The sequence below is a fragment of the Mycobacterium sp. NPDC049093 genome (assembly GCF_040704635.1).
GTDB lineage: Bacteria > Actinomycetota > Actinomycetes > Mycobacteriales > Mycobacteriaceae > Mycobacterium.
In genome coordinates, this window is record NZ_JBEZJS010000003.1 from 1 (window position 1) to 57,671 (window position 57,671).

Below are 57,671 nucleotides of genomic sequence, written 5' to 3' on the forward strand. Positions count from 1 at the left end.
CTGGTGTCCAGGCTGTTTCATCCATGGGTACCGGGTCGGTAGGCGAGAGTCACACGATTGCTGCGTGATTCATCGGATGAAAATGCAGTGATTCACCTGACATAATGTAGCTTATCGGTACATAAGGCATGCGAGTTTCATTTAGTGAAAGAACTTGCACCCCTGGACGACTGGCTCGATTGTCCTGGTTGTGACGGGTGTCGGTCGCCGCTGCAGCGCCCCTGATCGACCTTGGGTCTTGCGCAACGGGCCAGCTCGACGTAAGTTTCAATCACTTAATGATTGATTCGGATGTTAGGTGACGACGTTGCGAGCTTCAACGAGCGACCACTGGCATCCGGTCGGTGTGAGTTGTTTTGCGGCACCGCCCCCGCCACTGCGTGGACCGGGGTTATTGCGTCACAGTGACGAATTGCGTTCGAGGGCAAGACTATTCGGATCGCAACTCAAGTCGTCGCCAAGCCGGTTGCCGAGATCGTTCGACCATCGTCATGGCTGAGGAACTGCCCGGGTTCATTCCCCACATCCTGCGTGCCGACGATGTTTCGCTCCTGCGTGCCGATGAGACCGTGTTCAATGCGATGGTCGATGGCTGGCGGGCGCAGATGCTGGCCCGAGGCTTGGCCGTCGACACGATCATGACGCGCGGTCGACTGATTGCCCGGTTCGTTGAGTTCACCAACGAGTATCCGTGGCGGTGGCGCCCAATTGACGTGGACCAATTCCTGGCCGAATTCCGATCGCAGGAAAGACCGATTGCGCTATCTACGTTGCGGACCTACAGCAATACGATTTCGATGTTTTGCTCGTACGTCTGCGACAGTAGATACGGCTGGGTTGCATTCTGCGAGAAGCAGTTTGGCGATGTTCCGTCGCAGATATGCTTCGAGTGGAACACTCCGCAACACACAACCGATGATGCTGTTCCACCGGGCCGCCGAGCGTTCACCAAGGCCGAGTTGCAGCACCTATTTGACGTCGTAGATGATTTTGTCGACGAAGCGCACCGCACAGCGTCCAAGCGGTGGGTGACGGCCCTGCGGGATTCGATCGCATTCAAGGTCGGCTACGCCTATGGGCTGCGCCGCCGCGAACTGGTCATGCTGGACCTGACGGACTTCGGGCCCAACCCACACGTACCCCGCTTTGGAAACTACGGCGCGCTGACCGTGCGCTGGGCCAAAGGCACGAAAGGGTCCGGGCCACGTCGGCGGACGGTGCTCACATCGCCTGAATTCTCTTGGGTTGTCGAGCTTTTGGAATATTGGTGCAGCGAGGGACGCCAGCTGTTCGCCACCGCGGACCGCTCCCCCGCGCTGTGGCCCAGCGAGCGTGGTTCCAGATTGACGCTCGGTGCGCTGGGCCGCTCCTTCACCGCATTTCGCAAACGAGCCGGGCTGCCACCAGAATTGAGTCTGCACGCACTGCGGCACTCCTTCACCACCCACCTTCTGGAGGCTGGCTACGACCCACTGTTCGTGCAGGAACAGCTCGGGCACTCATTTGCATCGACCACCTCGCTGTACACCTCGGTGTCGTCAGACTTCAAACAAAAGACGATCCAACAGATGATCGCTCGACGCATCCGAATGGAGGAAGATCAGCCCGATGGCTGAACAGCGCCGCATCGGCTTCCACTGGCATCTGCGCCGGATGATGGCCGCCCACAACCTGTGGAAGTCCACCGAGCTGCGACCGCTGCTCAAATCGCGCGGAATCAACCTCTCCGACGCCCAGGTCTATCGCCTGGTTACCGGTGAACCCCAACGCATTCCGTCAAGGACGTTCGCTGCCCTGTGCGACATCTTCGACTGCACGCCCAACGACCTGTTCGAGCCGTACGTCGAGATGCAAGCCGCGAAAACTGCCAACGCACCACGGCCCAGTGACCTCGGCCTGAAACCGGGAAACCCCGTCGCCAAACGGATTCGGATCGTCCAGGACGACGATGGCCCGCCCGCGCAAACCTGACGACCCCGAGCGGTGGCCGGTGCCCTGCGACCGGTGCGGCGGGCACTACATGGTGGTCGCGAACTGGCCGGGCGAATCGGTCTGCGGGTATTGCTACCAGGCCGCCAAACGTGTCACCGGGATCTGCGCTTGCGGCCACCAGGGCGTTCTCCCCGGGATCATTGATGCTCGGCCCGCGTGCCGCCGATGCACCGGGATCACGCTCAACGTCGACTGCGTTGCCTGCGGGGACGAGGCCGAACTCTATAGCGGCGGCAAATGTCAACGCTGCGTCCTCGGCGAGACTGCTACTCGCTTCCTGACCAACCCCGACACCGGCGTGGTCGCCTCGCAGTTGCAGGTCATCATTGATGCGCTCACCGGAATGCAACGCCCCAATAGCGGCCTGACCTGGATCCGCCAACGCCATGTCGAACGCGTCCTGCGCGAACTTGCGTGCCATCCGACGCTCACCCATGAGCTTGTTGACCTGCTTCCGGCGGGCCGGACAACCAATTATGTTCGCGGCCTCCTCGTGGCTCATCAGTCGCTGCCGGCGCGCGACGAACGGTTAGCGCGGTTCCTGGGCTGGGCGGCGACCGCGCAACAGCGCATCCTGACGGACGAGCACCGCAAGGTGATTGCCCGTTTTATCCGCTGGGGCTTGGAAAGACGGCTCCGCTCGATGGACGCCGTCACCGACTCAGCATTTCTGCGCGCCAAGCAGACCACGACCGTGACGATCGAGTTCTGCAACTGGCTCACCACCGAACACGACACCTATGTCGAGAACGTCACCCAGGCGCACATTGACCTGTGGCAGTCCACCGGACCAACTACCCGGGAGCACATTCTGCGATTCGTCCGTTGGGCCATCAAAACCAAACTGATCCCCGCGGATCTCGAGGTGACCCCGCACCGGCGCGGTACCGCACCACGGCTACCGATCACCGAGCAGAACGCCGTTATCGAGCACGTCGTACATCAACAGACCCTGCATCCCCGTGACCGGTTCGCCGCGATCTTGATCATCGTTTTCGCTCAGCGCGTCGAGGATATCGCTGCCCTGACCTGGGAGCAGGTGACCATCACAGCGGACTCCGTGAGCGTCAACCTGGCTGGCATGCCCATCGATATCCCGCCGCCGCTCGATGAGCCCATCCGACTACTCGCGGCAGTCAACTACAACGGTCAAACTGCTGCACATCCCAACTCGCCCTGGGTATTTCGCGGGTATGGACCCGGAACTCACGTCACTCCGACGCACCTTCGTAACCATCTGCGACCTGTTCTCGCTGCCCTCGAAGCACGCCTTGGCACACTCAATGAACTCACCCAGACCACGCCAATCGCGATCCTGGCCGAAACACTCGGCTACAGCCCGCAGACACTCGAAGCCCACGCGAGAGCATCGGCATCAACATACGCCCGATACATTGCGACACGACTCGACTGACACCGGACAGGGGTCTGTCAACTTAACGGTGTAACTGGTTGTGGTGGTTCTACTTTCGTCCGGCGGACAGGCGTCCGTCGAAGGTGATGTCGAAGGCATTCAACGCTTCTTTCCAGCGGTTGGTCCACCGTTTGCGGCCACGTCCGGTGGGGTCGAGGCTCATGACCGCCAGGTACACGCACTTCAGCGCGGCGGCCTCGGTGGGAAAGTGGCCCCGCGCGTTGACCGCTCTACGGATCCGGGCATTTATGCTTTCAATGGCATTGGTCGTGCAGACCACGCTGCGAATACTGTTGTCGAACTGCAGGAACGGCACGAATTCGGCCCACGCGCCATCCCACAGCTTGGTGATCGCCGGGTACCGATCACCCCAAGTGTCGGTGAACGCCACGAACGCCTCCAACGCGGCCGATTCACTCGGCGCGGTGTAGATCGGTTTGAGGTCCTTGGCGATCGCCGGCCAGTGCCGCTTGGAGGCGTAGCTGAAGCTATTGCGCAGCAGATGCACGACGCACGTTTGGGTGATCGCCTGCGGCCACACGGTTTCGATCGCTGCGGGCAGGCCCTTGAGTCCATCGCAGACCACCATGCAGACGTCCTGGGTACCCCTATTCTTGATCTCGGACAAGACCCGGGCCCAGAACTTCGCCCCCTCCCCGTCGCCGTGCTCACCAGCCCACAACCCCAGGATGTCGCGGGTGCCCTCCACGGTCACCGCCAGCGCCAGGTAGATCGGCCGGTTCGCGACGTTGCCGTCGCGAATCTTGACGTTCACAGCGTCAATGAAGATCACCGGGTACACGGCATCCAAGGGACGGGACTGCCATTCCGCCATGCCCTCGATCACCCGGTCGGTGATCGTCGAGATGGTCTGCTTGGACACGCTCGCCCCGTACACCTCGCCCAGGTGCGCGCAGATCTCGCCGTGGGTTAATCCTCGGGCCGACAACGAGATCACCAGATCATCGAGCCCGGTCAGGCGCCGCTGACGCTTCTTGACCAGCTGTGGCTCGAAGGAACCATCCCGGTCGCGAGGCACCTCCAGCGCGACGGGTCCTGCTTCGGTCAACACGGTCTTGCCGCGACGGCCGTTGCGGGAATTGCCGCCGTCACGCCCGGTGGCGTCATGCTTGCCGTAGCCCAGGTGATCATCGAGCTCACCTTCGAGCGCGGACTCCACCACCCTTTTGGTCAACTGGGAGAGCAACCCGCCCTCACCGGTCAGCTGCAACCCCTCCGCGCGGGCCCGCGCGGCCAGCTGCGCCACCAGCTCGTCGTTGGTCGCCTCCCGCAACGCCGCCGGCTCCAGCGGCACCGCATCGAGCTCGACGGGCTGCTCATCATTCATCACATCGGTCACAGTGGTCTCCTTCTTACTCAGGAGTTACACCGGAAAATTTACAGTCCCCCGGACAGACCCAGAAAACTTGACGGTCCCAGTCCCTGACCGTGACCCCGATGTCGAGGGGAGTTATTCAGTTGCTGAGATGAGTCTCGGGAGCAGCGCTTTGTCGACCAGAGCTTCGATGGTGGGAGGGGTCGGGGGTCGGTCGGAAAAGATGCACCGGAAGATCAGGTAGCCCGGCAACAGATCGTAAAGCTCGTCGTTGACCGCCGCCGCGCCGATCTCGCCGCGACGGATCGCCTGCTGCAGGACGTGCCAGACCAGAGCTCTGTGTTCATGAAGGAACCGGTCTTGCATAACGTTGTTGAGCGCGGGATTGCAGGACATCTCGACGAGCACCGCTCGGATGGTTCCGGCATGTTCTCGGCCCTGTTCGCAGATAATCTGGCCAAGACACAACAAGTCGCCGCGCAGGGTGCCGGTGTTGGGTGCAACAGCGTTCTGACGGGTGCCTTCGCTGACGGCCGCCAGTATCAGCTCAGATTTCGAGGGCCAGCGTCGATAGACGGTAGCTTTACTGGCATGAGCGGCGACCGCCACGGCCTCCACTGTTAAGCCGTGGTACCCATGCTCCTGCAGGACACCCAATGCCACCCCCAGTAGCTCGCTCTCGCGGGGCGACCACGCGGGTTCTGCGTCCGGGTCGGTTGTCGCGGTCATCGGTTGTCGAGTGCGCGCGCTTCTCGGTGAGATCGGATCCCCGTTCCCCCTACCAAATCGCGCTCCCATTCTTCGAAAACGGTCGCTAGAGACGAGACGGCGCCGGACTTGGACGATCATTGTCATCTGGAGGTTTGCAGTACTCGCGTTGTCCTGTACTCACCCAACATGGCAGTGTTGCCCTGAGAACGGGTGGGTCCGTCGGCCACCATTGTGTCAGACGGACCCACCGTTCTCAGGCATTAACGCGTGCCCGGCAGCGCGGTCCTGGAGTCAGGAAGTGAAACCGGGTATCGGGTAGCGCTGGTTAAGGACGTAGTTTCCGACTTCAGCGATCTTGTAAGAGACGGGATCGTGCAGCGTGTGGGTGCGGATGTTGCGCCAGAACCGGTCGAATCCATAGTTTGGGTGGGTTCCCCGGGCACCGATGACCTCGAAAATTCGGCTGGTCACGTCCAGGCCCGCTTTGGTGGCTATGGCTTTGACTCCGGCTACCTGTACCGTGAGTTCGCCGCGTTCTTGTGGAGTTAATGCGTCACCTTTGTCCCACGCGGTCTGTAGCAGCTGCGCAGCCTCACGTGCTGCAGCATCGCCAGCCTGTAGTTCGATACCGAATTCGCCGTAGCTGCGAATGGTGTACGGATCCTCGACGGCTTGAGTAACCCCAGCCGGCGTCCAGGGGCGTGCCTGCGTTCGGGTGTACTCGCGCGCTGTTTCGAGCGCACCACGCGCGATCCCCAGATACACCGTTGCGAACACCAACTGCACGATCGGGCCGAATAGGCTGCCGCGCCCGGACGCCAGGAACGCCTCGACAACGGCATTGGGTTTGCCCAGCACCTCGTCGGGACGGACTACGACGTTGTGGAATTCGGTGGTGCCGCTGTCGGTGCGCCGCATCCCTAGCGCCTGCCAGTCGTCGTTTGTTTGAACGCCTTCTCTGGTGGTGGGAATGGCCGCGGCAACGATGGCGCCTTGCTGTGGGGAACCCTCCGGTATCACGCCGAACACCAAGAGCAGATCTGAGCCCTTGGCTCCACTGCTGAAGTGCTTGATACCGTTGAGAAGGTACCCGCCGTCGTCGGTCGGGGTGGCAGTTACCTTCCATTCGAGGATGTGGCTGTTGTTCTCGCTGGAGGCGTTCCCGGTCCACCAGTTGTTTTCGGCCAGTTGACGAAGTAGGCGTTCACTTTGCTCGGGTGAACCCCACAGATCAATAACGGCTGGGGTGCTGAGGTGGTATCCGAACAAGTGGCCCAGCGATCCATCGACCTTGGCGATCTCACGCACCACTTCCAGAGCGGTAGGCCAGTCGGCTCCCCAACCGCCCAGGTGCCGGGGAACGGTCACCGAGAGCAGCCCACTGGCGCGTAGATCCTCACGCTCTTCTGTCGCCGAACCACCAGCCTTGTCGCGCTCGACGACGGTAGCTTGCCACTTTCGCGTCAGCTCGCGCGCCACCTCGATGGGGTCGCCATTCCTATTGTTCTGTGCCGTGGCGGTGTCATCGGTCAGGGTCATTGCTGGTCTCCAGTCGTGGATTGAGTGAGGAATTGCGGTGCCGCCCACTGCGTGAGGTCCACCGGATGGTCGAGGAGATTGTGGTCGAGGAGGAACTGTTGAGTTTGGTCGACAACGGCCAGTGCCGAGTCGTCAAGCCGTGGGATCAGATGTTGGGCGAAATCAGCGCCGAAACCGCGTCCGATCGCCGAGGGCGCGACCCCGAGGTTGGCGGCATGGATGCCAACGGTTTCCTCGGGATGGGCCTGTGCCCAACGGCTGGCTTGGACCGCCGCGTCGACGAGTCGTTGCACCAGGTCGGGTCGCTCGTCAACCAGCTGAGCGCTGACCGTCCAGACACTGGCATACCGGCTTCGTTGGTCATCGCCGAGATCGGCGAGCACCCGCGCTCCGCTGAGATCTTCTAACTCCGCCGCCCAGGGCAACCAGGTGAACAGCGCATCAACGTTGCCGCTATCCAGGATGTCCCTCTGGTGGCCGGCCACGTCGGGAAACAGGTCAGCGCCTTTGACACTGGCCGCTGCTTCCAGCCGCTCTTCGGGCACGTCGACGCCAGGGCTTTCGATACGCACCAACTCGACGTCGTCGACCCCTATCCCCCCGATGTGCAGGGTCTGCAAAAGTCCCCGCGCCTCCCAGGTACCCAGCGCGATCAGTGTTTGCCGCCACGGGTCCAAGTGCCGATAATCGCCCAACTCGCCGGTGAGGATGCGGATCGCTGCACCCGACACACCCACCCGCCGGCCCCGCAGCTGCTCCGGTGATGTCACCGGGCTGTCAACACGGACATAGATCCCTTGCCGACCGGCCAGAGGGGTGATGCCTAGCAGGCGGGTGCGTCCCGGCGCCCGCAGGCCCTCACTGATAAGAGGTGGAATTTCGCCACCAAAGCGGGTGTAAGCGGGATGATCGTAGGTGAAATGCAACCCTGCTTGCGCGCCGCTGAGCACATTCAGCGAAATCCCGTTGCCGGCCAACAGGTTTGACTCCAGCGCTGTCAGTAGTGCATTGGGAACCGGGCAGTTGCTGTAGGCAAGAACGTCATGATCAACATCGGTGGTGGTCATCGGATGCTCCCGACTTCAGGGTGAGCCAACCCAAGGTGCTCACGCAGCGTTGTCCCTTCGTACTCGGTACGGAACACACCACGTTGCTGCAGCAGCGGAACCACCTGGTCGACGAACTCCTCGTAAATACCCGGCAGATACGCCGGCGAAATGATGAATCCGTCAGCGGCCCCGGCCTCAAAGTGACTAATCAATTGATCAGCGATCTGTTCGGCAGTTCCGGCCCACTGCGGCACAAACCCGACGTTGGTGCCGTATCGGCGGCCCAGTTCGGCCAGCGTCAGGTCCGCACCGCCACCGGCCACGGCGGAAAACATCTGCAACATGGTCGGCACGTGACGATCCCCGAGATCGGCGACGATGTCGGAAAACTTCGTATCCAGCGGATACTTGGAGAGATTCAAGCCGCTGTGGCTGGATAGCGTCGACAAACCCACTTCGGGATGCACCAGCGAATTGAGATATTCCAGACGTTCCCGGGCCACCTGCTCTGTCTCACCGAGCACCGGCATCACCGCGGTGAATACCTTTGTTTGCTCCGGGTCACGCCCCGCGGCCGCAACGTGAGCTTTGATGTCCTGATAGACCGCGCGCATGATGTCGAGGTTGGGCGAGACGCTGAATACCGCTTCAGCCCAGCGCCCCGCGAAGCGACGCCCCCGCGGCGACAAGCCGGCCTGCAAGATGACCGGTTCACCCTGACGGGACCGTGGAACCTGCAACGGGCCACGGACCGACAACCAGCGGCCGCGATGATTGACGTATTGAACCTTCTTGGGATCAGCGAACCGACCGCCAACCTTGTCCAACAACAAGGCATCCTCGGACCAAGAACTCCATAGCTTCTTGACGGCCTCCAAGAATTCGTCAGCCCGGTCGTATCGGATGTCATGCTCAAGGTGCTCATCCACACCGAAGTTGCGTGCCTCGGAGTCGTTCAGCGACGTGACCACATTCCACGAGATCCGGCCATCAGACAGATTGTCGAGCGTGGCAAACACCCGAGCCACATGATAGGGCGGGTAGTAGGTCGTCGAAACCGTAGCGCCCAGACCTAATCGCTGGGTCACCGCAGCCATCGTCGCTATCACGCTGGTCGGCTCCAGCGCCACCGCGCCCTGGCCACCCAGACCGACCCCCGTCTCCAAATTATCGCCATAGCTATCTTCGATGGCCAGGCCATCGGGAAGAAACAACAGATCAAACTTGCCCCGCTCCAGGGTCCGCGCAATCTGCTTGTAGAACTCGCCAGTCAGAAAACCGTTCGTCGCACCGACATGGCGCCACGCGCCATGCGCATGAGTGACGTTGCCGGCCGAGAAAAACCCGGCTAAATGTAGTTGGCGTTGTTCAGCCATAATCAGCAGTGCCTCCGTGGGGATCAGTTACCGGAGACCAATGCTCGGCTACTGCAACCGACCCCAACAGAGTTAGGAGCCCGATGATTCAAAGGGGCACCCAACACGCCACTTCCTCCCGACGACCCACCCGACCTTCGCCGATTCTCGCCCCCGGACGAGTGCCGTCAAAGCGCCACCTGTGAGCAAGATCACCAACCGGCGGGGTGTGCACCTCCGCCCGGCTTCGACACCCTGACGGCCACCGCGGCGGTATCGATGTAAAAATCAATGAAGCGGATGGCTACCGCGCGGAACTCGCACCTCGCTAGCACGCACCGTTACCAGCTATTACGGCTTTTATTTAGGCCGTTTGTCAAGCTGCAATAACTGCCGATATGGCGGCGTGCGTGCTACGCTCGCGCCATGGTCAAAACCAGCCCGAACCGCATGCGATCGGTCACCGAGGCCCGTGGCGGCCTCAACGCGCTACTTGCCGACGCCGAAGACGGCATCACGACACACATTGTCAAGAACTCGAAAATTGTTGCCCACCTTGTTCCTTCGAACGCGCTGATACTGGACGGAGCGGTCGATCTACTGGACCAGATGCTCACGCGCCTGGCCCTGGATGCCGCAGCAGATTCGGCTCGGTGGTTCGCGAACGGCAGACTGGCGAGCGCGGGTGATTTCATGGGCGAGCTGCTGGCGTGGACCTGGTCGACGGACCAGCACGTCTTTTGCTACACCTTGGCGCAGTACCACCGAGCGCTTGAGCGGCATGTCGGCCAGGAAATCACCCGCGAGCAGCTTGTACCAGGTCTTGAAGCCGCCCTGGCGGTAGCGATGAGCCACAGCGAAATCCGCGATGTGCGGTCTTTTTTGAACGAACAGCCCTATTGGTCTGACTACTACCCGAAGGCCAACGGGCAACTGAGGCCCCAGTGAGCGCCAAAACGTCACAGTGACGCAAATCGACCAACCATGGGAGTCCGACCGACCGGCAGGAAAATCATCATGAAGATCTAGTAGTTCAGCGGCGTCGGCGAGGCGCAGCGCATCCAGCGAGTCGCCGACCACCCGGCCTGCCCGCGCGGCCCGCTCAACGCCGGGTCGTATCACCAACTGCCTGAAAAGCACCACGAAGGAATGGTGATGAAAGTTGAACAGGTCAGCGAGGACTTCTGGCGGGTGACGGAAGGGAACAAATCGTGGACCGCCAAGACCGTCGCCAACTTCGGCCTGAGGTACTGGGTTATAGACAACAGCCGAGGAACAAGACTCGATCCCGGCGGCCCAACTGGCCGCCGGGTCATCGCGGCGATCCGCAATGCGACGCCAATCTGACCTTCTTTGAACGGCGCCACACTTCCCGTTCCGTGTAACCAACGTGGTGGAACAGCACATCTAGAAGTTGATCAAGGAGAATCCAATGATGACCGAGCACGAGACTGACGAAGAGAACGAGGTTCTCGACGACCCCCGGCCGGCCGGTCCTACCGGACTGCACCGATTGGACACCGTCGCGGAGCTCACGGGGTTCCCTGATGGGACGGTGGTGATCTGGCATTCATGGAACGGTCTGCGGTACGAACGTCAGGCCGGCGTGCTCGACACCGCCTGGGGCGGGGAACGCAAGGTCAGGCCGGTCACGATTCACATCGTTGAGTTCGACACTGATCTTGACGAACTTGAACCGCCGCTATGGGTGCTGACCTTCGAGGATTCGCGCGAAGCGTCCGATGGGCAACAGGTAGGTAGCACGCTGTGGCCTGCCAACCCCGAAATCCGTTGAACCAGAACTTCCGTCATGAGTACCTCGACGACGCCAATATCGCTCCGCGCCGTCATCGGGGGCCGTAGTAATGCCGCCACCACTGGGCGTATGCCTGAGCCTGTTTAGCCTGCTCGTCCAGTTTGTTTCGCGCGCTCCAATTGTGTGCAAGGGCAACCCAATTCATGATCAGGATGGATAGGAAACTCCACCATCCGAGCGTGAGGTTATGGGCCTGGGCTCTACGGATTGCCGCCCTGCACTGCTCGTGCGTTCCCGTGATGACTTGCCGCTGATTGACGAACATAATCAGTGCACCAGTGTGTGTCATCGTGGTGACCTGAAAGACGGGTACGGCAGGCGGCGGTTGGGGAGTTTGCGTGTGCGGCCCAGCCGCCCCAATCTGTGCCGGGTCGGCCTGCCACTGCTGCGGTTCTGACATCGAAATCTCCTGCGGCTTTGACCGTTTAGCCACGCGCCGATGTGCAGAGGATGCCGTGCGCTATACGCACGAGGGAGCCGGCCCGCGCGGGATCGACGCCATTTTGGGCTGCGATCGTATCGGTTGCACCCTGAGTGCCATGTCCGGTCATGAGCAGCTGGCACCCGTAGAGCCCGGCCTGATTAGCTCCCCCAATTCGCATGGGGCAATCATAAGCGCACTTCAGACAGTCGAAGACGCGTTCTCGACACACCGCAAAAGCTGCCGTTCTTCGCCAGCGCCAGCGTCCATACTGTTCGAGGTCTCGTCTTCGACGACCCGTGATGCTCGCATTCGTCCGAAGGTGGCAGTAGGTGGGGGTGGCCACGAACCCGGCTGATCACTAGCAGTCATGAAAGCGTGCCGCATCAACTGATAGGGCATGTCGGACCATGCATGGACACGATGGACTTACGACGCCTCGACCGATGGATCAAACTGGTCTGTGGGGTCGCCGCAGTGCATCCACTGCTATGCAACTGGGCTGCATTCATCATGAGATTGCCCTTCGTACGCGGTAGCTAGGATCGGCTCGCAAGATTTGCGTTAGCTCGTCAATCCCCACCGAACCGTCGCGACTCCGTGCGGCCAGTGACTCAGCGACCGCGATGCGGACATCCGTGTCAACATCGCGAGCCAGCGATTCGGTGGCCTCGAAATCCATCTGCTCGGTTGCCGCTGGAAGCACCGTCGCCGCGAGTAGTCGTATCTCGCGATCGTTGCTTAATGCCATAGTGCGCCAAGGTAATTCAATCGCAAAACCCCGTTGGTTCAGGATGTAGCACGCCCGAGCGAAGGCTAGTGCGTCTTGACTTTCTCCGGTCCGCATGAGCAATTGCGCTGCATGCCAGACGAGACGTCGACGTTGACCGTCGGCCGCCAACTTCGCCAGTGTCAGAGTAACTTGACGACGAAGGGCTCCTGGCACACGTTCGATGTGCACGGGCGCGAACGGATCGGCAAAGCGTTGTTCCCATTGATCAAACTCGCTCACAGGTTCATCTGAACCAACTGCCAGCCGAAATAGTCTGTCAAACAAATCATCTCGCGCGTGAGTTGGGAGTGTATCGGAGAGGGGAATACAGGCTTGCGCGAAGCGGGAGCGATTACGCTCACTGTCATTCTCGTCCAGGGCGTGATCAAAAAAGTGCCGGGCTAATGCGATCTGACGATCAGCAGGCAGGCACGTCGCGATCGTAGCTATGTCTGTCTTCCCTGCTATCTGTGACACGTGGCCAGCGCCGTATGTCGGCGGAGCCGCAAGTTCTCGCGCTACCAATGACTCGGCTGCCTCGATGACTTCGTTGGAGTGGTTCCCGAGGCGCACCAACACCTCCGTGGCGTTACGTACTCTCGCAATTCCCTCGATCTCGTACGGTCCAACCAAGGTCTGCAAGCGTCCCTCAATTAGTCGCAGTACTGGTTCCAAGGTGTCGAAGTGACGGATGAGCTCGGCAGCGATGTCGTCAGCGACCTCAAACGCCAACGCCACGCGCTCTGCAACCTGCTCGCGCTTGTCAGGGTGCCCCGCACAAAGACCAACGAGGATGCCAGCGATTTGATCGTCGGCATGCGTGTACTGGTATCGCTCCCGCGGAAGGAGTCCGTCGATGTCCGAAAAAATTTGATCCACAAGCCCATTAGGCAATCTTGCGGCAAGCCCAGCCAGCAACTTGTACGCCTCAAGCCATACATCCGCACCGAAGGGTCGGCCATCGTGTTGAACGGCTTCGGCTAATGCTGACGTAGCCCAGTCGCTCACCAAATCGTCTGGAATAAGGTCGGCTTGGCCCGCCGCGGCGCCGAAGGCTGCTGCACGGCTCTGGAATTGAAGTGCTCGCGTTGCGCTGCGGCAGTCGAAGTAGGTGGCAAGCTTCGCTGCGGTTTCGCGGCAGTCGCGGGCGCTACCGGCGATGATGTAATGGCCTACTGCGCCGTCGAGGTGCCCAGATTGTTGGTACATCCGCCCCATCAGGAGGTGCGCGTTGATCTCGTCTACCAGGCGAGCGGATGCGACGCTATCGCGCAGGTAACGTCGTAGTTCGGCGCGCGCGGCACGAGGACGCTTTTTTCCGATGACGGCTTCCAATAGGTCTTGCATCGCTGCGGCTTCCGGATCATAAGCCTGGACGCGGAGCGCACCATGCCCAGACCCGCTGATGGCTCGGCTCTGCTGCCGCAGACTTTGCATTTCGGTGATATTCACGACGCTCGCACGCGAGTGCACCGTGATTATCGAGCGGCACCAGGCAGCGGCGTCATCCCAGACTCGTGCTCGGCACCCGCGCTCGATCCCGAATCGGAACTCGGCAGCAGCTGCCGTCGACTGGTCTTGCCAGAACAGATAGCGCCCTCGCCGTGCGTGAATCAGCGCAGAGTCCGCGAGCGAGCAGCGGCCTGATCCGGGTGCTGCGTCACTGAGCAACTCGGCCCATAGCTCCTGATCGTTCGTAGCCTCGGCGACAACCAGATGCAACCTAACCCTCAGATCGTGCTCCGAGCACGAGTCTGCAATTTGTCGCAGCGGCTCGCTGACGTCGGCAATCAGTTGCAGTTCACCGAGCGCGAGAGCGCCTTCAGCCGCAATACAGGCCCACAGTGCTCCTGCCGGGTCGCCGGCTTCCGATGCCGCGATTGCGGCCGCGACTGCGACATCAGACGCTATATCTCCTCTGATCCAATTCGCCAGTGCCGAAACAGCACTCGCGCGGGGATTCAGCCACGCCGGGGCGCCTTCTCTTTGCGCAAGTGCACCAAACGCGGACACTGCCGAATCGACTCCGGTACCAGCGCCGGCGACTAAGTAGCCTTCAACGTACGGGAGCCACTCACTGTCAGCGGCGGTGAACTCACTGGCGTCGGTGAGCAGTTGCGCACGGCGGATGTGCAGCGGCTCGGCTAGAGGGCCGTATCCGGCACGTTCCAACTCGCTGATTACTTCAGCGAGGATCCCCGCCGCGGCCGTCGGCTCCGACGTCGCAAGCTCCTCGGCCATGAGCTGCCGGCTCGTCAGCCCTAGAGCTTCTATCGGTCCCGTGAGAAGGATGTCGGGATCGATCTCGCTACCCGTCTGAGTCGATTGCTCGATTGACTGCATCACGCGTTCAAACTGAGCATTAATGCTCTCATCGAGCCGCCGCAACCGGTAGTAGAGACCGCCGAAAGCCTCTTGTAGACCGAGAGATTCCGGGTACTCAGTCATGAGCGCCTGGGCGATGGCGAGCGAGTCGTTCGATGGTGCGGACTGGAGCACCGTACCCGCGATCATCGCCGACAACGCGTTGACGGCTTGATCATCTTGGTCCATAAGGAGGCCTTCGGCATCCTCGTCCTTCAGCAGTGTCATCAGACGCCGACGCTGCTTCCAACTGAGAACGGGTGCGTCGGGAATTTCCTTCAGCTTGATCTTCAGCTTTTTGACCAGCCGTTCGCGCACGGTCTGTTCGCCAATCATCTTCTTGACAGCCGGTGCGACGACCTTGAAAGACGAGGACAGATTGCTCACGCCCAAATCGTGGCATGGCCGCTCTTTCACAGCAGACACACCCCTTCGACAGTTTCGGCGGCAGGTTCGCGCGCCGAGACGACAAACTGCCAGACGGCTGAATCGACGACGAGCACACCCCGAAGCCGTACCGTTGCTTCCGTGGTTCAAGCGTGCGTGTTCTGCGGTGACGACGTTGACTCCCAAGGGGAACATGTTCACCCCCAGTGGTTGCTGGGACTCTGGGACGGCACGGGTCCATTCACTGCGAAAATCGATGGCAAACAACGCCTTAACAAGACGGGCGATCTGGTACACAGCGCGAAAATGTGGCGGGTGATGCTCCCCTGTTGCAAGAACTGCAACGGCGATCTCAACAGATTGTTCGAGCAACCCGCGACGAACCCCATGAGACGTCTGATCCGCGACATGCAGCCACTCGAGGATCAGGTCACAATCTCGAACGTCGCACGTTGGGCGATCAAAACACTAGCGCTAATGGCCCATCCCGACGCGAACCACAATGCGCTCCCATCTGGCCCAGAGGGGGGACCGCACGGTCCTTGGAAGCCCTACCCTCGTGGGGTTCTCGATTCGATCAAAGTTGGTGGCGTTCCGACCGATACGTCGCTGTGGTTCGCGGTTACCGACTCCGATATGCCAGGGCTGCCGGACCCAGCTTTCGACGAAGTCCTTCTGCGCCACACCAGTCGATCCGATGGGCTGGGAGGACGCGGCGGGGCGAGGACTACGGGATTCCGACTGGCAGATGGTCGCATGGCGGTGTTTCAGCTTGCCTATCACCCGTTTCACGACTTTGAGCATCGCTTCGAGCGCGACGGGCTCGTAACTCGGCTGTGGCCGGATCCACCGTCGCGCCTGGATGTCCGGAACCATCCAGTCCTCGATCACGGGACTCGACTTGCGCAGTATTTCATCGAAGACGGCTTCTCCCACGAGTTGACGTGGGAGGAACGGTCCCACGGCAGCGGACCACCGTGGAATCAGTGGTGCTAGGTTCGGACCGACCGCAGGATCGTCAGCCTCCACAGACAGCGAAATTGACCCCGCGCAACTCTTACTTGACTGAGCGTTGTGCTTGACGTTCACCCTGAGGGTTCTTGGTCGCACCACTCAAGACTTGTCACATGTATTCCGTACGATCGATTCTTCCCGCAGCGAATTCGATGAGTCGCAGCACGGATTCGCGACTGGGCAGATCACCTTCGATCAAGGAACTGACAATCGCCTCGAATGCCGCCCGCCGAGATGTGGCTGATAAATCACTGCTACAAAACAGTTCTGCTAGGTCGTCGGGTTCAACATTGGTGTCGCCGCGCATACACGTAGCCTATGCCCGTTTCGGCATGAGTCAGCCGCTCTAAGCGGGGCCTCAGCCCGGCGATCGCTCGCCCGTACACCGGAACTCGAAGGAGGACCCCGTGCCGCTATGGAACATTTACTGCACCGAAGGCAACCTCGTCCCGGTTTTCCGTCGCTATGACTCCGGCACGCACCTGAGATCCGCTGCGCACATAGCGCACAGCGTTTTCACCCAGAATGGCTGTCGATGCGGGCGGCCGGGTTGGCCGCATCTCTCGCAGGTGATGGCCGATTCACGTTCGGCCGCATCGGTGATTGCGGTGAACCGCTCCCACAGCTCAGTACGCCGCTCGGTGCTGGGCTCACAGTAGTAGCGCAGGGTTCCGAACTTCTCTTTGACTTGGTAGACGACGTAGCCGCCGTCGAGAGCCGCCAGTTGCCGGTCGCAGGCGATGCTGATCGGGTACCAGCCCGCGTCGTGCCGGAACCACCGACCCCAACCGTCCGGGATCCGCCGCAGAATCCGCTCCAAGCACTCTGCATGCACGCCGGCGTCCGGAGGAAGACGCAGGGCGTCTCGGTTGTCGTCGGTCGAAAACAGGCGCCCGAGTGCACCGGCCACGTCGTCGGGTGTCGCCGTGCCCGCGCGTAGCCGCACCGCCATTTCACTAATATCCGACCCAGCTGCCCAGATACGGGCTCGCTGCTGATCGGTGAGATCAGGGAAGTGCTTGTCAGTCATCGCTGATGCTCGCGGGTCGTATCGCTATCTGCCCTCGGCCATTCCGATCGCATACACCAGTATGGAACGCTCACGACGATCCCATGAATCAACAACAGTTTCACGGCGAGGCTGTCGCCTCCATTGTCAGTTCTCGAACACGACGTCATGAGTTGCATTCCCGAACTCTGATGATGACTCGGTTCTCGCCGGATGTCGCGCGATGTTTCTCTCAAGACTGTGCCATTCTTCGCGCGGCACGTCTCGAACACGTTCTCCTGCAGGCTGGTAGCCACCGCGAACACCGATTCGCTGTATCTACGGCACGCATTTCGCTCCCGCAGCGCGCTTGCCCGACGCTGCCCCCGGCTGTGCGTTTTGTCTGTGCGATTCAGCTGCGCGTATCGGCACGGGGCGTCAGTTAGGGCATTGCATTCTGTTGCGCAGGCGTAGAAACACCAGCCGAACTAGTTGCGTCCATGGCGATGCCCGTCTCTGCGAGTCGCTGTTGCAACAGCAACCATGTTTGCGAGACGAGTCGTTCGATGAGTTCGTCCCGCGTCTCTTGCCGATGGTCGAGCCACCATTGGATGGAGGCGTCGATCAGACCATGTATGGCGATGATGAAGCCATCGTCTGCGTACTTATCTTTGTGGAAGCCGGGAAAGTACAGCGCGCCGCCCGCGGCGATCTCTGACGCGAAACCGCTCGGCTCGTTGCCGACGGTGTCATCTGTGCGGGCGTAGCGCCGGCTGGATAGGAATCGGAATAGGTTCGGATGTTCGTCAGCCCAGGTGACGTGGTGCACGATCGGGCCGCGTACGGCCTCCTGTGGCGTTGCACGCTCGCGAATTCCTTCCCGGATTCGTGCTTTGTGTTCGTGGTACAGGGTGAGCGCGATCTCGCGGTCGAGTTCTTCTTTGCTTGCGAAGTGGCGATAGATGTGCGCGCGGTTGAGCCCTGCGCGATCGGCGAAGTCCCCGGTGTTCGCGCCTGGGCCGGCTTCTTCGATAGCGCGGATCCCGGCCGCGATGATGGCGCGGCGACGTTGTTCACCGCGATCGCTGCGACCTGAGGCACGCCGCGCACTGAGGCTGTCCGTCTTTCCTCCCATCGACACCATGCGATCAGCGTATCCGGGTCGCAGCTTGCGCCCGCCAAAGTCTGGGTACACTGTGTACCCATATTGGGAACAGCTTGTACCCAAGGTTCGAAGTCTCTGCTCACTCACCACTAGGAGAAACATGTCCGGCTACCGTCCTACCTGGCTCGACGAAGAACTCGACTCGCTGCGCGAGCTTGCTCGCGCCTTCTGCGAGAAAGAACTAGCGCCCAATGCTGAACGGTTCGTCGAACAGCACCAGGTAGACCGCGATCTCTGGAACAAGGCCGGCGAGTTGGGGCTGTTGTGCATGTCCGTCCCGCAGGAATACGGCGGCGGCGGCGGCACATTCGCTCACGAGGCTGTGCTGTTGGAGGAGCAGAGTCGTGTCGGTGACTCCGCCTGGGGGGCCGGTCTACACAACTGCATCGTTGCCCACTACCTACTGTCGTACGGGACTGAGGCGCAGAAGAAGCAGTGGCTGCCGAAGATGGCCTCCGGCGAGGTCGTCGGCGCCATCGCCATGACTGAACCTGGCACCGGATCGGACTTGCAGAACGTCAAGGCCCGCGCGGTACGTGACGGTGACGAGTACGTGATCAACGGCGCGAAGACGTTCATCACCAACGGCCAGCAAGCCGATCTGGTGATCGTCGTAGTCAAGACCGACGCCAGAAAGAAGGCGTCGGGCATCTCACTGATGTTGGTCGAGGCGGACCGCGGGGGTTTCCGCCGCGGCCAGGCGCTGAACAAGATCGGCCAGAAGGGCCAGGACACGTCGGAACTGTTCTTCGAGGATGTTCGGGTGCCGCTGAGCAACCTGCTTGGTACAGAGGAAGGGCAGGGCTTTATCCAGCTGATGCAGCAATTGCCGCAGGAACGGCTAATGATCGCTGTCACCGGCGTGGCGATGATGGAGGAGGCGCTGGCTCAAACCATCACGTACACCAAGGAGCGCGAGGCGTTCGGCAAGCCGATTTTCGAATTTCAGAACACCAAGTTCACCCTCGCCGAGGCGGCCACCGATACTCACGTCGCTCGGGTTTTCGTTGATAGCTGCATCGAACGACACCTCAAGGGGGAACTGGATATTCAGACCGTTGCGATGGCCAAGTGGTGGGTCACCGAGCGCGCGTCGGAAGTGGCCGATGAGTGTCTGCAACTATTCGGCGGGTACGGCTACATGACCGAGTATCCGATCTCGCGCATGTGGGTCGACGCGCGAGTTCAGAAGATTTACGCCGGCACCAACGAGATCATGAAAGAGATCATCGCTCGCACGCTGTGAGGCAGGCCGACCGGGCCGATTGCATCCGCGCGCATCTATGTAATCGGTCCGCCGGTCGGCACATGCTGGTGGCAGCAAGCGCCGACGCCTGCGCCGGGAACCCATCCGTTCCTACACCGCCGCCGGTACCCCGTGGATCGCTCGTCGCCAGTGAGCCATGGCAATTTGATCGAGGGGTCAGTGCACGCGCAACGACGAAACTGCGGCCGCAGCCTCGTCCTGCCCGCACGCTGCAGCGTGCGTTGTCGTCGAAGCGCTCGGCTCGTTTCTGCGATCGGTGTGCAGGCGCTAACGCACGCGGTGCTCGATGAAGCGGATAGATCGGTGCTGGCGCATTCGGTATCAGATCGTCTTGGTACGCGATCCTATGTGCCTGCGCCGGTGGAGTCCGGCAGGACAAGTGACAAACGCAAGCGCTCTTGGATATTGCTGACGAAGCGTTTTGACACCCGTGCCCAGGGCACGAAGCGGTCGAATCCATGGAATGCGCCGGGAACGACGTCCAGGTCGCAAGGCACCCCGGCTGCGGCTAATCGTGCAGCGTAGGCGATGCCCTCGTCGTGGAAAAGGTCTGCGGTTCCGACGCCCAGCCATGCCGGGGCGACACCGCTGAGAACTGATTGCCGAGCTGGCACTGCTTGATCTCGATCTGCTTGTCCCAGATAGGAATTCCAGCCAAATCGATTCTCGGCACGGCCCCAGAATCGAAAGCTTGTCTCGTCGATGTCGCGCCGGTCGCTGGTGCGATCGTCGAGCATCGGATAGATCAGCATCTGTAGCGCTGGTATTACATCACCGCGGTCGCGGGCTCGCAGTGCTAGGGCCGCCGCCAGCCCTCCGCCGGCACTCGCGCCGGCGATTGCAACTCGTGTCGAGTCCACCCAACGCTCGCCGCTGAGCCAGCGCAGCGCGCGGTGGCAGTCCTCGAGAGGAATCGGGTAGGGATGCTCGGGGGACAGCCGGTAATCGACAGCGGCGATCGGAATGCCCGTCGCTCGCGCGAGGCTGCGGCAGAATCGGTCGTCGAATCGGGCAGTACCGATGACGTATCCACCGCCGTGAATCCACAGTATCGCCGGTGAGGGCGTGACCATGTTTGCCGGTTCGTGTACGCGCACCGTGACGCCGTCGCCGAGTGACACCGCGCGCACCCCGCGTACCGGCACGATATTGGGAACATGGCTCAGTGCGCGTGCGGCTTTCAACCGGCGGGCGGACACACCGCGCCGAGGAAATGCCCGGGCGGCAGTGCGAAGGTCTGGATGAATGTGGTTGGGCGACACGTTATGACCTTCACTGCCAGGCAGATGTGTCGGGGTCTGCGTGAGACCGGCGACGCGGCGGTCGTCCGAGGCGCAGACTCGGTCGCAACGATCGGTGGCCGAACAGCACGACCATCAGTCGTTCAAATATTTGTGATCGGCGCGCTGAATTGGGGAACATCGTGGGTTCGCGTGTGAGTGTGAAGCGGCTGGTGAGAATGGTGTGGGTTTCGCAGTACTTGCGGATGCCTTGTTTGCCGTGGCGACCCCCCAGGCCGGATTGGCGAGCCCCGGCGAACGGGGCTTCCTGGGCGAGGTAGCTCATGATGGCGTCGTTGATCCACGTGTTTCCTGCGGTGAGGCGGCGGGCTAGTCGCTCAGCCTTGGCGATGTCGCGAGTGAAGATGCTCGATCCCAGCCCGTAGGGACTGTCGTTGGCGAGGCGCACAGCTTCTTGTTCGTTGCGTACCTTCATAATTGGCAGCAGCGGCCCGAATGTCTCCTCAGTCATGCAGTCCATCGTGTGGTTTACGTCGACGAGCACGGTGGGTTCGAAGAACCTGCCTGGGCCGGGCAACCGATGACCGCCGGCGACGATGCGAGCTCCTTTATCGAAGGCGTCCGCAACATGGTTCTCGATGACGTCCATTTGGGCGGGGAACGTGATCGCTCCAACATCGACTGATCCATAACCGCCGGGCGGTCCCTGTCGCAGTTTGTCGACCTTGGCGGTGACTTTCGCAACGAACTCGTCGTAGACGGGTTCTTCGACATAGACGCGTTCGATCGCCATACAGATCTGGCCTGAGTTGCGCATGGACCACTCGACAGCCACATTGGCGGCGCGGTCGATATTGGCGTCAGCGAGGACAATCATGGGGTCCTTGCCGCCCAACTCGACCGAGCATGGGATCAATCGTTCTCCGCACCGAGCCGCAATCTGGCGCCCGGTTCGTGTGGACCCGGTGAATTGGATCATGTCGGCGCCGTCGACTAAGGCCTTCCCAGCCTCGCCATCGCCGGTCGCAAGGAGCAAGACGTCCTCGGGGAAACCGACGTGCTGTGCACCGCGGATTACGTACTCCACGGCCAGGGGCGCGTACTCGCTGGGCTTGATCACCACGGTGTTGCCGGCCATCAGGGCTGGTAGTGCGTCACCGATGCTGAGCGTCAACGGATAATTCCACGGGGCTATGACGCCCACGACACCTACCGGCCGGTGCCGCACCACGATTTTCTTACCGAGTACGAAAGGGGAATGGGTCCAGGGCATTTCGTCGGCGAGGTATTTTTCAGCCCGCTTGGCCCAGAACCCCATCGAATCGGCGAGATAGAACAGTTCGGCCAGCAGGGCGTCTTCTCGTGTCTTTCCGTTCTCGGCAACCACAATGTCGACGATCGCCTCGCGCTCAGCGACAAACCACTCCTGTAACGCCCGCACGTGCTTCGCCCGTTGTGCGAATCCGAGCGCTTCCCACGCGGGTTGGGCCGCCCGCGCCCGCTCGGTCAGCGCCGCGACCTGGCTTGGTCTCATGTTCTCAATCGCACCGATGACCTCCCCAGTTGCGGGGTTATCAACGTCTATGCGGTGCCCGTATGAGGAGGTGCTGCGGGTTGTCCTGCTCATCATCACCGCGGAGCCATTTCCGTCACGGTTTCCCTGCGCGTGCGGGTTCTCGATGGGAGCTTTTCGTGCACGTCGTCGGCGTCAGGCACACGAAACTCGTAGTCATCGAAAGAAAATGTGCGCGAAGCGTGCCATGCCTCCCGCGCGGACGTGGGGCGCAGGTACGTCGTATCGCCATGCTGATCGTAGTAATAGCTGTTGGCGCTAGTGCACTCGCCGAGCGTCCATACCGAGTGGGACATGCGGTCCAATGCATACGCCGTCCATCGGTCGGCAGCCTCTTCGCGCACCTCGACGACCGTCGCGCCGCGACGACGCGCCTCGGAAATAACCCGTGTGATGTGGTTCGAGGCGGTCTCCACCAGATCGTGCCACGTGCCGCCTACCCAACCGTACGGGCCAAAAATGATGAAGTGGTTAGGAAGCCCGGGCATCGACACGCTCTCATAGGAGCGCGCGTGGTTCTCGGTGTAGAAGGTCGCCAGATCGAACCCGTCGCGTCCACGGACTGGTGTGCGTCGGTAATTCTCGGGGTCGGTAGCGGTTCTGAAGCCGGTGGCCAGAACGAGAACATCGATATCGCGTTCGGCGCCCGAGGCCGTCTGGATGCCGCGCGCAGTGACCCGCTTAATGGGGTCGGTGATCAGTTCGACGTTGGGCCGATTAAAAGTTCGTAGATAGCTGTTCGAGGTCGCTGGCCGCTTACAGCCGAAATCGTAGTCCGGGGTCAGCAGCTGGCGCGTGTGCGGATCGCGCACCTGCAGGCGGTACCAGACGTCGCGGAGCAGGCCAGTAGCGGATCGATTTACCAACTTGAGACGATCATGGTTCAACGCGAGACCAATCAGGAATATCTCCATCGCGCGAGCTGCCCCGTCTCGTACTCGCCGCTGTACAGGCGGGGCCGCGCCGAAGAGCCAGGACACCACGGTCGGTGTGACCAGATCGGGCTTGGGCGCCACCCAGATCGGTGTTCGTTGGTAGACGTCCAGGTGGGCCACCACGGGGGCGATCTCCGGGATGATCTGCACGGCGCTAGCACCGGTGCCGATGATCGCGACACGCTTGCCCGCCAATTCGACGTCGTGATCCCAGGACGTTGAATGCACCGTCGTACCGCCAAAGTCCTTGATTCCCTCAATGGCCGGCGGTTTAGGTTCGACAAACGGTCCGATCGCGCTGACGACATATCGGGCGGTGCGTTGCCGGCCGGCGACGGTCAACCGCCACAGATGGTGGTCCTCATCCCACTCCCTCGCTGTGACTTCGCTGTTCAGCTGAACCAACGGACGGATGTCATAGCGATCAGCGCAATGATCCACATAGGACTTCACCTCCGCGCCTTTGGCGAAAACGCGTGACCAGTCCGGCTTCAACTCGAACGAGAACTGGTAGCCCTGCGCGGGGACGTCGACCCCGACACCCGGGTAGGTGTTGTCACGCCACGTCCCGCCGATGTCGTCGGCCCGCTCGAAAATCACCACATCGTCAATGCCCGCACGCCGCAGCGCAATAGCGGCTCCGATGCCGCTTATCCCGGCGCCGATGATCACGACCTCATGTTCGGGCTTCTCACGTTGAGTGTGTGCCTTTGCTGCCATCACGCGTCCGCTCCATCCCAATGCATCGGTTGCATGGACCGACCCTAGAACGAAATCCGCCCCATGTCGAGACGGATCGACAAAATCGTCTCGTTGACACACACGGTGGGCTTCTCTAGGTTGTAGACGTGCAACTTCCCGCCCCCCTGCCTCGAGTGTCCGCGTCATGACGCTCATGCCACTGGTGAACTTTGCGGCGCGGGCGGCCGTCGGCGCGGTACGATTCGCGCGAAATCGCCTGTCTAGCAATGTTCCACAGCCGCATGATTCGACGCTGCTGCCAGGTCAGGCAACTATCGTCGACGCCGACGGCGACCGGGTAGGCATTTACCGGGACTCAGCGGGTGAGCTGCGGGCAGTTCGTGCCCGGTGCACGCATCGGGACTGGGAGCTCGAGTTCAACGCAGGATCCCGAACATGGAACTGCCCGCTGCATGGGGCGCGGTTCGCGATCGACGGCACGGTGATCCGCGGCCCGGCCACTACTGCACTGGAAGCTGTTTGTCTTCCCCGGGAGATCCGCTCGGGAGGTCCTCCGGCGACACACCAAACGAGGGTCGACACTCAATAGTGTTCGAGCAGTCGGTCCAGTACAGCGCACCGCCCACCGATCGCGCGGATTTGCACCGCGCACGCAACGGCGCGCCGGTTCGCTAGGCCCAGGCCGTTCAGCGAATTCGACTGTACTGCCATCGGATTCGCGTTTGCGCCAGAGGCAAGCCGTTCTTGCCCCCCGGCGAGCATCTCATCTGTCCACAACAAGCAGGAGAGCATATGCACACTCGACCCTTCAGCCGCCCGGACCGCAGGACCGACTTCGCCGACGCCGTCGTCACCGGCGCCGGCTCGGGTATTGGCCGTGCGTTCGCGTTGGAACTCGCCCGCCGGGGTGGCCGAGTGGTATGCGCCGATATCGACGCACATGGCGCGAACGCAACAGTCGAGGAGATCACCCAGTTTGGTGGAAAGGCCCTCGCTGCACAGTGCGATGTCACCAACGTTGAGCAGGTCGTGGACCTCGCCGACGCCGCTGAAGAATGGTTCGGTAGTCCGACAAGCCTTGTCGTCAACAACGCCGGCATCGGCACCGGCGGCGACGTGATTGGCCAAACTCCATTGGCCGACTGGCATCGCACCCTTGAGGTCAACCTGTGGGGTGTCATCCACGGCTGCCACGTGTTCGTGCCGCGGTTGCGCGCTGCGGGTCGAGGCGGGGTCATCAACGTCGCGTCGGCCGCCAGCTTCGCCGCAGCCCCGCGTATGGGCGCCTATAGCGCCAGTAAGGCAGGGGTTCTCGCGCTTTCTGAAACCTTGTCGGCGGAACTGAGCGGAACGGGGATCACCGTCACCGCACTGTGCCCGACACTGGTCAAGACCAAGATCGTGGACAACGACGCCATCTCACACTCCGCCGCCGACCTCGCAACAACACTCATGAGATGGATCGGGACCCCGCCGCACGCCATCGCACGCACGACGCTTCACGCCCACGATCGTGGCCAGCTCTACGTTCTGCCGCAGCTGGACGCAAAGATCGCCTGGGCGATCAAGCGGGCCACTCCACGAACGTATACGCGCGCACTTGGGTTGATCGAGCGATTCATCCGCTAACATCGTCAGCGCTCTTAACCCTGCCAACGCTCAGCAGCCGATAGTAGACGGACCGTGTCAGGCGTATACGCAGGCCACTCCAGCCCCTTCGCCCTGCCCTCATGAGACGCACCCCAATATGCGCAATTGTGGCCGCGGACTGGGCGCATCGACACTCGTTATCTCGGAGCAAGACCGTCCCGCGTGGCAGATATGCCGGCCAGGCTCGCCGCCCCAAGACGATGTTGGCAGCGCGTAAAACCGCTGCGATGCCACGGCTGTTGCGCTACGGCTCGCCGATCTCGACGCGGCGGCCAAAGGGGACGCGGTGCCCGCCGCCGAACTTCCGGCACGATGTGACTTTCGGCCGACTCGTATCGATCGCGCCAGTTTTGCTGCAAAGTACGCGTTGTACGTGGGTGATGTGCGGCCAGGGGCATATCGCTGTGACCAGCTCTCCATTGTCGGTGCCGTTGGCGGTACAGCGACTACATCGAATCGTGGACGGTACCCGTCGCTAGCGGCACAAGATATCGCTGCGCGAATGCCGCGACTTTGACGTCATCATAAAACGGGATCAAGCCGTCGGGTATCAACAGTTGGGTCATCGCCAACCGAATCATGATTTCGGCCGCGACCGCCGGCTCACTCCCATGGGCCAGACCATGGCGGGGCAGTGACTCCAAGTATCCTGCGACGAACGTGCGCGCGGCCGCCAGCGCCGTTCCGCCACTTTTCGCCGCGTACCCATAGAGCTCTTCGGGCTCGGTCGTGAGCAATCGGTTTAACAGCGGGTTTGTTCGGAGCTCGCGTGCGCTTGCCACCGTGAGCTGAACGATGGCATCGGCGGCATTGTCGGTGTTGGCGAGATTAGATGCCACTCGCGCCAGTACCGCGATCAGCTCACGTCCCGCGACGGCCTCGACGAGACTGTCCCGGCCAGGGAATCGTCGGTAGACGGTGGCCCGCCCCATCCCGGCGCGACGCGCGATGTCACTGACGCTGCTGCGCCGGATGCCGACCATCTCGAATTCCTGTTGCGCGGCAGCAAGAATGCGGGCCGTCACCTCTTCGGAATTGTCGGCGGCCGATTTCCCCCTAGGCAGGGTGGTCTTGTCCCCGCCGGACACTGCGCCCACCGCCTGACCCACCTTGTCCTCGACACCCCGAAGGCTCGCGTGCTTGCCGCGCGCCGACACTGACAGTTCAGCGCATGCCATAGATTACTGCACCGACAATCGGCGCACCGGTAGGCGGCCGACGACCGTGCACAGTTCCCGATATCGCGTTATGCACCGTCAAACCGTTGCCTCAAATGACAGTCCGCAGTCGTTGAGCCGGACCGTCGCCCGCCGCCGGCCTGTCGTAATTTCCGGTACGAGCAGCTTCACGGGCCCGGCTCACCAGTTTGCGCACCGGAGCGCTCACGGCCATCGGAATGATGTCCTGAACGACGGGCGTTGCGGACAGCGCCGAGAACAGAGGGCGATGAGTAACTTTGACCGCCGCCTTCATCAGCTCTGGATAGGGCTCCTTACCGTAGAGCCGCATGAGGTAGTCGGGGGCCAAAGCGACACCGGTGGACAAGGCTGCCCGCACCGGCAGCGCCAACAACGCCTGCTTCAGTCCGGCCCTGGGCCGCGGGAAGAAGGTGTCACTGACGAACAGAGCTGACTCGGTGAGAGCGAGATTGGCACGTTCGGCCGCCAGATACGTGTCGACCTCAGCTTGACTCTTCGGCATCAACTCGTCCGGAATGCGATTGAGTCTGCCGACAATCGTACTTTCCTCACGCCAGTAACGATTTCGTTCTTCAAGGGTTAGTTTCCTCGGCCCGTACGCGTCATACGCGTCGAGCGCCCCCTGTCCGTACGGAATCAGCAACCACAGCAAATTGCGCGGTTCCGACGCGCAGTGTTCACGATCGCCCGTCGGGCCCCAGGTGCCAACGACGTGATCGTGCATCGCGTTGACCACATCCGCGGCGTGTTGGGCGGTCGCCCGGTCACCGAAGTAGATCGCAAACATGTACTCGGTGGTCAGGACAATGCGCTTCCACGGATCGGTGGCACCCGTGGAATTCGAGACGCCAATGTTCGCGAGCCAAGGATTGAGGAAGAAGTACGCGCCCGTGGCCACAACGCCGGGAAAGATCGTCGGGCCGCTGATGCGCCAGGAGATCGAGTCCGGGCCGAAGAAACCTGCGTCCTCGCACCGGAACGGTTCTTTGATCATTGCCATGACCCAACATTGGCGCATGCCCGACCGAAAGTCAATGAGACGAATTAATCGCATCGTCTCGGCGATGACTAGCCGCTGGAGCGCCTTTCAACTACTTTCGCCGTCGACCTTGCAGAACAGAGCCACCCCAGCCCGACGTGCACAACAGAGACGAATAGATGCATTCGTGTCTCATTGACATCGAGGGTGGTGTGTGCCACATTTACCGAAGCGCCGGGCCCTGGCAAACACCGGTGAGGACGCGTCTTCGGGACGCACGATGACGGAGGAACCCGCGGCGCGGCCCAGGTCGCCGTCGCCCCCGCTCAGCGTCGACTCAGATGCAGCACAAATAGGAACCCAGACTCATGGGACGGGAGTATCGAATGGTCGAGATACACACGACGGGCGTCATCGAGCGATCCGCAGCAGACGTGTTCGCCTACGTGGCCGACTACCGGCGCATGAACGAATGGGTGTTCGGCATCACCAGCGTACGACCCGTTGGCGATGCCGATTACGGCCCGGGAGCGGTATTCGAAGGCGGCGTCGACCTGGGACCGAAGACGCTCAGTTCGACCGCAGAAATCCAAGGATGGCAACAAGACCACCTGATTGCTCTGCGGTCCTTGGCTGGCTTCGATTTCACAGCGACTCTGCGCCTTCAACCCGAAGCTCACGATCGAACCGTCCTGGATTTCGAGTTGAGCTACGGAAACTCCGGCGGCGTTGCAGCGCGGGCATTCAGCAAAACCATCGAACCGCTCCTGGCCCTCGCGGCACGACTCACCACAGACAAACTGTGCGAGACATGCACCAGAGCAACACAACCACCTCTCCAATGCCGCCCCACAGCAAGTACGACCGAAACGCGGCCGGCCGACGCGACGCGGGGGCCTGGATCGGAGACGAGCAACTGATGGATGGGCTATTTATGCGGTCCAACAGCTTTCACCAATCACGAGGGGCCGCCGACGTGACTCTCGGTGAACCCCACCAGCCTGCACTCGCGCGGGAGATCTGTTGACAGCCAATCACGCACGATCGCGACCGCCCGAAACCCGTTCGGCTGTAAGGGAAATTGGGGATTGGGGCCGCCGGTACATGCGGTCTCATCCGCTGCAGTCGCTGCACACGGTCGGCGGCCAAGTGGTGCTAGGCGTCCGTACCGTCCAGTACTTCGCCGTCGAGATCGTCACCCGGCGATTCATCGTGGGAGAATTCATCAAGCAGGCAGCGTTCATGGCTGGGACCGCCTTTACCCCAACACTTTTAATGACCATTCCCATTGGTGTCACGCTATCCATTCAGTTCAGCCTGCTTGCCGGCCAGATCGGGGCGACCTCGCTGTCTGGAGCAGCGACCGGGCTCGCGGTGATCCGTCAGGGCGCTCCACTCGTGGCCGCGATCCTGCTCGCAGCAGCGGTCGGCTCCGCCGTCAGCGCGGACCTCGGCTCCCGCACGATGCGCGAAGAGATCGAAGCCATGGAGGTCATGGGCGTATCCGTGATCCGCCGCCTCGTCGTCCCCCGCTTCGCCGCCGTCATCGTCGTCGGCGTTGCGTTGACCGGCCTAACCTGTTTCGTCGGGTTCATCGCGGGCTACCTGTTCAACGTTTACTTGCAGAACGGAACGCCCGGATCATTCGTCACAACCTTCGCCTCTTTCGCCACCGTCGGCGATCTGACACTGGCACTGGTCAAGGCGGTCGTCTTCGCCGCGATTGTCGCAATTGTTAGCTGCCACAAAGGATTAGACACCCATGGTGGTCCAGCTGGTGTCGCGAACTCGGTAAACGCGGCCGTCGTCGAATCAACCCTGCTGCTCATGCTCGTCAACGTTGCCATCACCCAGCTGTACGTCCTGATCTTCCCGAGAGTGACCCTGTAGCCGTGGCAGTCGTCACCCATCGTCCCCCAGGCGTACGCCTCGCGCTGGATACAACTGTCGCCGCCAGCCGAGCAGTGGCCAAAACCGGTCACATGATGTATCTGTTCGGCCGAATCCTGACGTCGATTCCCATTACGCTGCGCCACTATCCGCGCGAATTTCTGCGCATCCTGTCAGATATCGCCTGGGGTAACGGCTCGATCGTAGTGGGAGGCGGCACCGTCGGTGTCGCGCTGGTTTTGGGCTTTACCGCCGGGGCAATGATCGGCGTCGAAGGCTATAACGCCTTGAACCTTCTGGGTCTCGGTCCCGCCACAGGCCTCTTATCGTCTTTCGGCTCCACGCGCGAATTTGCGCCGGTCATGATAGGCCTCGCATTCATTACCCAAGCCGGCTGCCGATTCACCGCACAATTGGGCGCGATGCGCATCGCAGAAGAGATCGACGCCATGGAAGCGATGGCGATCCGGCCGATCCCCTATCTGGTTACCACACGTGTCGTGGCATCAGTGGTCGCCGCCATTCCTCTCTTTCTGGTCTGTCTAGGCGTCGCATTCCTGTCGTGCCAGCTGGTGGTCAGCATTTCCTCGGGCCAGTCCTTCGGTACCTACCTGCACTATTTTTCCTTGTTCATCAGTGGCCGAGATGTCATGTACGCCACCGTCAAAGCTGTCATCTTCGTCTTCGTCTCGTCGACCATCCAATGCTATTACGGATACTTCGCTTCCGGCGGTCCTGAAGGCGTCGGGATAGCCGCCGGCAGGGCGATGCGCGCGAGTATCACGGCGACCATCATCTTGAACATGCTGCTGACCATGGCATTGTGGGGAGTCGACACCGGCGCAAGGTTCGGTGGATAGCGTTGCCGAACTCATTCGACTACGAGGCCGGCAGTCCATCGAATCGCCGGCTTTTCGCGTTGGGCGTGTGCTTCTTGGTGCTCGCGGCCTCGTGCGTCACACTGATGATCGCGAAATCCAAAGGCACACTTGACCAGATCGTCAAAGTCAACGCCGAGTTGCTCAACGTCGGTGACGGTCTGCCAGCCAAATCTGACGTCAAGTTCCGCGGCGTCCTCGTAGGGTCGGTGGCTGACGTCGAACCGGCACGTGCCGGACAACTCAACATCGTCCATATCGATCTCAAACCGGAATACGTCAGCGGCATCCCGGACACCGTGACCGCGCGGGTTGTGCCCTCCAACGTTTTCGCCGTCTCATCGATACAGCTGGTCGACAACGGAAAGGGCGCTACACCATTGCGCGCCAACACAATCATCCGCGAAGACCAAAGCCTGCCGACCGTCCTGTTCCAGTCGACACTCAGCAAATTCCGTGAGGTCTTCACGGCCATCGGCCGCGAACCCAACGCTGACCGCATCGGCGTACTGGCCGCCGTAGGCGAGGCCACGCAGGGAAGGGGAGAAAAACTCCGTGACGCAGGACACGACCTCAATGAGATTGTCTCCCAACTGAACACCGTTGTGGCCGGAGACACCGGGCCATCCACGATTGCTGCACTCACCGACGCCGCTGACAAACTGCGCTCGGTCTCGCCTGAGCTTTTCGACGCCCTCGGCAGCGCAGTCAAACCGATGCAGACCGTCGCCGCGAAACGCTCGGCATTGAGCGATTTCTTGTCCGCCGGACTGGGCACCGTCGGAAAACTCGGCGACGCTTTCGACCACCAGACCGACAGGCTACTCAACATCACCATCCAGCTCACACCGGTGATAGGCGTGCTCGCCGATAACGGCGGCCAGTTCCATGGAATCTCCACTCGACTGCAACGGCTCAGCAATCAGTTCTATGACGAAGCGTGGAATCCCGAGACAAAACTGGTCACCATCAAAGCCGCCGTGTCCTTTACCCCGAGCCGGACATATGTACGCGCCGACTGCCCCCGCTACGGCGACCTGGCCGGCCCAAGCTGCCAGACGGCCCCAGAAATTCCCGTGGCGCCCTCGTTGATGCCAGCGCTGGGGTCGATGGGCTTCCCGCCCCCACCGGGTGTCTCCGAGAACCGGCCCAATCTCGCACCACCTCGCAACTCCGTGGTGGCCCCTGATCCCGCCCGAAGCCCACCACTGCCAACGGATACCGCCCCGGCACCGTCAACTGATCGGATGCCTGCACTGCCCGCCGAGGCGCCGCCGCCACAAGCCGGTCAGCCACCCAGTGAGTATCCACAGTCGGCGACCATCGGCGGCAACGTGGGACCGGTGGGCAGTGCACAGGAACGAGACCAACTGAGCCGGATCGTAGGCGGCCACGCCACGGCGGCGACGCAGCTGCTGCTCGGACCCGTTGCGCGCGGATCGACGGTCCACATCACGCCAGATACAGGGAGTGACCAATGAGTTACCGCAAGCCACTCATCGGCCTGACCCTCTTCCTGGTCCTGGCCATCGTCGCGACATGGTTGGTGTTCGTGACGCTGCGCCGCGATATCGCCGGCCCAACGAATACGTATTCGGCGCTGTTCACCGATGTTTCGGGGCTGCATCCTGGCGACGACGTTCGCGTTGCCGGGGTTCGCGTCGGCCGTGTGGACAGCGTCGACCTACAGGGCACCCTAGCCAAGGTCACCTTCCGGGTGCAGCAGACCCAGACCCTCTATCACAACACGGTCGCCTCGGTGACTTACCAAAACATCATCGGGCAGCGATATCTGGGGCTGGCCGAAGGGACAGCGGGCGAACCGACCGTGCTCAACAACCGCGGTCAAATACCCGTCGAACACACCGTGCCGTCATTTGACATCGCGTACCTCCTCAACGGATTTGAGCCGCTGTTCACGCTCCTGGACCCGCAACAAGTGGACAACCTGACCGAAGGCGTCGTCCAGGCTCTTCAAGGGAATTCGGGTTCGGTCCTAGCACTGATCACCCAAACCTCGGCGTTGGCACAATCGCTCGCCGGACCCGATCAAGTCCTGGGCGACGTGATCACCGCCTTCAACGCCGTGATGACCAATCTAGCGGCGCAGAACGCGAACCTACAGCGCGTCATCAGGCAAACCCGAGACGTGATGGTCACCCTCGGGAACCGACGGGAGAAATTGGTGGAGTCCGCCGGTTCCATCGCCGCCGCGGTGACACGACTCTCCGCGATCACCAACAACGTCAACCCCGACCTGCAACAACTCATCCATCGCGAGCCGGGATTCACCTCCTACATCACCGGGGACGGACGAGACCGCTTCGCCTATTTGGGGGCCAACCTGCCCTACATACTCAAAGGCGCCGCTCGAATCAGCCAAGAAGGAGCACACGCAAACATCTACTTCTGCGATGTGAACGTCACCATCTTCGCGTTCCTGGGCCGCCTGGTCCCCGGCATTGTCCGTCTGGCCTCACCAGGCAACGTCGTCCAACACTCTCCGATTTGCAGGTAGCACAATGTTCAGTCGCATTCGACGCCCCATCGAGGGCTACAACAAGATTTGGCTCGGGACGATCACGCTGGGCGTTGTCGCGATAATCGTCGCGACCAGCGTACTGATCGGCCATCTATCGCTCGGCCAGACACGGTATCGCGCCGAATTCGCCCAAGCCGCCCAGATTCGGCCAGGCGATCAAGTCACCGTCGCGGGCATTCAAGTTGGCACAGTCAAGGGACTCACACTCGCCGACGACCACGTGACGGTCGCATTCAATGTTCGCAACAACGTCCACCTAGGTAGCGGCACCCGTGCCGCGATCAAACTCACCACCATCCTCGGAAGCCGGTACATCGAATTGTCGCCGACAGAATCAGGCGACCTCGACCACCGAACCATCGGCTTGGCAAACACTTCTGTCCCCTACGACCTCCAAAAGACACTTGCCGACGCGACAACAACCTTCGAACAAGTCGATGCCGACCGCATTGCCGAATCGATGACCACGTTGTCCCAGAGCCTCAACGGGGTCCCCGACGCCCTCCCGCACGCGCTGGACAACCTACAGTCGCTATCCACGGTCATCTCCGGCCGGCGCGATCAAATCGGCTCCCTGCTGACCAGCGCTGACAGCGTCACCTCGATGATCCGCGATCAGAGAGCCAACCTCGGCTCCCTGGTCATCCAAGGCCGGAACCTGCTGGGCGACATCGTCTCCCGACGAGCCAAACTCGAGCAACTGTTCGCCAGCGCCACCGCGCTGGTCAACACCCTCAAATCAATACTCAACGACCAACCCGGCATCAACCAAATGCTGGCATCGATACGCGACTTCAGCCATATGATCGCCGAACACGACGCGCTCCTGCGAAACACATTGCAGGCCATGCCGATAGCCGTCCGCAACGTCGCCAACATCCTCGGCAGTGGAAATTCAGGCGACGCCGCGCTCCCCGCAGGCCTGTTCGTCGACTCCTGGATGTGCGCGCTCAGCGGCCGAGCCAAGCAGTTCAACCTGACCCAGTACTTCAAGGACTGTCAACCGACCCCGGACCCATTCCCCGGCTGGCCCCAACCAGATCCAGCCAGGGCCAACCCGGAAGGACCCGGACGATGAACCGCACGCTGGTCCGAGCAGCACTGCTCGCCCTGATCGTCGCCGCGATCGCCGTCGCCGTTGTCGCGCTGATTCCCCGTGCCAACGACAAATCACTCACGGTAACAGCCCAATTCGAGGACAGTGTCGGGCTCTACGTGGGAAATACAGTCTCCGTGCTGGGAATGCCGGTTGGCACAGTCACCAGCATCACGCCTAAAGACAGCTACGTCGACGTCGCCCTCGCGATAGACGAAGGAATCGATATTCCCTCCGATGTTCACGCGGTGACCGTATCGGCATCAATCCTGACCGATCGCCACATCGAGCTCACGCCCCCCTACCGCAACGGACCGAAGCTCAAGAGCGGCGACACCCTGAGCCTGCCCCGCACACGCACGCCAGTCGAGTTCGACCGCACGTTGGCCATGGTCGATAAGCTCTCGCACGCGATGAAGGGCGACGGCCATGGCCAGGGGCCGCTCGCGGACCTGATCGGAATCAGCTCCCAGGTCACTTCAGGCAACGGGTCCCACATCAAATCAGCCCTAGACCAACTGTCCCAGGCGCTGCGCCTGAGCGCCGACAACGGATCCCAGAGCAAAAAAGACATTCAGGCGATCGCGAACAACCTCGCAGAGCTGACCCAAGCCGCCGCAGGAAACGACGCCACCATCCGCGAATTCGGTTCCAACATAAGGCAACTCAGCGATATCCTGGCCGACGAAAACCTCGGCTCGGGCACTACCGGCGCCAAGATCAATCAGATACTGGAGCAAGCAGCCTCCCTGCTGGAGAACAACCGCGCCGCGTTGAAGGGCACTGTTGCCGATGCCCGCACCATCACCACCGCGCTCGTCGACTACCGGCGAGAATTGGCCGAATTCTTCGACGTAGCGCCGCTGGCAATCGACAACCTATACAACGCTATCGACGCCAACGCCGGCAGCTTTCGCGTGCACGGTTTGATCGATAAGACCCTCGCCGATGGTCAGATGGCAAAAGAGATGTGCAACCTCATCGGAGACAAGCAGTTGGGTTGCGCAACAGGCACCATTCAAGACTTCGGACCGGACTTCGGCCTGACCGGCATGCTCGAACTCATGGCGGGCGTGCGCCGATGACGCACCGTCGCGACGAAACCCGACGTCGATCTGTCGGCGTCCTAGCCGTCGGGCTGACCACCGCCCTCACCGGATGCGCATCCGGACTCGAGAGTGTGCCGCTACCGGCGCCCGGCGGCATCACCGACAGCTATTCACTGACCGCCGTATTCTCCAACGCACTCAATCTGCCAGCGAAAGCCAAAGTCAAACTGAACGGCGCAGACATCGGCGAGGTCGAATCGATCAATGCGCGCAACTTCACCGCCTACGTATCCATGCGAATCAAATCAGATGTTCAGCTGAGCGCCGACACCACCGCTGAACTTCGTTCAGCGACCCCCCTGGGCGACGTCTTTGTCGCGATGCGCCCAGACACCAACCACACAGCTGGCGCCCCACTGCTGCGCAACGGCGACACCATCGGGCTCAAATCCACCGCCGCCAGCGCCACCGTCGAAGAAGTGCTCAGCTCCGCGGCAATGATCGTCAACGGCGGGCCCATCCGCCACCTCACATCCATCCTCAACGGCGCAGGCTCAGCAATGGGCGGGCGCGGCACGAAAGTCGCCGAGCTGCTCCAGCAGTCCGATACGTTGATCTCTCGGCTCAACGCCCGATCCGAACAAATCAGAACAGCTCTGCAAGCCACATCCCAGCTCGCCACCACGCTGACCGACCGACAACACACCCTCAACGACGCCATCGCCGCCGCCGCACCAGCGACCGCCGTGATCGCCGACAACACCGCCCAGCTTGCCGACCTCGTAGACGGCCTCGCGCGGATCACCACCCAACTCTCGCGATTCCCATCCCTGCAGGGAACCGACACCCGCAGCTTGATCGCCGACCTCAACCATCTCTCAGCCGCCTTCAACGATGTCAGCACCGACCCCAACGTCTCACTGACCGCATTGAACCGGCTCCTGCCCATCGTCATGAAAATCTCGAACTCGACCTCGATGCACGGCGCCGGAGAAGCGGTAAAGCTCGCCCTCGGCTCCCTGCCCGACAAGAACTATCCCGGCGATCCGGGATTCCACGGACCCGACGGGACCGACTGGCATGCCATGATCGGCAGCCTTCGATATGAGTGGAACCTACTGTTAGGCAAAGCCTTCGGTCCACAAAGGGACAGCACTCCCGGAGAGCATCCATGATGGCAGCGCCAAGTCCGGTCGAATGGTCGGCCCGACTGATCGTTGACACTGTGCGCGCGGTGGCGCGCCACCGTATCGTCGTGTCGTGCGTCAGCCTGGCGCTGACATTGATTGTCGCACTTGGCTACATCCTGCTGGGCGGGTTGCATATCAACCCGGCGCGCTCCACGATCGCCATTCGAGTGCTCCTGCCCGAATCGGGCGGCCTGCTACCCAACCAAGATGTCACGCTACGCGGTACACCGATCGGTCGCGTCGCGTCCGTCACGTTCACCGACAAGGGTGTCGTCGCCGTGGCCTCCATCGACAGCGCGATACGAGTTCCCCGGAATAGCCTGGCACGCGTCTCGGCGCTGTCTCCCGCCGGCGAGCAATATCTCGATTTTCGCCCCGTGGACGGGCAAGGACCAGCCCTCACCAATGGCAGCACGGTTGCTGAAAGCCGCACCAGCATTCCCGTGTCCTTGGCGCGACTCCTGGGTGACTCCGACGGCGCGCTCGCCCAGATCGACCCCAAGAAGCTCGCCGCCATCACCGATGAACTTCGGGTCGGCCGCCAAGGGCCTCAGAAGTTGGCCACGCTGCTCGACGGTGGGTCGTTCCTCATCTCGACGCTGGATTCGGTACTTCCACAAACCGTCAGCGTGCTGAACAACAGCCGAATCACCTTGACCACGCTCGCTGACGTCAGCCCGGGCCTGCGCCACACTGCCGGCAACTTGCGGCAAGTCCTCGGCGGCGTGAATGCCATGGACGGCGGATTCCGGACCCTCCTCGATCGCGGACGCGCACCCATGACTGGCTTGGACAAGCTTATCGACGACAACTCCGACACCATGGTCCAACTGCTCGGCAATCTGACCACCATCGCACAGTTGTCCTACGTGCGAGTACCTGCCCTCAAAGCACTGTTCCCCACCACACGGGGATCAGTCATCGACTCACTGGGAACTGTTATCCGCGACGGAGGCGTATGGGCAATCGTCGACGCATACCCGCGCTACAGCTGCGACTACAAGCTTCCGCGGCGGCCAGCGTCACTGCCCGATTTCCCTGAGCCCTACCGCTACACGTACTGCACGAACCCTGACCCAGCCGTTCTGGTTCGTGGCGCCCGCAACGCGCCGCGTCCCCCCGGCGACGACACCGCGGACCCACCGCCCGGCTACGACCCATTGGCTCAAACCGACCCCACCCCAATCGGGCCCCATTCAATACCCGCACCGTTCGGCGGCCCGGCGCTGCCATCGACACCACCAAACTAGGAGCCTCACATGGAGATCAAACTGTTTGAAAAAGCGAATGGCATCGACGTCTTCGACAAGCTCGAACAGCAAGACAGCCACCCTGCTACCGCGACTGCAGACGCCGAGCCGGACACTTCCGAACCTGATCCGTCCGTGCCGACCGATCTCGACCCCGACAACGACAACGACAACGACAACGACAACGACAACGACAACGACAACGACGATATTGATGACGACGATGCCGATAAGGTCTCGGCACCCACGCCTCGTCGCCGACTGCTGCGTCGTGTGATCATCGTGGTTGCCGGTGTCACATTCGTGGCAGCGCTGGGGTTTTCGGGTTTTGTCGGCTGGCAGCTCAAACAACAGGACGACACCGCCGCCGCCGGCCGCGCAGCCCTGGCGGTCGCGCAAACCTACGCCGTCGCCCTGACCAGCGTTGATAACCGGAACATCGATCAGAACTTTGCCCAAGTGCTCAACGGGGCGACAGGTGAATTCAAAGACATGTACAGCCAGTCGGCCAGTCAGCTCAGACAAGTGTTGATCGACAACAAAGCAGTGAGCAAAGGCACCGTTGTCGACGCTTCCATCAAGTCTGCCAGCAAGACCGAGGTGGTAGTCCTGCTGTTCATCGACCAGTCAATCAGCAACATCGTCAATCCTCAGCCTCGAATCGACCGCAGCAGAGTGCGAATGACAATGAAACTGGTCGACAACCATTGGCTAGCAAGCAAAATCGACATCATCTAGCGCAATGCTTGCGACCATTCCATCGCGAGGTCTGAATCGGACCCGCATCTACCAATCGGACAATGCGATGAGTACGCGGACACTCGAAAGACTCGCGCTAGCCATCGCGAGTGCGGCAACCGTCCTATTAGCGGCCGCGAACCCCGCTTGGGCCAGCCCGAACCCCGACGACAACCCTTACACAGTCGTCCCCAACAACATTGCCGGCAGAAGCTGGAATGGACTGGGAGACTGGGAAGTTCGCTATCAACGCGTCGAAGGGGGCGACCCAGATGTGATCGCTGCCATCAACGATGGCATCGATGCGGCGGCAAGTGAGCACGAGAAATCGATCGAATGGCGACCGAGCACCACGCACCACTGGACATTCACCGCAACGGGCACGCTGTACATCCGCCCAAACACAGTATCTGAGCTATTTACCGGCGAATACAACACGGACCTACCAAACATGCCCTTCCACACCATCTCTAGCCGGGTGTATGACAGTCGAAACGGAACACCCATCACCTGGGATAACCTCTTCCAAGACAAGGGCGTCGGCCTGACTAGGCTGTCCGAACAGACGGCAGCCATTCTGCCGACGGCCTATCCGCCGCCCCAGCCAGACGCTTGGAAATCAGCCAGCGGCATGGCACCCGTCGCTGACAACTTCAAATACTGGATTCCAACCGACGCCGGTATTGAACTACATTTCCCCGACTACCAGTTCGGACGGGGATTGAAGGTCATTACCGTGCCGTGGGCCCGGGTGCACGACCTGATCGCGCCGCAGTTCTTCGCGATCGTCGCTTAGCGCGCAGTATCTAGCCTCAGGCGCTGCTCACAGCGACACGCCAAGGGGTAGACGCGCCATGAGACTTCCTGTCGGCGGTACGAAATCTATGACTTCACAATACCGTTCACCGTCCCTATATCTTGCGTACCGAGCATCTCGACAGCGTCCCAGCCGCCCCCAACTGGGTCAGCATCCCCACCAGCGACCACATCGAATGAACAGCAGAAACTACCGATCCAGTCACAGCAGCGACGGGACACAGCTTGCCGCCGGGCGCGAATACTGAATCTGCGGTCTATGGGAAATTTGTTGCCGCACTTAACTGTTAGCGGCAACCGCCGATGCTTGCTTCGTTCTTCTCACCGCTGGGCTACAGCAAACCGCATAACTTCGGCGATCGCCTTTGCAACGACGAACCCCCGCACCGTTCTGGCCCCGAATGCCGATCCTCAGAATTTTGTCATTTGTGACATTGAGTGATATCTGGAATAAGAACGCGCCACCCGTTTGAACGCGGACATCGATGCGGCGAACGCCGATGGCGTCAACTGAAGATATTCGGCACCGGGAGAACGGAATTCGCGGAACTGCACCACGCTCGTCAACTCATTCAGCCACCGTCAGCGGCGCCGACACATACCCTTGGTCGACGCCCCTAGCAGGGGCTGACGAACGCGCGTGGTCACTATTGCACAGAAGCAACCCCTGACGAGCGGTCCATTCGAGGCGCGGCAGATGCCAGGTCAAGAAGAGCGCGAGGAATCTCGCCAGGCTCTCTGACACACGTCGGTGATCGAAGTCGACCGGGCAATGGCCCTCGCCGGCGCGAACGTGTCCAGCCTGGACTCGAGGCAACTCATCCGGAGAGAATTGGCCGCTGCTGTTTACGGGGCGCCGTTCGGCGAATGGCGAGACACGCCGCTTTGCGAGGGGACTCCGCCGGATGGGTAGGCTGCCAGGGATGGCTACCAAGCGGCCGCATTTCGTCCCGCGGGTGTACCTGAACGCCTGGGCCAACGGCCAATCTCAGGTTGCCTACCGCCGTCGCGACATGCCGCAGGCGGTGGTGTCCAGCACCGTCAATGTGGCAGTGGCCGGGGGCATCTACGGCGCCGGCGAGATCAGCGAGGCGCGCGAAAAGTTCTTTAACGACCTCGAAGCCGACTGGCCGTCTCTGCGACACCAGCTCAAGATGGACCGCAACCTCACGGGCGACCGCCGCCAGCTGATGGCCGTCTATCTCGCCATCCAGCTGGCTCGAACGGTCCACCACCGCAATCAGGCGCAATTCATGATCGACCTCGCCGCCAAGACCACCGAGCGTCCAATACCTGCCGACGTGGTCCGCGAGCATCTACGCGAACTGGACGGCGGCGATGACCCCGACGAGAACGAGGTCCAGACGGTGCGCGACCTACTAGAGGGATCGCCCAGCGCCCCAACAGGCGATCAAGCGCACAGTATGGCGATGCAGGTGGCCACGGAGATGGTCGCGCCACGGTTGGAGTCCATGCGGTGGTGCGTTTACGACTTCGGCCGCCCGATTCTGATTACCAGCGACCGCCCGGTGCAGCTCTGGCGCCGCGTCGGGTCCGGCCCAGAAGTCGGAGGCGTCGGGGTCGAAAACGCGGACCAGATCAGGTTCGCGCTGTCGCCGAGCACGTTGTTGGTGATGTCCAGAGAACCGCTTAACCCGACTCAGCTTCCGAACCCACGGTCGATCAATGCTGATACCTTCCGCGACTGCCATCAGTTTGTCGTGGGAACGCCGCAGTCGAGGCATGCACTCAGTGCACTTGACCTGGCGCCTCAGTCACCTCGACTGCGGTTCCGCACGGGCCCCGGCTATGCGACAGGACCGGATGGCACCAACCAGTACGTCGGCGAGGCGCTACACACCTACGTGAGCTGAACACGCACTCAGCAGGTGAGTTCAGCGTCGTCGCGCCGCTGGATTTGGTAGATCCGCGATACATGGAGCCCGCTCAGCTTGGCCAGCCGAGTCGGGGACATTCCCTGCATCAGGCCATCGCGAATCGCGTGATGGAGGTCGCCGACCGTCCGACTGACGGACAGCCGCTGCCGCTCAGCCCATGTTTCGGACGTCTTTCAAGCTGCGGTTCTCCGGCGAAGGCGTCAGCGGCCACGATCTGCGAAGTGATACTGCCGGCATCGTGATTGGCGGCGTGACCGAAGTCGTTGAGGCAAGCTTGGGGCAGCCAGTCGCCGGAACAAAATTCAACTAGTTGAACATTTTGATAGCCGGTGCCACACTAGATGCGGCGGGGTGTGGTTCATCACCAGTGCCGGCCCCTCGGGGCCTGGCTTTTACTCACGAACAACAGCGCTTAGTGCGACGCGAGGCACCCCGCCCCAAAGTGTTCTCGTTACTCACCGCCGCCATCAGCCGAACGGGGCTGAAGCCCCACCTCTTCGGCCCATCGCCGACGGTCCGCGCGCGTCTGAAGCCAACGCTCGCTGACCTCCTGGCCGATACGATGCCGCTGATCCGACAACTTTTCGTACAGTTCGGACTGCGATGCAGCAACGATGTCTAGGTGCATGCGATATTGATCGCGTTCATGGCGGTTCGCATGCGTATAGCAATGCGCCCCAAAGGACCCCGTTCCGAGGTAGACCGCACGCGACACGCATTGGGCGCCAGTGGCGCGAACCGCGCTCTGGCATTGGGGCCTGGGGCCGGTGAAATTCTGCATACGGTCGGCCGGGGGCAGTTGCCAGAGCGCGCGTTCGATCCGATCGCCCACCGACCGCTCAGGCAGGACTCTGGTAGCGCCACCCCGGACCGCGGCGCCGTGCCGGGCGAATATCGCCCTTGGCCGCGACCAGTCCGCGCCCCACCGGGCGTCGAGAGCAGCTCCCTGGTGCACCAGGCTTGCGGCGGCGTGCGCGTTCTGCACGCCACCCTCCGCAACGTCGAGATCATTCTCCAGCTCGTCGAAATTCATATCCGCATGGCCGGACAACGCCTGCAGCACGAGCCGGCATTCCATCAGTCGGATACGCATTTCATCGAGCAGTTCTAGCGCCGGACCTGACACATTCTCGGCCGGCTCAGGCGGGTATGACGTAGCAAACACCGGAGCAATATACAACTAGTTGTACAGACTTTTGGCGCCGCCACCTAGTGACTAGGGTGCGTGCCCACAAACCCCCTCCACCACGAACCCGAGCGAGCCGCGCAGTGGGCAGCAACCCGAACTACAGTCGGGGCCCGCATCCGATCACTGCGCCTCGAGCGCGGGCTGACCCAAGAGGAGGTCGCGCTTACCTCCGGCGTCGCCCGGCACATTTTGGTCCAAGTAGAACGCGGACAGCGAGGGTTGCTCTATGAACGGCTTGTCGACATTGCCGCGGCCCTCGCAGTGCCTGCGAGCTCCCTACTCGAGGACCTCTAGTCCCGGCGGCAGGATGAGTTCAAGTCGGCATCGGCTGTTCGACACTCGCTCGATCCGTTGCGGCGCAAGCTAACTCGGTGGTTTGATCACTGAGAGATTGCGTTCTTGCTCGCGCCTGACATTGGCACGCGAAGCCTGTAAGGAGCGTTGAGCCACAACGAGTTCGCTTCGGACTGAGGTGATCTGGCGATTGAGCGCGTCGATCTGGCTCCGGAGCCGATCATTCTCCTCCGCGAGATGATTGCCTTCGGGGTCAAAGAGCTGCCCGGTCACGTCGCTGATCTGGGCGTCCTGCTGGCGCACCGTTGCGCGTAGTTCTTTGACACGGGCTTCAGCGTTGAGTGCGCGCTCCCTCCACGAGGAAACCTCGGCTTCGTCGTGCGCCGCGAAGCGTGTCCGCGTAGTCATTTGGGACGTATCTCGGGCGGTGAGAACAAGTTTGGTGAGTGCCGGGCGTTTTTTGTCGTAGATGAAGGTCTTTCCCACGTCAGCTCGCCGACAGACTTCCTCGACAGTGAAGGGCAGTCCGGTCTTGACGAGCTTCGTGACCGCACGGCGAACGCGATTCTCGCATTCCAGAGTGCGCCGATTGCGGCTTTCGATGGCCTCGACAGGGCGACGGCGTTCGGTTTCAGTCACCAGCTTTCCTGTCCGTTTGGTCGTCCTTGGATACGGCTGTCGTTTCTTGGAGGCCATCGAGTTGCCATCCTGTCGAGAACAGCGGATGAAAGAAGTCCTGTCTGGGGCTGCGTAGGTCCAGTTTCTCAGCGGCTTCGAGCAGCCCGAGCTCTTCGAGCGCATTTCGTAGCCTGGCCAGCACCCTTTCCCAGGGCTTCCATTCGCTGAGGATGTAGTCGCGCGCATCTTCTGAGGGTGCACCTTCGGCGAAGTGATATGCGGCGTCGCGCTTGCGTTCCCAGTACGCCAAGTCAGCGCCTGTCAGGACGAAGTGTGGGCACGGGCCGTTGGGTCCGCTGCTGCAGTTTTTCGATACAGGGCATGCACTTCCACCGACGACAGGTCCATAGCGACACAGCCCGTGCTCCACCGGGATCACGGTCAAATCAATGCGGCCAGCGACGGCCGCTTCACTCCCCAAGCCGCTGGCAGCGACCGGCGTCATGAGCACCTTCCCGGGCGACTCCATCCCCGGACCTGCTGTCCATACTTGACGTAGGTGGCGGATGACGGTGTCATCGTTGTATCGCGCGTAGTGCGCTAAGGCCTCTTCAGAGAAGTGACCCAGTATCTGCCGGACCAGCGCTGGCGGTGCACCATTGTCGAGCAGCGCTGTCGCCATGGTGGATCGGGTGCGATGCGTGGTAATACCTTTCAAGCCGAGCTTTTCAATCCAGTCCGCCAGCTTCCTCTGCAAGACGCTCGATGAAACCGGGAGTCGAAGGTCAGGGTTGGTCGTAGGGCCCGGGAATAGCGGCATCGTGCGATCCCACTCGGCTTCCAGGGCGGCGCGCTGACGTTTGTTGAGGCTCGCAAGGTCGGCGGCGTAGCGCCTACGCAGTTTTGCCCGGGTGACTTCTTGCCGCCTAAGCAGCCGCTGATACACGGGATAATGGCAGGGCATCCCGTAATCGAGGACATTCGCCTTGGTGATGTCGCGCCATAGATATGGTTGTGCTTCGCCGATCATGCCGATGCACCCGAGGCGCAGGTATATGGTCTCGCTGATCCGCCCACCTTGGAATGCGTGGGTCAGCCAGATATCGACGAGGCCCACGTCGTTCACGTCCGACTCATCCAGCAGTTTCAGCGACGCATCGCTGATGAGGAGCCTGAAGTCGTCATCACTGATGGGACGGGGTTTCGGGCGTTCTTCCGGCGCCGAGTAGCGCGGGAACGCGAGAACAAATGAGTCCGTTGGCCCGAGGTTGCGGGCGCGTCCGAACACGAGAACAGCGTGCATGGCGTTGGGGCTCGTCTTGTAGACCAACTCGACCAATGGCTTCGGAACTGGACTATTGAAGGTGCGGTTCTCGGCTACTGGGACTTGCTCGCGGTACCACATATCCCAGAGGTCTTTGAACGCGCGGGCATCGGAAGCATGTAGCAGTTCGGGATCATTGCCGTGATCTTCACGTAACTGCCACAATGCTTTTGAGAGTAGGTGGATGCTCCGAACCCGACGGTTGATTGTGCCAGAGGTCGGTTGAGGTGATTCTGTCGCCGCGTACTCGAGATTCTCCCAGAGCAAGTCACGAAGCCAGCGTTGCGAAATGCCGGTCAGATCCCAGACCATGCGTCTGTCCGAAGGGCTATTCGCGCTCTTAAACTGCTTAGCTCCAACGATCGCTGGATCGAACCAACCGGCGTATTTTGCGTCCTGTCTCGTTAGTGTCAGACCGCGCGCGGCGATGGGGAGGTCAGCCCAAATCCGCCGGACATCCGCCGCCTTGTACTTGGAGACGTGCTCCGCAAGCATGGGGTCATTGAGCGTCTGAACGCCTTCGGAAGCAAGTACGTCGACGACCACCTGGATGTGACGAGGTCTCCAATGCCCCCTTCGGGCCGTGCTGTCGTGCCGATGGATGGCGTACCGAATCTCACGTTGAAGCCTCAGCGGCAGATGATCCACCCACACGTCTCCGCGGTTCTCCGGCAGTTGCATGCGCTTGCTACGCGGCTCCATCGCCGCCCATTCGGTCCACAATGCCTCATCAGGACTGAGGTTATTGTCACGCAAGTAGCTACGCCAGACTTGATAGTGGGATTTACAGACTCGCACTTGGCCAGGGCCACGGAAATTGAACAACGGGCCGTCATGAACGCAGTCCGGTATTGCACATCTCGGCAGCGGTGGAAACGGTGTTTGCGCGCGCAAACATGCTTCCTCGGTTTCACCGCGCCGTTTGGCTTTCCAAAGGATTCGGTTGTGCGCCATACACAGTCCAGTGATCAGCGCCTCTCGATTGGGACCGCAAATCCGGCAATCATCGAGCCGGTAACGCGCCCACCCTCTTAAGATGCATGGGCTCGGCGTCGCCTGCTTGGCGAACTCTTCGATGGTCAGCTTCGAAGACAACGCCTTGAACTCATGGTCGTGCGTGCTGCACAAAAACTTGATGTTGGAGCCCGCGAGCTCACCGTTGCAATCGGGGACCTGGCACGCCCAACCATAGGTTCGGTGATCCCCGGGGAACACGATCGGGTCGCTCAGCAGCCATGGCGGAAATGCTTGACTGACCGCTTCGTATCGTTGGTCGAACGACAACGATACGATGCCTGGCTCTGACGAGACTGCTGCAATCGTGGAGTGGCCCGTTCGCGCACTGACAGTCGAATCCATCAGCGCGGCCGCCTACACGTCGTCGATGGCATCGTCGTCCTTGCGAGTGGATTGTTCCGGGAAGGCCTTCCATGCCTCGTTGAGATACTTCATCGTGTGTCTGTTTGCGCTGCGGCCGTACAGTCCGGTGACCTGCTCGGCATGCGCCCAGCCGAACTCCTGGGCCACCAATTCAGCATTGAAATCGCTTGCAGCATAGAGATTCGCCGCGGCACGGTGACGAAAAGCATGGGGAGTGACGTAGCTGTTCAAGTCAGCTCGACCGCACGCCCTGCGGAGCATCTTGCGAACGCCGCCGGTGGTCAGTGCGGCCCCTGCGGTCGATCCCTTGATGTGGACCAGGATCTGTTCGTGGTCAGCGAGGTGCTGGATGGGGTGGTACTCGTCCAGAAGATATGTGTAGAAACTTGTGATCATCGATTCGCTCACGGCCCGAATGACGCCGTCGATGACGTGGCCATCGGGGCTGATCCGAAACTCGTGATATGCCTTGGCACGGGCATGATTCGGGTTGTCATCTCGCCCGACGATATGCACATGAGGATCTTTCCGCTGGCCGCACGGGTGATCGTAAACAAGATGGAGATCGGGAAAGCGCAAGCCACAGAGCCCACCCACGCGAACACCGGAGTCAACGAGCCATGTCACGATCATGGCGTCACGGGCCGAGGTCAACACCCCAGGTTCGAATAATGCGGCGACGCACTGCTCCGGTAGGAAGCGGGGGCGACCGGGCCCTTTCGGTGGGGCCAGCGGGTTCTTGGCGACAGAACTTGTGCGACGCCGCGATTTCCCCTGCGTACCCGAAAACCAATCCACAACAGTATGATTCGTTCTTGACGTCGTCAGATAGAAGGCCTTCACGATGGTCGCAACGTTGCCGGCGGCCGACGTACCTATCGGCGGCCTGTCTCTCCACACAACCCCGAAAACACCCGCACCCTGACCCGTCAGTGCGTTCATGTAACGACGCAAGTCGTCGACAGTGACCGAGTCGACGGTCAAGTGATTCGTATCAAGCCAGTTGAGGTGATCAACGAGACCATAGGCGTAGGTCTGCTGACTCGACTCTCTGTACTGTTTGAGGACTTCGACTGACGACCGGTGCAATTCGCCGCCCGCCGAAAAGATCCAGTACGACACGCGGCCACCGGGATGAACGACCCGGCGCACCCTGTATGGCTTCACACTCGACGTCAACGCACCCTCCCAGGGCTGACGCGAACAGTTGCGAACGCCAGTGAATCACGCGTTCGCGAAACGCCCAGGAAGGCTCGCCGCGAACGTCGAAAACGGGCTACCGGAGGAAGCTAAATGCTTGAAGGATGTCGTCATCTGAGCCCGGATACCCCGCGCTGCGCGCCTGGTTGATGAAGTTTTGTTGCTCGGCGGTGAATGGGATTGGCCAGGCCCAAGCCGTGCTGGCGGTGGTGCCTAGCAGCGCTCCCGCAGCCAGTGCGATGGTGGTGATGCGTACGACGTAGCGACGTGACATAGATGGTCCTTCCCCCGAGGGCCGCCGCCATCACCTGGTCGGGATGCGTCGAACTGGCCCCAGAGACAGCCTAAATGCGACCTAGACCCTTGTCCGACACCAATTCCCAGGGTCATTCGGAACGATTTCGATCCAGCGCGTCAGGCCTGCCTGGTCTCGTCAGCAAGCCGCTGACTTTCCACTCCGGCAGCTATCGACGGGCCGGAGCACATCAATCCCCTCACCACCTCGATCCATTCGAGCAGGTCCCACTTTTGGTGTCGGGGAGGTACTTTCGGCGGCCCGATAATTGAAGAATGCAGCCGAACACTTCCGCAGCCCGCAGCCGCAGTAAGGCAGCGGGCGGTTCTGCTGACCAGGGCGGGGCAATTACCCGCACGAAGTCTCAACATTCGAGCACAGGTGGCACACCTCGAAAGGGAGCGGCAATGGGAGATTCTCCTGGTGAGCATGCCGGCGTTCCACCGGTACGCGTGGTGGCCTCGGCCGTCTCTGCCAAGCGCACGATAGCCGTTGATGTCGGGGATAACGGCCAGGTGGTAGGCCTACGTTTTCTCAGCGACGTTGTCCGGCAATGGGATACGTACACCCTCAGCCAGCGAATCATCGCAGTAGCTGACGTCGCTCATGACCGTCACCTCGCCAGTCAACCCAATCATGACGGTTACTACCCCGATCATGCCGAGGTATCGGCAGCCGAACGCAAACTGAAATTCTGACAGAGCACCCGCAGCCCGCATCGGGTCGGCAGTGACACTCTGCGGCGCTGCAGCTGGTCAGGTCTCCAGCACCATCGCAGCAGCGGTGTCGATTGCTGTGATGAAGTATTCGTTGGACACCCATGGCGCCCCTCAATCCGAAGGCTCCAGCGGCGTCCGACCCTATACATGCCACATGGTTCAAACCTGCTGCGCGCGAGACTTGTTCGCGCGCAGCAGGTCAGCCTATTTCTGAGAGAGGGTCAGCGGGGAACGGGTCAGGTCGACGGACCCGTTGATGTACATCGATTGTTGGTCAAGGGTTTTGATGGCCCCAGCATGCCACTGGTCGACCCCAGAGACGTTGTTGAAGAATGCTTGCCCTGACACCCTCACCGCCAAGCCTGCGGATGAGTAGTTGTCGATGTTGTCGATTTTGATTCGGCTCAGGTCAGCTGGGCCCCAGTTGACCGTGCCGTCCACCACTCCGAAAGCCACTGTGTCACATGGCTTCGGCGGTGCCGCGGCGTGGGAGTTGGTGCACGCGTCGGTGATGGTCTTGACCTGGGCCATGATAGCGGTCTTGGCCGCGTCGGTGACCGTGTAGGTCGGTTGTAGCGATGCGCTCGATCCTCCGGTCAAAAGCTGGTCCAGGAGAACCGGTTTGGTGGTCACGGTGATCCACTGGTTGCTGGAGGCGACGTCCAGGAAGCCGGGGAAGACGGTCACCGAGAGCAGCCCACTGGCGCGTAGATCCTCACGCTCTTCTGTCGCCGAACCACCAGCCTTGTCGCGCTCGACGACGGTAGCTTGCCACTTTCGCGTCAGCTCGCGCGCCACCTCGATGGGGTCGCCATTCCTATTGTTCTGTGCCGTGGCGGTGTCATCGGTCAGGGTCATTGCTGGTCTCCAGTCGTGGATTGAGTGAGGAATTGCGGTGCCGCCCACTGCGTGAGGTCCACCGGATGGTCGAGGAGATTGTGGTCGAGGAGGAACTGTTGAGTTTGGTCGACAACGGCCAGTGCCGAGTCGTCAAGCCGTGGGATCAGATGTTGGGCGAAATCAGCGCCGAAACCGCGTCCGATCGCCGAGGGCGCGACCCCGAGGTTGGCGGCATGGATGCCAACGGTTTCCTCGGGATGGGCCTGTGCCCAACGGCTGGCTTGGACCGCCGCGTCGACGAGTCGTTGCACCAGGTCGGGTCGCTCGTCAACCAGCTGAGCGCTGACCGTCCAGACACTGGCATACCGGCTTCGTTGGTCATCGCCGAGATCGGCGAGCACCCGCGCTCCGCTGAGATCTTCTAACTCCGCCGCCCAGGGCAACCAGGTGAACAGCGCATCAACGTTGCCGCTATCCAGGATGTCCCTCTGGTGGCCGGCCACGTCGGGAAACAGGTCAGCGCCTTTGACACTGGCCGCTGCTTCCAGCCGCTCTTCGGGCACGTCGACGCCAGGGCTTTCGATACGCACCAACTCGACGTCGTCGACCCCTATCCCCCCGATGTGCAGGGTCTGCAAAAGTCCCCGCGCCTCCCAGGTACCCAGCGCGATCAGTGTTTGCCGCCACGGGTCCAAGTGCCGATAATCGCCCAACTCGCCGGTGAGGATGCGGATCGCTGCACCCGACACACCCACCCGCCGGCCCCGCAGCTGCTCCGGTGATGTCACCGGGCTGTCAACACGGACATAGATCCCTTGCCGACCGGCCAGAGGGGTGATGCCTAGCAGGCGGGTGCGTCCCGGCGCCCGCAGGCCCTCACTGATAAGAGGTGGAATTTCGCCACCAAAGCGGGTGTAAGCGGGATGATCGTAGGTGAAATGCAACCCTGCTTGCGCGCCGCTGAGCACATTCAGCGAAATCCCGTTGCCGGCCAACAGGTTTGACTCCAGCGCTGTCAGTAGTGCATTGGGAACCGGGCAGTTGCTGTAGGCAAGAACGTCATGATCAACATCGGTGGTGGTCATCGGATGCTCCCGACTTCAGGGTGAGCCAACCCAAGGTGCTCACGCAGCGTTGTCCCTTCGTACTCGGTACGGAACACACCACGTTGCTGCAGCAGCGGAACCACCTGGTCGACGAACTCCTCGTAAATACCCGGCAGATACGCCGGCGAAATGATGAATCCGTCAGCGGCCCCGGCCTCAAAGTGACTAATCAATTGATCAGCGATCTGTTCGGCAGTTCCGGCCCACTGCGGCACAAACCCGACGTTGGTGCCGTATCGGCGGCCCAGTTCGGCCAGCGTCAGGTCCGCACCGCCACCGGCCACGGCGGAAAACATCTGCAACATGGTCGGCACGTGACGATCCCCGAGATCGGCGACGATGTCGGAAAACTTCGTATCCAGCGGATACTTGGAGAGATTCAAGCCGCTGTGGCTGGATAGCGTCGACAAACCCACTTCGGGATGCACCAGCGAATTGAGATATTCCAGACGTTCCCGGGCCACCTGCTCTGTCTCACCGAGCACCGGCATCACCGCGGTGAATACCTTTGTTTGCTCCGGGTCACGCCCCGCGGCCGCAACGTGAGCTTTGATGTCCTGATAGACCGCGCGCATGATGTCGAGGTTGGGCGAGACGCTGAATACCGCTTCAGCCCAGCGCCCCGCGAAGCGACGCCCCCGCGGCGACAAGCCGGCCTGCAAGATGACCGGTTCACCCTGACGGGACCGTGGAACCTGCAACGGGCCACGGACCGACAACCAGCGGCCGCGATGATTGACGTATTGAACCTTCTTGGGATCAGCGAACCGACCGCCAACCTTGTCCAACAACAAGGCATCCTCGGACCAAGAACTCCATAGCTTCTTGACGGCCTCCAAGAATTCGTCAGCCCGGTCGTATCGGATGTCATGCTCAAGGTGCTCATCCACACCGAAGTTGCGTGCCTCGGAGTCGTTCAGCGACGTGACCACATTCCACGAGATCCGGCCATCAGACAGATTGTCGAGCGTGGCAAACACCCGAGCCACATGATAGGGCGGGTAGTAGGTCGTCGAAACCGTAGCGCCCAGACCTAATCGCTGGGTCACCGCAGCCATCGTCGCTATCACGCTGGTCGGCTCCAGCGCCACCGCGCCCTGGCCACCCAGACCGACCCCCGTCTCCAAATTATCGCCATAGCTATCTTCGATGGCCAGGCCATCGGGAAGAAACAACAGATCAAACTTGCCCCGCTCCAGGGTCCGCGCAATCTGCTTGTAGAACTCGCCAGTCAGAAAACCGTTCGTCGCACCGACATGGCGCCACGCGCCATGCGCATGAGTGACGTTGCCGGCCGAGAAAAACCCGGCTAAATGTAGTTGGCGTTGTTCAGCCATAATCAGCAGTGCCTCCGTGGGGATCAGTTACCGGAGACCAATGCTCGGCTACTGCAACCGACCCCAACAGAGTTAGGAGCCCGATGATTCAAAGGGGCACCCAACACGCCACTTCCTCCCGACGACCCACCCGACCTTCGCCGATTCTCGCCCCCGGACGAGTGCCGTCAAAGCGCCACCTGTGAGCAAGATCACCAACCGGCGGGGTGTGCACCTCCGCCCGGCTTCGACACCCTGACGGCCACCGCGGCGGTATCGATGTAAAAATCAATGAAGCGGATGGCTACCGCGCGGAACTCGCACCTCGCTAGCACGCACCGTTACCAGCTAACCGGCCTGGCGATATTCGACGGGCGGCACTTGTCCGCCTGATGAGTGTCCGATCCGGAACTAGTTGAGACTATTCCGGGAAAACATGAGAGCTGTCCGATTCCGCCCTGTTTTCCGGAACTATCTGAGAGTTGAGTCGGCCCTGGTGGCTCGATGTTTTCCGACCAGGTGTCCATATTGAGCGGTCTGTGTGGTTCCGATTCCGCGACTGCCTGACAGTGCCGGTTTTCAACGGCATGTCTACGTGCGGCCTTGTCGGACGCCCCAGCCTTCCGGGGGTCTGTTGCGATATATCCGTCACGTGACGTTTAAGGCTGTGTGTGGCTGGATGTCCAGGAAGTGCGAGTTCTCTTGTCGACCAGTCGATTTGGCCGTCGGATGGGCAGCCGCGGCGCCGCTTTCGTCGCCGACCGGATAGTTGGTGTTGGCCACCTTGGGCCCGTGGTATCGATGACTTTACGATCGCCGGCCGAGGTGCGCCTGGAGTACTTGGCGGTTGTATTCGTCGAAGTTGATGCGCCCGGCGGTGAGTTCGATGAGCCGGAACGTGGATTCGCGGTCAGGTGTCGCGCCTTCGATCATGCTGTCGGCGATGGCGTTGCACACCGTACGCCGCTGAGTGGCCGACAGATCACTGCCGTGCAGCAGCTCGGCCAGCACGGACAAGCTGTCGGGCTCATCATCGTCGGCGATCTCGCGACCCACGCCGACAGTCTATGTGCATCCCAGCCGAGCGGACGGTTTTGTCACTGTGACACTTCTCCCCCGGGTTGCTAACAGGAAAGTCACTGATGCACTTCGGTTTTGGATCATTTGATGGATAATGTTGATTGTCCACCATTCTTGCGTGAGCCTTGAGACAAGGTCGTCAGTCTCGAATCCTCGCCTGCCTCGCGCCTGTCAGCGACGGACTGCAAGCTTCCCAGGGTTGTCATTTCGCAATCGTTCGGCGTCCGCCTGACGAACGACCGCCCTTTGTCGGACCATTCGACTGAAGCCTGTCGATCACCGGGCCGGTGATCGCCGCAAAGGCTTGCGGGTCGCCATAAGCCCGAGCCGCAAGCATGGCGCCGTGCACGGCCGCCATCAACGCTTCGGCCTCGGAATGGGCGTCTTTCGTTAAGGCGATGCGACCTTGGCGCGCCCCGCGTTCCAGCACCGATGCGAGCCATGCAGACAGCGCTCGAAAGTATGCTCGCACCTCGAGCACGATCTCGTCCGGCAGGACGGGGATCTGTGTCGCGAGTAGGGCGCATAGGCAGTAACTGGTTTCGGGGTCAGCGATGCAGGATTCCCAATACCCGGTATAGCTACGCAGCTGGTCGAGTGGCTCCGCAACGTGTCGCTCGATCTCGGCAATCCCCGCCTCAGCCTCGGCGCGGTATTGCTTCACAAGAGTCCGCACCAGATCGACCTTCGTCGGAAAATGATGGTGAATGCTCGCCTTTCGGATACCTACGACGGCAGCGATATCGGCATAGCTGAAACCGTTGTAACCACCGGCCACTATCGATGAGCGTGCGCAGCGGAGAATTGCTTCGGCAGTAGACGGCGGAGCGGCCATATAGGAAACCTACCTTCCGGTAGGTAGATAGGCAAGTTGCGTGCCGCGGGTGTGGTGTCGAATGCGCGGCCGAATTTCCGCGATTGACCTGCTGACGTTCACGTGCCGGTGGCGTCTTGAGCGCCGAGCTCAGGCCGTCGCAAGTCTACTGGCGGCGGCCAAACAGCAAGGTCGCCTGTCCAGTTCAGTGGTCGTCCCAAGCATCGACCATGACTCGTCGTTGTGCTTCAGTGCGCCCACCGCACGATTCACCGATTACGAAGGCAGGTAAACACGGGCATCGGCGAGGCGGCGCGACGTTCGGCTGATCGCCAGATTGAAATACGTCGGGCCGGCTTCGTCGATGCGACCGTCGAGCTCGACAGGTACAGGCATCACACCCGAAGCATGGCCAGCGCGAAGGACCCCCGAGTCGACTCCTGATGCCGCTTCGGCGGCCGTCGCGCCCGGAACACGAGAGGCGGCAGCGAGATTAACTGCGGCGGTGTCCGCGAGGCTCTTGTGCACCCGCCCCATGTACATCAAACGCACCCGTCGGCGGCCGAGATCACCCCTTCATCGATAGCGAACGCGCCGGCCCCCGCCGATATGTTGCCGCAGATGCCATCCCACTTGTTGCCTGACCGTGCTGATCAGAAGTTGCGCGCCTGGTCGCGTAGGTGACCCGAAGGCAAGGCCTCCCGCCCGGGATCGGCCGGAAGGGTGATGCCGAACTGGTTGGCAAAGATGTCACTGATCAACTCGTAGCACGACCCGATCCGTACGACTTCCATCGTGGAGAAGTCGATGAGCGTCGACGAGCGATGGTAAAGGTGATACTTGCGGAGTCCGTAGTCGACCACCATGTCCACGGCATCGATGACCGGCTGCTGGATGTCTTGCACGCGAAACTTCGTACCGGTACCGGTCAGATTCGCCGACGACCCCAGCAACGGTAGCCCGTCACCGTGTGCGATCCGCACTACCGCATCCTGCAGCGCGCCACCATTGACCAGCATCGCCAAAGTGCTCCCGACAGTGCTCGCCTTGAGAGTCTCGGACTCGATGGCAGCCACCACGGGATGCGACGCATCGTAGGGTCCGACAACGGTGAGTGGAAGTCCCGCATCGAGCACGACAGCGTCGACCATGTCTTGCTCACGCGATCCGAGTTGATGAACTTCACGGTGGAGTTCGTAATTGCCCGCCATGGCATGTCGTTTGTGGGGCGCGCGTTGCTTGGCCCGGAAGAGTCGCTGCAGCGCACTGGATGAGCTGGCCACGGCGCCATAGCCAACGTCGCCCGGCATGATCACCGCCCCACCAGACGCCACCATCTCATAGATCTTGCGGGCGTCGCCCGCGACGTCGTAGCGGTTCATATAGAACTCCTCTTGGCAGATATTCGAATGTTGGTTTGAGCCCGGGGCAGTCGTGCCACACAGATGAGCGGACGCACTAGCGTTCGGAGCCCGCGCCTCAAGTGTCCGGCCGCTATTCGAAGCCACATCCCGGGTTCGGCGCGCTGTCGGAGGTGGGTGCGCCGGCGGGATCGATGTACGTCACTTCGAGGATCGCCGGCGTCGTACCCAGGTTCCTGGCAGTGTGCACATGGTCGGGCCCTGTGGGGTCGGTGATCGGGTCTCCGACCCCGTAGATACCGTCTTGTGTGCAATCGGCCGAATAGTGAGACAACTCCCCCACTTTCACAATCCCGTAGATCACGCCGCGATGGGTGTGCCACCCCGTGCTGCCTCCCGGAGCAATCGTGATGTCAGAGACGATGAAATCCTTGCCGCCTGTCGTGTGCTTGGACAGCACCGATGCACTGATTCCGATAGGCGGCGTAGCGCCAGCTTCCGGTGCGGTCGCAGTGTTGAGCGACACGGACATCACGACGAGCGACAGGCACGAAACCGCCTTGGCAACTGATTGTTTCGCGCGTGCAAAGGACAATGCGAGGTTGTAATCACCGGGAATTATGGCGGGCGTGTGCACTGGAGGAGCGGCTCAACGATCGCAGTAGCTCGACGTCGCTACGTCGAGTGCGCTTCGATAGAGCGGATCGAGTGCGCGGGCGGTTGCCACCGAATTGCGCGCAGCATCAAGCGCAGTCGCACAATTCGGGCCTAGCAGGACATCGCGTTGATTCTCCATCTCAGCAACCATGGCGCGGTTGAACCCGTCGATCGCAGTGCGGCTTTCGGTAAGTTCCATGGCCGAGGTCGGCGCCACCGCGGGTTCGAACTTCCACTGCCCGAAGCGCGTGTACTCCACACCTTCGGTGGCGTGGATCTGATTCTCAAATATGCGCCGGATGTGCTGCTCGTTGAGCCCCCGCATGCGGGCATCGGTGGCTGCTGCGTCGAGCACCTTGTTGGCTCTGGAGCTGTCCTCGATCGGGCCACCCTTGACCCATTTGAACGCGGCGACCAGATCGGCGGTCAGAAGCCGCTGCGCTGCGGTGTCAACCAACAGATACAGCGGCCCATCGTCGTCGGCATGCGCCATCGGCGCGGCGCTGCACACGCCGAGTAGGACAGCGGCGGTTGCGGTTACGAAGTACCTCACGGTTTTGAACATGGGAAACTTTCTGCGCGGTTTCTTGACGTGGTGCATTCATCGCGTCACTGCATCTAAACGAGACATCCGACGAAACCGTTCTCGGAGGACAAGGAATTGCCGGAACTACGTGGTGCACGAAAAACGTGCGGCGCGACGGAACGCGGTTCGTTCCATGGCTCTGTCCAAACGTCTCGGCGGGACTCCCGCTGGCTAAAGCACCGGTAGCAGCCTGCGCAACACCGTGGCCGACGTTCCCGCAACCTCGCCGGCGAACTGACCGAACTCGAACCGTGAATCCTGACCTGCCAGATCCGACAGCGCCCGGATCACCAGCCAATCGATCCCGAACGCCTCGCAAACCTGAGCCACCGCGCCGCCCTCCATCTCGACGGCGCGGCCGCCGAACTCACTGTGCAGCCGCGCCCGAGTCGGCTCACTATGCAGGTATTGGTCACCGGACAGAACGGTGCCGTACACGATCTGCGCCGGGCTCCCCTGCCCGCCAGCTTCTGGCGACAGTGGCGGCAGACGGACGTCATTTAACGCATCCTTGACTTTGTGGAGTAGCGAAGTGTCGGCGTCGTAGCCAAGTCGATCGGTAGGGTTGATGAATGGTAGGTGGCCAGGTTGATAGGTCTGGAGCCGTTCGTCCTCCATCAAGCCCGCGTCGTACTGAATCAACCGATCGGCGACGACGACATCGCCGACATTCAGGTCAGGGTCCAGGCCGCCGGCCACACCGGAGAAAACGACTGCACGGCAACCGAAACCGTGTGCGAGCGTGGTCGTTGCCAATGCGGCGTTGACCTTGCCCATCCCGGTCTCAGCCAGCACAACCGCATGACCGTCGAGCGAGCCGGTATCGAACCGGATATGGGCGATGCCAACGCGGTCGACATTGTCCATCACGCTGCGAAGATGAGCCAACTCCTGCGGGATGGCGCAGATCAAACCGATTGTCACAGATGAAGTTTACGCGCATTTCCCGATACTCTCGCTTCTACTGCCTCCAGGAACGTGCGCCCTAATTTCCATCAGTATCTGGCGGGCCGAAGGGCGGTCAGAGCTACTGGCTGCGAGCCAAATCACCTACCGTGTCGATACCAACGCTATTGAAAGAGCGGACTTCTCATGCACTTACTGACCGTCTATTCGCACCCGTTCACCGACCGATACCCGGCGGTTGTGATGGAGGAGTTCCACAAACCGTTTCGGCAGGCGGACTGGTCGATAGACGTCCTGGACCTTCACCGGGAAGAGTTCGACCCCAGGTTCACCCGAGAAGACCACGCGCACTTCTGGGGCGGACCAGTTCCAACCGAGATCGCGGCCATGCACCGCCGGGTCGAGAAGGCAGACAAGCTCGCGTTCATCTTCCCGGTGTACTGGTGGGGCATGCCGGCGATGATGAAGGGGTGGATTGAGCGGGTTTTCACCGGCGGCTGGGCATACCAATTTGGCGGTGGCGCCGAAGACAGAGGTAAGGCAACGCAGAGGGCACTTCTGCCCAATATTCCGACGGTGGTCGTCGGGATCGCCGGTTCGACCAAGCGAACATACGACAAGTACGGGTACACCGAGGCGATGAAGACCCAGATCGACGTGGGGGTATTTGCCTATTGCGGTGTGACTGATGTGGAAAGCCATCTCATCTACGACGTGGAAGGTGACCACAACTCGCCTCACCGCGACGACGGAATGAAACACGCATTGGA

The 57,671-nt window shown here is 61.3% G+C and carries 55 protein-coding genes (1 of these 55 running past the window's edge); 25 read left to right on the forward strand and 30 right to left on the reverse strand.

Features of this window, described 5'->3' with window-relative positions:
- The first annotated feature begins 491 nt into the window (after positions 1–491).
- Genes AB0876_RS10575 through AB0876_RS10585 form a run of 3 tightly spaced genes read left to right on the forward strand, consistent with a single transcriptional unit; the run spans position 492 to position 3,406 of the window.
- A complete protein-coding gene (locus tag AB0876_RS10575) occupies positions 492–1,616 on the forward strand; it encodes a tyrosine-type recombinase/integrase (RefSeq protein WP_071289710.1) in 1,125 nt (374 codons plus the stop codon).
- Entirely contained in the window at positions 1,609–1,971 is a 363-nt protein-coding gene (locus AB0876_RS10580; protein ID WP_071289709.1) for a helix-turn-helix domain-containing protein, read from the forward strand. Before AB0876_RS10575 ends, AB0876_RS10580 begins: the two co-directional genes overlap by 8 nt.
- Positions 1,949–3,406: a site-specific integrase gene (locus AB0876_RS10585; protein ID WP_071289708.1), complete on the forward strand. Its 1,458-nt coding sequence runs from the start codon at positions 1,949–1,951 to the stop codon at positions 3,404–3,406. The genes AB0876_RS10580 and AB0876_RS10585 overlap by 23 nt, the downstream gene beginning before the upstream one ends.
- Positions 3,407–3,455: 49 nt before the next feature.
- On the opposite strand, the gene AB0876_RS10590 is transcribed toward AB0876_RS10585, so the two are convergent.
- From AB0876_RS10590 to dszA (AB0876_RS10610), 5 genes are all read right to left on the reverse strand, one after another.
- On the reverse strand, positions 3,456–4,754 hold the full coding sequence (locus AB0876_RS10590; RefSeq protein ID WP_071289707.1) for an IS256 family transposase: 1,299 nt from the start codon (positions 4,752–4,754) through the stop codon (positions 3,456–3,458).
- A 123-nt stretch (positions 4,755–4,877) separates the two neighbouring features.
- Positions 4,878–5,471 (reverse strand): TetR/AcrR family transcriptional regulator, encoded by a 594-nt coding sequence (locus AB0876_RS10595; protein WP_071289706.1) that lies wholly within the window; start codon positions 5,469–5,471, stop codon positions 4,878–4,880.
- Positions 5,472–5,744: 273 nt separating this feature from the next.
- Complete coding sequence (locus tag AB0876_RS10600) at positions 5,745–6,992, reverse strand: acyl-CoA dehydrogenase family protein (protein ID WP_071289705.1); 1,248 nt, start codon at positions 6,990–6,992, stop codon at positions 5,745–5,747.
- On the reverse strand, positions 6,989–8,059 hold the full coding sequence (locus AB0876_RS10605; protein WP_074330961.1) for a type 2 periplasmic-binding domain-containing protein: 1,071 nt from the start codon (positions 8,057–8,059) through the stop codon (positions 6,989–6,991). The genes AB0876_RS10600 and AB0876_RS10605 overlap by 4 nt, the downstream gene beginning before the upstream one ends.
- A complete protein-coding gene (gene dszA / locus AB0876_RS10610) occupies positions 8,056–9,417 on the reverse strand; it encodes a dibenzothiophene-sulfone monooxygenase DszA (protein ID WP_064914151.1) in 1,362 nt (453 codons plus the stop codon). The genes AB0876_RS10605 and dszA (AB0876_RS10610) overlap by 4 nt, the downstream gene beginning before the upstream one ends.
- A 405-nt stretch (positions 9,418–9,822) precedes the next feature.
- Here dszA (AB0876_RS10610) and AB0876_RS10615 point away from each other — a divergent pair, with 405 nt between their 5' ends.
- The 3 genes from AB0876_RS10615 (at position 9,823) to AB0876_RS10625 (ending at position 11,191) form a co-directional block, all read left to right on the forward strand.
- Entirely contained in the window at positions 9,823–10,344 is a 522-nt protein-coding gene (locus AB0876_RS10615) for a hypothetical protein (protein WP_499883748.1), read from the forward strand.
- Positions 10,345–10,551: 207 nt separating this feature from the next.
- The gene (locus tag AB0876_RS10620; RefSeq protein WP_499883749.1) at positions 10,552–10,743 is read left to right on the forward strand and encodes a hypothetical protein; all 192 of its coding nucleotides are present in this window, start codon (positions 10,552–10,554) and stop codon (positions 10,741–10,743) included.
- Between the two features lie 85 nt (positions 10,744–10,828).
- Entirely contained in the window at positions 10,829–11,191 is a 363-nt protein-coding gene (locus tag AB0876_RS10625) for a hypothetical protein (RefSeq protein ID WP_512726079.1), read from the forward strand.
- A gap of 953 nt (positions 11,192–12,144) precedes the next feature.
- On the opposite strand, the gene AB0876_RS10630 is transcribed toward AB0876_RS10625, so the two are convergent.
- The gene (locus tag AB0876_RS10630; RefSeq protein ID WP_293016920.1) at positions 12,145–15,156 is read right to left on the reverse strand and encodes a hypothetical protein; all 3,012 of its coding nucleotides are present in this window, start codon (positions 15,154–15,156) and stop codon (positions 12,145–12,147) included.
- Between the two features lie 141 nt (positions 15,157–15,297).
- Here AB0876_RS10630 and AB0876_RS10635 point away from each other — a divergent pair, with 141 nt between their 5' ends.
- Positions 15,298–16,152: a hypothetical protein gene (locus AB0876_RS10635; protein ID WP_141245005.1), complete on the forward strand. Its 855-nt coding sequence runs from the start codon at positions 15,298–15,300 to the stop codon at positions 16,150–16,152.
- Between the two features lie 127 nt (positions 16,153–16,279).
- Here AB0876_RS10635 and AB0876_RS10640 read toward each other — a convergent pair whose 3' ends face one another.
- The 3 genes from AB0876_RS10640 to AB0876_RS10650 form a co-directional block, all read right to left on the reverse strand.
- Complete coding sequence (locus AB0876_RS10640; RefSeq protein WP_141245006.1) at positions 16,280–16,477, reverse strand: hypothetical protein; 198 nt, start codon at positions 16,475–16,477, stop codon at positions 16,280–16,282.
- 156 nt (positions 16,478–16,633) lie between these two features.
- A complete protein-coding gene (locus AB0876_RS10645) occupies positions 16,634–17,200 on the reverse strand; it encodes a hypothetical protein (protein WP_141245007.1) in 567 nt (188 codons plus the stop codon).
- A 400-nt stretch (positions 17,201–17,600) separates the two neighbouring features.
- Positions 17,601–18,302 (reverse strand): TetR/AcrR family transcriptional regulator, encoded by a 702-nt coding sequence (locus tag AB0876_RS10650; protein ID WP_225330661.1) that lies wholly within the window; start codon positions 18,300–18,302, stop codon positions 17,601–17,603.
- A 121-nt stretch (positions 18,303–18,423) separates the two neighbouring features.
- Here AB0876_RS10650 and AB0876_RS10655 point away from each other — a divergent pair, with 121 nt between their 5' ends.
- The gene (locus tag AB0876_RS10655; RefSeq protein ID WP_293023727.1) at positions 18,424–19,569 is read left to right on the forward strand and encodes an acyl-CoA dehydrogenase family protein; all 1,146 of its coding nucleotides are present in this window, start codon (positions 18,424–18,426) and stop codon (positions 19,567–19,569) included.
- 365 nt (positions 19,570–19,934) lie between these two features.
- Here AB0876_RS10655 and AB0876_RS10660 read toward each other — a convergent pair whose 3' ends face one another.
- From AB0876_RS10660 to AB0876_RS10670, 3 genes are read right to left on the reverse strand one after another with little or no spacing between them, the layout of a single operon-like run.
- A complete protein-coding gene (locus AB0876_RS10660) occupies positions 19,935–20,852 on the reverse strand; it encodes an alpha/beta hydrolase (RefSeq protein WP_225330136.1) in 918 nt (305 codons plus the stop codon).
- A gap of 10 nt (positions 20,853–20,862) precedes the next feature.
- On the reverse strand, positions 20,863–22,461 hold the full coding sequence (locus AB0876_RS10665) for an aldehyde dehydrogenase family protein (protein WP_225341324.1): 1,599 nt from the start codon (positions 22,459–22,461) through the stop codon (positions 20,863–20,865).
- Positions 22,461–24,059, reverse strand: coding sequence for a flavin-containing monooxygenase (locus AB0876_RS10670; protein ID WP_225330141.1), 1,599 nt, complete (start codon positions 24,057–24,059; stop codon positions 22,461–22,463). Before AB0876_RS10670 ends, AB0876_RS10665 begins: the two co-directional genes overlap by 1 nt.
- Positions 24,060–24,234: 175 nt before the next feature.
- On the opposite strand from AB0876_RS10670, the gene AB0876_RS10675 reads away from it, so the two are divergent.
- Positions 24,235–24,630 carry a Rieske 2Fe-2S domain-containing protein gene (locus AB0876_RS10675; protein ID WP_225330142.1) on the forward strand — a complete coding sequence of 132 codons (396 nt, stop codon included), beginning with the start codon at positions 24,235–24,237 and terminating at the stop codon, positions 24,628–24,630.
- 203 nt (positions 24,631–24,833) lie between these two features.
- A complete protein-coding gene (locus AB0876_RS10680; RefSeq protein WP_071288174.1) occupies positions 24,834–25,670 on the forward strand; it encodes an SDR family NAD(P)-dependent oxidoreductase in 837 nt (278 codons plus the stop codon).
- Positions 25,671–26,137: 467 nt separating this feature from the next.
- Here the strand turns inward: AB0876_RS10680 and AB0876_RS10685 are convergent, their stop codons facing one another.
- A complete protein-coding gene (locus AB0876_RS10685; RefSeq protein ID WP_162625439.1) occupies positions 26,138–26,848 on the reverse strand; it encodes a TetR/AcrR family transcriptional regulator in 711 nt (236 codons plus the stop codon).
- Between the two features lie 112 nt (positions 26,849–26,960).
- Positions 26,961–27,890 carry an oxygenase MpaB family protein gene (locus AB0876_RS10690; protein ID WP_071288176.1) on the reverse strand — a complete coding sequence of 310 codons (930 nt, stop codon included), beginning with the start codon at positions 27,888–27,890 and terminating at the stop codon, positions 26,961–26,963.
- Between the two features lie 365 nt (positions 27,891–28,255).
- Between AB0876_RS10690 and AB0876_RS10695 the strand changes: the two genes are divergently transcribed.
- From AB0876_RS10695 to AB0876_RS10750, 12 genes are all read left to right on the forward strand, one after another.
- The gene (locus AB0876_RS10695) at positions 28,256–28,789 is read left to right on the forward strand and encodes an SRPBCC family protein (RefSeq protein ID WP_100225986.1); all 534 of its coding nucleotides are present in this window, start codon (positions 28,256–28,258) and stop codon (positions 28,787–28,789) included.
- Positions 28,790–28,973: 184 nt separating this feature from the next.
- The gene (locus AB0876_RS10700) at positions 28,974–29,759 is read left to right on the forward strand and encodes an MlaE family ABC transporter permease (protein ID WP_050545737.1); all 786 of its coding nucleotides are present in this window, start codon (positions 28,974–28,976) and stop codon (positions 29,757–29,759) included.
- Between the two features lie 2 nt (positions 29,760–29,761).
- Positions 29,762–30,619, forward strand: coding sequence for an MlaE family ABC transporter permease (locus tag AB0876_RS10705; RefSeq protein WP_016895472.1), 858 nt, complete (start codon positions 29,762–29,764; stop codon positions 30,617–30,619).
- 2 nt (positions 30,620–30,621) lie between these two features.
- Positions 30,622–32,118, forward strand: coding sequence for an MlaD family protein (locus AB0876_RS10710; RefSeq protein ID WP_016895471.1), 1,497 nt, complete (start codon positions 30,622–30,624; stop codon positions 32,116–32,118).
- Positions 32,115–33,155: an MlaD family protein gene (locus AB0876_RS10715; RefSeq protein ID WP_101930912.1), complete on the forward strand. Its 1,041-nt coding sequence runs from the start codon at positions 32,115–32,117 to the stop codon at positions 33,153–33,155. Before AB0876_RS10710 ends, AB0876_RS10715 begins: the two co-directional genes overlap by 4 nt.
- 4 nt (positions 33,156–33,159) lie before the next feature.
- Entirely contained in the window at positions 33,160–34,257 is a 1,098-nt protein-coding gene (locus AB0876_RS10720; RefSeq protein ID WP_101930911.1) for an MCE family protein, read from the forward strand.
- Positions 34,254–35,360, forward strand: a complete 1,107-nt coding sequence (locus AB0876_RS10725) for an MCE family protein (protein ID WP_016895468.1) — start codon at positions 34,254–34,256, stop codon at positions 35,358–35,360. The genes AB0876_RS10720 and AB0876_RS10725 overlap by 4 nt, the downstream gene beginning before the upstream one ends.
- Entirely contained in the window at positions 35,357–36,499 is a 1,143-nt protein-coding gene (locus AB0876_RS10730; RefSeq protein WP_016895467.1) for an MlaD family protein, read from the forward strand. Before AB0876_RS10725 ends, AB0876_RS10730 begins: the two co-directional genes overlap by 4 nt.
- Positions 36,496–37,764 carry an MlaD family protein gene (locus tag AB0876_RS10735; protein ID WP_101930910.1) on the forward strand — a complete coding sequence of 423 codons (1,269 nt, stop codon included), beginning with the start codon at positions 36,496–36,498 and terminating at the stop codon, positions 37,762–37,764. Before AB0876_RS10730 ends, AB0876_RS10735 begins: the two co-directional genes overlap by 4 nt.
- Positions 37,765–37,773: 9 nt before the next feature.
- Complete coding sequence (locus AB0876_RS10740) at positions 37,774–38,502, forward strand: Rv1363c family protein (RefSeq protein WP_512726080.1); 729 nt, start codon at positions 37,774–37,776, stop codon at positions 38,500–38,502.
- A 4-nt stretch (positions 38,503–38,506) separates the two neighbouring features.
- On the forward strand, positions 38,507–39,298 hold the full coding sequence (locus AB0876_RS10745) for a DUF3298 domain-containing protein (RefSeq protein ID WP_016895464.1): 792 nt from the start codon (positions 38,507–38,509) through the stop codon (positions 39,296–39,298).
- A gap of 943 nt (positions 39,299–40,241) precedes the next feature.
- Positions 40,242–41,192 (forward strand): DUF4238 domain-containing protein, encoded by a 951-nt coding sequence (locus AB0876_RS10750; RefSeq protein WP_016895463.1) that lies wholly within the window; start codon positions 40,242–40,244, stop codon positions 41,190–41,192.
- 475 nt (positions 41,193–41,667) lie between these two features.
- Here AB0876_RS10750 and AB0876_RS10755 read toward each other — a convergent pair whose 3' ends face one another.
- A complete protein-coding gene (locus AB0876_RS10755) occupies positions 41,668–42,381 on the reverse strand; it encodes a hypothetical protein (protein WP_071288177.1) in 714 nt (237 codons plus the stop codon).
- Positions 42,382–42,441: 60 nt separating this feature from the next.
- Here AB0876_RS10755 and AB0876_RS10760 point away from each other — a divergent pair, with 60 nt between their 5' ends.
- Positions 42,442–42,699 carry a helix-turn-helix domain-containing protein gene (locus AB0876_RS10760; RefSeq protein ID WP_071288178.1) on the forward strand — a complete coding sequence of 86 codons (258 nt, stop codon included), beginning with the start codon at positions 42,442–42,444 and terminating at the stop codon, positions 42,697–42,699.
- A 69-nt stretch (positions 42,700–42,768) separates the two neighbouring features.
- On the opposite strand, the gene AB0876_RS10765 is transcribed toward AB0876_RS10760, so the two are convergent.
- The 4 genes from AB0876_RS10765 to AB0876_RS10780 form a co-directional block, all read right to left on the reverse strand.
- A complete protein-coding gene (locus tag AB0876_RS10765) occupies positions 42,769–43,338 on the reverse strand; it encodes a tropomyosin (protein WP_071288179.1) in 570 nt (189 codons plus the stop codon).
- Positions 43,331–46,000, reverse strand: a complete 2,670-nt coding sequence (locus AB0876_RS10770) for a tyrosine-type recombinase/integrase (RefSeq protein WP_110797337.1) — start codon at positions 45,998–46,000, stop codon at positions 43,331–43,333. The genes AB0876_RS10765 and AB0876_RS10770 overlap by 8 nt, the downstream gene beginning before the upstream one ends.
- Before the next feature lie 12 nt (positions 46,001–46,012).
- The gene (locus AB0876_RS10775) at positions 46,013–47,143 is read right to left on the reverse strand and encodes a tyrosine-type recombinase/integrase (RefSeq protein ID WP_225330547.1); all 1,131 of its coding nucleotides are present in this window, start codon (positions 47,141–47,143) and stop codon (positions 46,013–46,015) included.
- 154 nt (positions 47,144–47,297) lie between these two features.
- On the reverse strand, positions 47,298–47,495 hold the full coding sequence (locus tag AB0876_RS10780; RefSeq protein ID WP_141245053.1) for a hypothetical protein: 198 nt from the start codon (positions 47,493–47,495) through the stop codon (positions 47,298–47,300).
- Positions 47,496–47,923: 428 nt separating this feature from the next.
- Between AB0876_RS10780 and AB0876_RS10785 the strand changes: the two genes are divergently transcribed.
- The gene (locus AB0876_RS10785; RefSeq protein WP_141245052.1) at positions 47,924–48,214 is read left to right on the forward strand and encodes a hypothetical protein; all 291 of its coding nucleotides are present in this window, start codon (positions 47,924–47,926) and stop codon (positions 48,212–48,214) included.
- Between the two features lie 225 nt (positions 48,215–48,439).
- On the opposite strand, the gene AB0876_RS10790 is transcribed toward AB0876_RS10785, so the two are convergent.
- The 11 genes from AB0876_RS10790 to AB0876_RS10840 form a co-directional block, all read right to left on the reverse strand.
- Positions 48,440–49,141 (reverse strand): hypothetical protein, encoded by a 702-nt coding sequence (locus AB0876_RS10790; protein ID WP_526041946.1) that lies wholly within the window; start codon positions 49,139–49,141, stop codon positions 48,440–48,442.
- Positions 49,090–50,160 carry a type 2 periplasmic-binding domain-containing protein gene (locus AB0876_RS10795; protein ID WP_074330961.1) on the reverse strand — a complete coding sequence of 357 codons (1,071 nt, stop codon included), beginning with the start codon at positions 50,158–50,160 and terminating at the stop codon, positions 49,090–49,092. Before AB0876_RS10795 ends, AB0876_RS10790 begins: the two co-directional genes overlap by 52 nt.
- Positions 50,157–51,518, reverse strand: a complete 1,362-nt coding sequence (dszA, locus tag AB0876_RS10800) for a dibenzothiophene-sulfone monooxygenase DszA (protein WP_064914151.1) — start codon at positions 51,516–51,518, stop codon at positions 50,157–50,159. The genes AB0876_RS10795 and dszA (AB0876_RS10800) overlap by 4 nt, the downstream gene beginning before the upstream one ends.
- Positions 51,519–52,304: 786 nt before the next feature.
- On the reverse strand, positions 52,305–52,553 hold the full coding sequence (locus tag AB0876_RS10805) for an antitoxin VbhA family protein (RefSeq protein WP_526041947.1): 249 nt from the start codon (positions 52,551–52,553) through the stop codon (positions 52,305–52,307).
- 226 nt (positions 52,554–52,779) lie between these two features.
- Positions 52,780–53,412, reverse strand: coding sequence for a TetR/AcrR family transcriptional regulator (locus tag AB0876_RS10810; RefSeq protein WP_526041948.1), 633 nt, complete (start codon positions 53,410–53,412; stop codon positions 52,780–52,782).
- A 255-nt stretch (positions 53,413–53,667) separates the two neighbouring features.
- A complete protein-coding gene (locus AB0876_RS10815; protein ID WP_526041949.1) occupies positions 53,668–53,934 on the reverse strand; it encodes a PrpF domain-containing protein in 267 nt (88 codons plus the stop codon).
- Complete coding sequence (locus AB0876_RS10820; protein ID WP_526042328.1) at positions 53,934–54,014, reverse strand: hypothetical protein; 81 nt, start codon at positions 54,012–54,014, stop codon at positions 53,934–53,936. The genes AB0876_RS10815 and AB0876_RS10820 overlap by 1 nt, the downstream gene beginning before the upstream one ends.
- Before the next feature lie 30 nt (positions 54,015–54,044).
- Entirely contained in the window at positions 54,045–54,773 is a 729-nt protein-coding gene (locus AB0876_RS10825; RefSeq protein WP_526041950.1) for an L-threonylcarbamoyladenylate synthase, read from the reverse strand.
- Positions 54,774–54,885: 112 nt separating this feature from the next.
- A complete protein-coding gene (locus AB0876_RS10830) occupies positions 54,886–55,389 on the reverse strand; it encodes a cupin domain-containing protein (protein WP_526041951.1) in 504 nt (167 codons plus the stop codon).
- Positions 55,390–55,401: 12 nt separating this feature from the next.
- Positions 55,402–55,962, reverse strand: coding sequence for a chorismate mutase (locus AB0876_RS10835; RefSeq protein ID WP_526041952.1), 561 nt, complete (start codon positions 55,960–55,962; stop codon positions 55,402–55,404).
- A 204-nt stretch (positions 55,963–56,166) separates the two neighbouring features.
- The gene (locus AB0876_RS10840) at positions 56,167–56,919 is read right to left on the reverse strand and encodes a 5'-methylthioadenosine/adenosylhomocysteine nucleosidase (protein ID WP_526041953.1); all 753 of its coding nucleotides are present in this window, start codon (positions 56,917–56,919) and stop codon (positions 56,167–56,169) included.
- Positions 56,920–57,087: 168 nt separating this feature from the next.
- Between AB0876_RS10840 and AB0876_RS10845 the strand changes: the two genes are divergently transcribed.
- Positions 57,088–57,671, forward strand: partial view of an NAD(P)H-dependent oxidoreductase gene (locus AB0876_RS10845; protein WP_526041954.1) — the 5' portion only. It continues 103 nt past the right edge of the window; the window shows 584 of its 687 coding nt (coding positions 1–584); its start codon is at positions 57,088–57,090; its stop codon lies beyond the right edge, outside the window.

Excerpts from the sequence above, each read along its gene's own strand:
- AB0876_RS10575 (WP_071289710.1), top strand. The coding sequence starts at position 492 with ATGGCTGAGGAACTGCCCGGGTTCATTCCCCACATCCTGCGTGCCGAC.
- AB0876_RS10580 (WP_071289709.1), top strand. The coding sequence starts at position 1,609 with ATGGCTGAACAGCGCCGCATCGGCTTCCACTGGCATCTGCGCCGGATG.
- AB0876_RS10585 (WP_071289708.1), top strand. The coding sequence starts at position 1,949 with ATGGCCCGCCCGCGCAAACCTGACGACCCCGAGCGGTGGCCGGTGCCC.
- AB0876_RS10590 (WP_071289707.1), bottom strand. The coding sequence starts at position 4,754 with ATGAATGATGAGCAGCCCGTCGAGCTCGATGCGGTGCCGCTGGAGCCG.
- AB0876_RS10595 (WP_071289706.1), bottom strand. The coding sequence starts at position 5,471 with ATGACCGCGACAACCGACCCGGACGCAGAACCCGCGTGGTCGCCCCGC.
- AB0876_RS10600 (WP_071289705.1), bottom strand. The coding sequence starts at position 6,992 with ATGACCCTGACCGATGACACCGCCACGGCACAGAACAATAGGAATGGC.
- AB0876_RS10605 (WP_074330961.1), bottom strand. The coding sequence starts at position 8,059 with ATGACCACCACCGATGTTGATCATGACGTTCTTGCCTACAGCAACTGC.
- dszA (WP_064914151.1), bottom strand. The coding sequence starts at position 9,417 with ATGGCTGAACAACGCCAACTACATTTAGCCGGGTTTTTCTCGGCCGGC.
- AB0876_RS10615 (WP_499883748.1), top strand. The coding sequence starts at position 9,823 with ATGGTCAAAACCAGCCCGAACCGCATGCGATCGGTCACCGAGGCCCGT.
- AB0876_RS10620 (WP_499883749.1), top strand. The coding sequence starts at position 10,552 with ATGAAAGTTGAACAGGTCAGCGAGGACTTCTGGCGGGTGACGGAAGGG.
- AB0876_RS10625 (WP_512726079.1), top strand. The coding sequence starts at position 10,829 with ATGATGACCGAGCACGAGACTGACGAAGAGAACGAGGTTCTCGACGAC.
- AB0876_RS10640 (WP_141245006.1), bottom strand. The coding sequence starts at position 16,477 with ATGCGCGGCGACACCAATGTTGAACCCGACGACCTAGCAGAACTGTTT.
- AB0876_RS10645 (WP_141245007.1), bottom strand. The coding sequence starts at position 17,200 with ATGACTGACAAGCACTTCCCTGATCTCACCGATCAGCAGCGAGCCCGT.
- AB0876_RS10650 (WP_225330661.1), bottom strand. The coding sequence starts at position 18,302 with ATGGTGTCGATGGGAGGAAAGACGGACAGCCTCAGTGCGCGGCGTGCC.
- AB0876_RS10655 (WP_293023727.1), top strand. The coding sequence starts at position 18,424 with ATGTCCGGCTACCGTCCTACCTGGCTCGACGAAGAACTCGACTCGCTG.
- AB0876_RS10665 (WP_225341324.1), bottom strand. The coding sequence starts at position 22,461 with ATGATGAGCAGGACAACCCGCAGCACCTCCTCATACGGGCACCGCATA.
- AB0876_RS10670 (WP_225330141.1), bottom strand. The coding sequence starts at position 24,059 with ATGGCAGCAAAGGCACACACTCAACGTGAGAAGCCCGAACATGAGGTC.
- AB0876_RS10675 (WP_225330142.1), top strand. The coding sequence starts at position 24,235 with ATGCCACTGGTGAACTTTGCGGCGCGGGCGGCCGTCGGCGCGGTACGA.
- AB0876_RS10680 (WP_071288174.1), top strand. The coding sequence starts at position 24,834 with ATGCACACTCGACCCTTCAGCCGCCCGGACCGCAGGACCGACTTCGCC.
- AB0876_RS10690 (WP_071288176.1), bottom strand. The coding sequence starts at position 27,890 with ATGGCAATGATCAAAGAACCGTTCCGGTGCGAGGACGCAGGTTTCTTC.
- AB0876_RS10695 (WP_100225986.1), top strand. The coding sequence starts at position 28,256 with ATGGTCGAGATACACACGACGGGCGTCATCGAGCGATCCGCAGCAGAC.
- AB0876_RS10700 (WP_050545737.1), top strand. The coding sequence starts at position 28,974 with ATGCGGTCTCATCCGCTGCAGTCGCTGCACACGGTCGGCGGCCAAGTG.
- AB0876_RS10715 (WP_101930912.1), top strand. The coding sequence starts at position 32,115 with ATGAGTTACCGCAAGCCACTCATCGGCCTGACCCTCTTCCTGGTCCTG.
- AB0876_RS10720 (WP_101930911.1), top strand. The coding sequence starts at position 33,160 with ATGTTCAGTCGCATTCGACGCCCCATCGAGGGCTACAACAAGATTTGG.
- AB0876_RS10725 (WP_016895468.1), top strand. The coding sequence starts at position 34,254 with ATGAACCGCACGCTGGTCCGAGCAGCACTGCTCGCCCTGATCGTCGCC.
- AB0876_RS10730 (WP_016895467.1), top strand. The coding sequence starts at position 35,357 with ATGACGCACCGTCGCGACGAAACCCGACGTCGATCTGTCGGCGTCCTA.
- AB0876_RS10735 (WP_101930910.1), top strand. The coding sequence starts at position 36,496 with ATGATGGCAGCGCCAAGTCCGGTCGAATGGTCGGCCCGACTGATCGTT.
- AB0876_RS10740 (WP_512726080.1), top strand. The coding sequence starts at position 37,774 with ATGGAGATCAAACTGTTTGAAAAAGCGAATGGCATCGACGTCTTCGAC.
- AB0876_RS10745 (WP_016895464.1), top strand. The coding sequence starts at position 38,507 with ATGCTTGCGACCATTCCATCGCGAGGTCTGAATCGGACCCGCATCTAC.
- AB0876_RS10750 (WP_016895463.1), top strand. The coding sequence starts at position 40,242 with ATGGCTACCAAGCGGCCGCATTTCGTCCCGCGGGTGTACCTGAACGCC.
- AB0876_RS10770 (WP_110797337.1), bottom strand. The coding sequence starts at position 46,000 with ATGGATTCGACTGTCAGTGCGCGAACGGGCCACTCCACGATTGCAGCA.
- AB0876_RS10780 (WP_141245053.1), bottom strand. The coding sequence starts at position 47,495 with ATGTCACGTCGCTACGTCGTACGCATCACCACCATCGCACTGGCTGCG.
- AB0876_RS10785 (WP_141245052.1), top strand. The coding sequence starts at position 47,924 with ATGGGAGATTCTCCTGGTGAGCATGCCGGCGTTCCACCGGTACGCGTG.
- AB0876_RS10795 (WP_074330961.1), bottom strand. The coding sequence starts at position 50,160 with ATGACCACCACCGATGTTGATCATGACGTTCTTGCCTACAGCAACTGC.
- dszA (WP_064914151.1), bottom strand. The coding sequence starts at position 51,518 with ATGGCTGAACAACGCCAACTACATTTAGCCGGGTTTTTCTCGGCCGGC.
- AB0876_RS10810 (WP_526041948.1), bottom strand. The coding sequence starts at position 53,412 with ATGGCCGCTCCGCCGTCTACTGCCGAAGCAATTCTCCGCTGCGCACGC.
- AB0876_RS10815 (WP_526041949.1), bottom strand. The coding sequence starts at position 53,934 with ATGTACATGGGGCGGGTGCACAAGAGCCTCGCGGACACCGCCGCAGTT.
- AB0876_RS10825 (WP_526041950.1), bottom strand. The coding sequence starts at position 54,773 with ATGAACCGCTACGACGTCGCGGGCGACGCCCGCAAGATCTATGAGATG.